The 56,010-nt window shown below is 59.2% G+C and carries 58 protein-coding genes (1 of these 58 only partly in view); 38 read left to right on the top strand and 20 right to left on the bottom strand.

All coding sequences use genetic code 11. The annotated features are described in order from the left end of the window. Nucleotides 1-70: the 5' end (the start) of a M23 family metallopeptidase gene (locus EDC30_RS17645; RefSeq protein WP_132260179.1), read on the bottom strand. 1,298 nt of this gene lie to the left of the window's left edge; only the first 70 of its 1,368 coding nucleotides appear in the window; its start codon is at nt 68-70; the stop codon falls past the left edge of the window. A 163-nt stretch (nt 71-233) separates the two neighbouring features. Between EDC30_RS17645 and tyrS the strand changes: the two genes are divergently transcribed. The 7 genes from tyrS (at nt 234) to ruvC (ending at nt 6,390) form a co-directional block, all read left to right on the top strand. Continuing rightward, on the top strand, nt 234-1,469 hold the full coding sequence (gene tyrS / locus EDC30_RS17640) for a tyrosine--tRNA ligase (RefSeq protein ID WP_132260178.1): 1,236 nt from the start codon (nt 234-236) through the stop codon (nt 1,467-1,469). A gap of 18 nt (nt 1,470-1,487) precedes the next feature. Beyond that, on the top strand, nt 1,488-1,943 hold the full coding sequence (dtd, locus tag EDC30_RS17635) for a D-aminoacyl-tRNA deacylase (RefSeq protein WP_132260177.1): 456 nt from the start codon (nt 1,488-1,490) through the stop codon (nt 1,941-1,943). 18 nt (nt 1,944-1,961) lie between these two features. After that, entirely contained in the window at nt 1,962-2,609 is a 648-nt protein-coding gene (locus EDC30_RS17630; RefSeq protein WP_132260176.1) for a histidine phosphatase family protein, read from the top strand. A gap of 142 nt (nt 2,610-2,751) precedes the next feature. Continuing rightward, complete coding sequence (dusB, locus tag EDC30_RS17625) at nt 2,752-3,792, top strand: tRNA dihydrouridine synthase DusB (RefSeq protein ID WP_132260175.1); 1,041 nt, start codon at nt 2,752-2,754, stop codon at nt 3,790-3,792. A 27-nt stretch (nt 3,793-3,819) separates the two neighbouring features. After that, nucleotides 3,820-4,053 (top strand): Fis family transcriptional regulator, encoded by a 234-nt coding sequence (locus EDC30_RS17620; protein ID WP_132260174.1) that lies wholly within the window; start codon nt 3,820-3,822, stop codon nt 4,051-4,053. Nucleotides 4,054-4,126: 73 nt separating this feature from the next. Then, nucleotides 4,127-5,692, top strand: a complete 1,566-nt coding sequence (gene purH / locus EDC30_RS17615; RefSeq protein WP_132260173.1) for a bifunctional phosphoribosylaminoimidazolecarboxamide formyltransferase/IMP cyclohydrolase — start codon at nt 4,127-4,129, stop codon at nt 5,690-5,692. Between the two features lie 155 nt (nt 5,693-5,847). Then, nucleotides 5,848-6,390 (top strand): crossover junction endodeoxyribonuclease RuvC, encoded by a 543-nt coding sequence (ruvC, locus tag EDC30_RS17610; protein WP_132260172.1) that lies wholly within the window; start codon nt 5,848-5,850, stop codon nt 6,388-6,390. Between the two features lie 34 nt (nt 6,391-6,424). Here the strand turns inward: ruvC and EDC30_RS17605 are convergent, their stop codons facing one another. Then, a complete protein-coding gene (locus tag EDC30_RS17605; RefSeq protein WP_132260171.1) occupies nt 6,425-6,799 on the bottom strand; it encodes a hypothetical protein in 375 nt (124 codons plus the stop codon). Between the two features lie 142 nt (nt 6,800-6,941). Here EDC30_RS17605 and ruvA point away from each other — a divergent pair, with 142 nt between their 5' ends. The 4 genes from ruvA (at nt 6,942) to EDC30_RS17585 (ending at nt 9,904) form a co-directional block, all read left to right on the top strand. Further along, entirely contained in the window at nt 6,942-7,517 is a 576-nt protein-coding gene (ruvA, locus tag EDC30_RS17600) for a Holliday junction branch migration protein RuvA (protein WP_132260170.1), read from the top strand. Nucleotides 7,518-7,567: 50 nt separating this feature from the next. Next, on the top strand, nt 7,568-8,620 hold the full coding sequence (ruvB, locus tag EDC30_RS17595; protein ID WP_132260169.1) for a Holliday junction branch migration DNA helicase RuvB: 1,053 nt from the start codon (nt 7,568-7,570) through the stop codon (nt 8,618-8,620). Nucleotides 8,621-8,716: 96 nt separating this feature from the next. Next, nucleotides 8,717-9,559: a 2-keto-4-pentenoate hydratase gene (locus tag EDC30_RS17590; RefSeq protein ID WP_132260168.1), complete on the top strand. Its 843-nt coding sequence runs from the start codon at nt 8,717-8,719 to the stop codon at nt 9,557-9,559. Nucleotides 9,560-9,592: 33 nt separating this feature from the next. Then, entirely contained in the window at nt 9,593-9,904 is a 312-nt protein-coding gene (locus EDC30_RS17585; RefSeq protein WP_132260167.1) for a DMT family transporter, read from the top strand. Between the two features lie 19 nt (nt 9,905-9,923). Here EDC30_RS17585 and EDC30_RS17580 read toward each other — a convergent pair whose 3' ends face one another. The 3 genes from EDC30_RS17580 to EDC30_RS17570 form a co-directional block, all read right to left on the bottom strand. Then, nucleotides 9,924-10,367 carry a DUF2147 domain-containing protein gene (locus EDC30_RS17580; RefSeq protein WP_132260166.1) on the bottom strand — a complete coding sequence of 148 codons (444 nt, stop codon included), beginning with the start codon at nt 10,365-10,367 and terminating at the stop codon, nt 9,924-9,926. A 98-nt stretch (nt 10,368-10,465) separates the two neighbouring features. Continuing rightward, on the bottom strand, nt 10,466-11,293 hold the full coding sequence (locus tag EDC30_RS17575; RefSeq protein WP_132260165.1) for a class I SAM-dependent methyltransferase: 828 nt from the start codon (nt 11,291-11,293) through the stop codon (nt 10,466-10,468). 123 nt (nt 11,294-11,416) lie between these two features. Continuing rightward, a complete protein-coding gene (locus EDC30_RS17570; RefSeq protein ID WP_132260164.1) occupies nt 11,417-14,233 on the bottom strand; it encodes a valine--tRNA ligase in 2,817 nt (938 codons plus the stop codon). A gap of 325 nt (nt 14,234-14,558) precedes the next feature. Between EDC30_RS17570 and thiC the strand changes: the two genes are divergently transcribed. The 5 genes from thiC (at nt 14,559) to thiE (ending at nt 18,972) form a co-directional block, all read left to right on the top strand. After that, entirely contained in the window at nt 14,559-16,472 is a 1,914-nt protein-coding gene (gene thiC / locus EDC30_RS17565) for a phosphomethylpyrimidine synthase ThiC (RefSeq protein WP_132260163.1), read from the top strand. Between the two features lie 6 nt (nt 16,473-16,478). Further along, entirely contained in the window at nt 16,479-16,685 is a 207-nt protein-coding gene (gene thiS / locus EDC30_RS17560) for a sulfur carrier protein ThiS (protein ID WP_132260162.1), read from the top strand. A gap of 75 nt (nt 16,686-16,760) precedes the next feature. Then, nucleotides 16,761-17,570: a thiazole synthase gene (locus EDC30_RS17555; RefSeq protein ID WP_132260161.1), complete on the top strand. Its 810-nt coding sequence runs from the start codon at nt 16,761-16,763 to the stop codon at nt 17,568-17,570. Then, nucleotides 17,567-18,361 (top strand): bifunctional hydroxymethylpyrimidine kinase/phosphomethylpyrimidine kinase, encoded by a 795-nt coding sequence (gene thiD / locus EDC30_RS17550; RefSeq protein WP_132260160.1) that lies wholly within the window; start codon nt 17,567-17,569, stop codon nt 18,359-18,361. The genes EDC30_RS17555 and thiD overlap by 4 nt, the downstream gene beginning before the upstream one ends. Beyond that, nucleotides 18,361-18,972, top strand: coding sequence for a thiamine phosphate synthase (thiE, locus tag EDC30_RS17545; protein WP_132260203.1), 612 nt, complete (start codon nt 18,361-18,363; stop codon nt 18,970-18,972). The genes thiD and thiE overlap by 1 nt, the downstream gene beginning before the upstream one ends. 71 nt (nt 18,973-19,043) lie before the next feature. On the opposite strand, the gene EDC30_RS17540 is transcribed toward thiE, so the two are convergent. Continuing rightward, nucleotides 19,044-19,601 (bottom strand): cytochrome b/b6 domain-containing protein, encoded by a 558-nt coding sequence (locus EDC30_RS17540; RefSeq protein ID WP_243656843.1) that lies wholly within the window; start codon nt 19,599-19,601, stop codon nt 19,044-19,046. Further along, nucleotides 19,598-19,873 carry a PepSY domain-containing protein gene (locus EDC30_RS17535; RefSeq protein ID WP_165973872.1) on the bottom strand — a complete coding sequence of 92 codons (276 nt, stop codon included), beginning with the start codon at nt 19,871-19,873 and terminating at the stop codon, nt 19,598-19,600. Before EDC30_RS17535 ends, EDC30_RS17540 begins: the two co-directional genes overlap by 4 nt. Before the next feature lie 238 nt (nt 19,874-20,111). On the opposite strand from EDC30_RS17535, the gene EDC30_RS17530 reads away from it, so the two are divergent. Together EDC30_RS17530 and EDC30_RS17525 are read left to right on the top strand one after the other, a co-directional pair. Next, complete coding sequence (locus EDC30_RS17530) at nt 20,112-20,777, top strand: response regulator (protein ID WP_132260157.1); 666 nt, start codon at nt 20,112-20,114, stop codon at nt 20,775-20,777. Beyond that, complete coding sequence (locus tag EDC30_RS17525; protein WP_132260156.1) at nt 20,774-22,141, top strand: ATP-binding protein; 1,368 nt, start codon at nt 20,774-20,776, stop codon at nt 22,139-22,141. Before EDC30_RS17530 ends, EDC30_RS17525 begins: the two co-directional genes overlap by 4 nt. Before the next feature lie 141 nt (nt 22,142-22,282). Here EDC30_RS17525 and dapA read toward each other — a convergent pair whose 3' ends face one another. Next, nucleotides 22,283-23,149 carry a 4-hydroxy-tetrahydrodipicolinate synthase gene (gene dapA, locus EDC30_RS17520; RefSeq protein WP_132260155.1) on the bottom strand — a complete coding sequence of 289 codons (867 nt, stop codon included), beginning with the start codon at nt 23,147-23,149 and terminating at the stop codon, nt 22,283-22,285. Between the two features lie 308 nt (nt 23,150-23,457). Here dapA and EDC30_RS17515 point away from each other — a divergent pair, with 308 nt between their 5' ends. The 5 genes from EDC30_RS17515 to EDC30_RS17495 all read left to right on the top strand — a co-directional run bounded on the left by EDC30_RS17515 (nt 23,458) and on the right by EDC30_RS17495 (nt 28,573). Further along, nucleotides 23,458-24,210, top strand: a complete 753-nt coding sequence (locus tag EDC30_RS17515; protein ID WP_165973871.1) for a TlpA family protein disulfide reductase — start codon at nt 23,458-23,460, stop codon at nt 24,208-24,210. An 87-nt stretch (nt 24,211-24,297) separates the two neighbouring features. Continuing rightward, a complete protein-coding gene (locus EDC30_RS17510; RefSeq protein WP_341539876.1) occupies nt 24,298-25,410 on the top strand; it encodes a transglutaminase-like domain-containing protein in 1,113 nt (370 codons plus the stop codon). A 70-nt stretch (nt 25,411-25,480) separates the two neighbouring features. Beyond that, nucleotides 25,481-25,876 carry a mercuric transporter MerT family protein gene (locus EDC30_RS17505; RefSeq protein ID WP_165973870.1) on the top strand — a complete coding sequence of 132 codons (396 nt, stop codon included), beginning with the start codon at nt 25,481-25,483 and terminating at the stop codon, nt 25,874-25,876. A gap of 7 nt (nt 25,877-25,883) precedes the next feature. Continuing rightward, nucleotides 25,884-26,177, top strand: coding sequence for a mercury resistance system periplasmic binding protein MerP (merP, locus tag EDC30_RS17500; RefSeq protein WP_132260151.1), 294 nt, complete (start codon nt 25,884-25,886; stop codon nt 26,175-26,177). Nucleotides 26,178-26,287: 110 nt separating this feature from the next. Beyond that, complete coding sequence (locus EDC30_RS17495; protein WP_132260150.1) at nt 26,288-28,573, top strand: UvrD-helicase domain-containing protein; 2,286 nt, start codon at nt 26,288-26,290, stop codon at nt 28,571-28,573. A 77-nt stretch (nt 28,574-28,650) separates the two neighbouring features. Here EDC30_RS17495 and EDC30_RS17490 read toward each other — a convergent pair whose 3' ends face one another. From EDC30_RS17490 to EDC30_RS17475, 4 genes are all read right to left on the bottom strand, one after another. Beyond that, nucleotides 28,651-29,439 carry a BPSS1780 family membrane protein gene (locus EDC30_RS17490; RefSeq protein ID WP_132260149.1) on the bottom strand — a complete coding sequence of 263 codons (789 nt, stop codon included), beginning with the start codon at nt 29,437-29,439 and terminating at the stop codon, nt 28,651-28,653. A 1-nt stretch (nt 29,440) separates the two neighbouring features. Beyond that, a complete protein-coding gene (locus EDC30_RS17485) occupies nt 29,441-30,397 on the bottom strand; it encodes a homoserine kinase (protein ID WP_132260148.1) in 957 nt (318 codons plus the stop codon). A 53-nt stretch (nt 30,398-30,450) separates the two neighbouring features. Then, nucleotides 30,451-30,888: a DUF2782 domain-containing protein gene (locus EDC30_RS17480; RefSeq protein ID WP_132260147.1), complete on the bottom strand. Its 438-nt coding sequence runs from the start codon at nt 30,886-30,888 to the stop codon at nt 30,451-30,453. 147 nt (nt 30,889-31,035) lie between these two features. Further along, complete coding sequence (locus tag EDC30_RS17475; RefSeq protein WP_132260146.1) at nt 31,036-31,779, bottom strand: LOG family protein; 744 nt, start codon at nt 31,777-31,779, stop codon at nt 31,036-31,038. Here EDC30_RS17475 and polA point away from each other — a divergent pair, their 5' ends adjacent. The 4 genes from polA to EDC30_RS17455 all read left to right on the top strand — a co-directional run bounded on the left by polA (nt 31,780) and on the right by EDC30_RS17455 (nt 37,240). Continuing rightward, nucleotides 31,780-34,539 (top strand): DNA polymerase I, encoded by a 2,760-nt coding sequence (polA, locus tag EDC30_RS17470; RefSeq protein WP_132260145.1) that lies wholly within the window; start codon nt 31,780-31,782, stop codon nt 34,537-34,539. A gap of 105 nt (nt 34,540-34,644) precedes the next feature. Further along, a complete protein-coding gene (locus EDC30_RS17465) occupies nt 34,645-35,529 on the top strand; it encodes a dienelactone hydrolase family protein (protein WP_132260144.1) in 885 nt (294 codons plus the stop codon). A 167-nt stretch (nt 35,530-35,696) separates the two neighbouring features. After that, nucleotides 35,697-36,437 (top strand): ZIP family metal transporter, encoded by a 741-nt coding sequence (locus EDC30_RS17460; RefSeq protein WP_132260143.1) that lies wholly within the window; start codon nt 35,697-35,699, stop codon nt 36,435-36,437. A gap of 8 nt (nt 36,438-36,445) precedes the next feature. After that, entirely contained in the window at nt 36,446-37,240 is a 795-nt protein-coding gene (locus tag EDC30_RS17455; RefSeq protein ID WP_243656842.1) for a S1 family peptidase, read from the top strand. Between the two features lie 12 nt (nt 37,241-37,252). Here the strand turns inward: EDC30_RS17455 and EDC30_RS17450 are convergent, their stop codons facing one another. The 3 genes from EDC30_RS17450 to EDC30_RS17440 form a co-directional block, all read right to left on the bottom strand. Continuing rightward, nucleotides 37,253-38,101 carry a sulfurtransferase gene (locus tag EDC30_RS17450; RefSeq protein ID WP_132260142.1) on the bottom strand — a complete coding sequence of 283 codons (849 nt, stop codon included), beginning with the start codon at nt 38,099-38,101 and terminating at the stop codon, nt 37,253-37,255. Between the two features lie 38 nt (nt 38,102-38,139). Further along, nucleotides 38,140-39,069, bottom strand: a complete 930-nt coding sequence (locus EDC30_RS17445; protein WP_132260201.1) for a DMT family transporter — start codon at nt 39,067-39,069, stop codon at nt 38,140-38,142. 148 nt (nt 39,070-39,217) lie between these two features. Next, nucleotides 39,218-40,318, bottom strand: coding sequence for an aromatic ring-hydroxylating oxygenase subunit alpha (locus EDC30_RS17440; protein WP_132260141.1), 1,101 nt, complete (start codon nt 40,316-40,318; stop codon nt 39,218-39,220). Nucleotides 40,319-40,532: 214 nt separating this feature from the next. On the opposite strand from EDC30_RS17440, the gene EDC30_RS17435 reads away from it, so the two are divergent. The 7 genes from EDC30_RS17435 (at nt 40,533) to folE2 (ending at nt 47,971) form a co-directional block, all read left to right on the top strand. Then, a complete protein-coding gene (locus EDC30_RS17435; protein ID WP_132260140.1) occupies nt 40,533-42,428 on the top strand; it encodes an adenylate/guanylate cyclase domain-containing protein in 1,896 nt (631 codons plus the stop codon). After that, nucleotides 42,425-42,985 carry an SH3 domain-containing protein gene (locus EDC30_RS17430; RefSeq protein ID WP_132260139.1) on the top strand — a complete coding sequence of 187 codons (561 nt, stop codon included), beginning with the start codon at nt 42,425-42,427 and terminating at the stop codon, nt 42,983-42,985. The genes EDC30_RS17435 and EDC30_RS17430 overlap by 4 nt, the downstream gene beginning before the upstream one ends. A gap of 10 nt (nt 42,986-42,995) precedes the next feature. After that, nucleotides 42,996-43,841, top strand: a complete 846-nt coding sequence (locus EDC30_RS17425) for a M48 family metallopeptidase (RefSeq protein WP_132260200.1) — start codon at nt 42,996-42,998, stop codon at nt 43,839-43,841. Between the two features lie 201 nt (nt 43,842-44,042). Beyond that, nucleotides 44,043-44,303, top strand: a complete 261-nt coding sequence (locus EDC30_RS17420; protein WP_132260138.1) for an exodeoxyribonuclease VII small subunit — start codon at nt 44,043-44,045, stop codon at nt 44,301-44,303. Beyond that, nucleotides 44,300-45,190 (top strand): polyprenyl synthetase family protein, encoded by an 891-nt coding sequence (locus EDC30_RS17415; protein WP_132260137.1) that lies wholly within the window; start codon nt 44,300-44,302, stop codon nt 45,188-45,190. Before EDC30_RS17420 ends, EDC30_RS17415 begins: the two co-directional genes overlap by 4 nt. 31 nt (nt 45,191-45,221) lie before the next feature. Further along, nucleotides 45,222-47,108 carry a 1-deoxy-D-xylulose-5-phosphate synthase gene (gene dxs / locus EDC30_RS17410; protein ID WP_132260136.1) on the top strand — a complete coding sequence of 629 codons (1,887 nt, stop codon included), beginning with the start codon at nt 45,222-45,224 and terminating at the stop codon, nt 47,106-47,108. A 47-nt stretch (nt 47,109-47,155) separates the two neighbouring features. Further along, on the top strand, nt 47,156-47,971 hold the full coding sequence (gene folE2, locus EDC30_RS17405; protein WP_132260135.1) for a GTP cyclohydrolase FolE2: 816 nt from the start codon (nt 47,156-47,158) through the stop codon (nt 47,969-47,971). Nucleotides 47,972-48,140: 169 nt separating this feature from the next. On the opposite strand, the gene EDC30_RS17400 is transcribed toward folE2, so the two are convergent. Next, nucleotides 48,141-48,701, bottom strand: a complete 561-nt coding sequence (locus EDC30_RS17400; RefSeq protein ID WP_132260134.1) for a cob(I)yrinic acid a,c-diamide adenosyltransferase — start codon at nt 48,699-48,701, stop codon at nt 48,141-48,143. A 64-nt stretch (nt 48,702-48,765) separates the two neighbouring features. Between EDC30_RS17400 and EDC30_RS17395 the strand changes: the two genes are divergently transcribed. Together EDC30_RS17395 and EDC30_RS17390 are read left to right on the top strand one after the other, a co-directional pair. Beyond that, complete coding sequence (locus EDC30_RS17395; protein WP_132260133.1) at nt 48,766-49,098, top strand: CidA/LrgA family protein; 333 nt, start codon at nt 48,766-48,768, stop codon at nt 49,096-49,098. Then, nucleotides 49,095-49,820, top strand: a complete 726-nt coding sequence (locus tag EDC30_RS17390; RefSeq protein ID WP_132260132.1) for an LrgB family protein — start codon at nt 49,095-49,097, stop codon at nt 49,818-49,820. Before EDC30_RS17395 ends, EDC30_RS17390 begins: the two co-directional genes overlap by 4 nt. An 80-nt stretch (nt 49,821-49,900) precedes the next feature. Here the strand turns inward: EDC30_RS17390 and EDC30_RS17385 are convergent, their stop codons facing one another. The 3 genes from EDC30_RS17385 to EDC30_RS17375 form a co-directional block, all read right to left on the bottom strand. Further along, nucleotides 49,901-50,392, bottom strand: coding sequence for a glutathione peroxidase (locus EDC30_RS17385; protein WP_132260131.1), 492 nt, complete (start codon nt 50,390-50,392; stop codon nt 49,901-49,903). A gap of 22 nt (nt 50,393-50,414) precedes the next feature. Continuing rightward, nucleotides 50,415-51,551 carry a PilT/PilU family type 4a pilus ATPase gene (locus EDC30_RS17380; protein WP_132260130.1) on the bottom strand — a complete coding sequence of 379 codons (1,137 nt, stop codon included), beginning with the start codon at nt 51,549-51,551 and terminating at the stop codon, nt 50,415-50,417. 302 nt (nt 51,552-51,853) lie between these two features. Beyond that, nucleotides 51,854-52,897, bottom strand: a complete 1,044-nt coding sequence (locus EDC30_RS17375; RefSeq protein WP_132260129.1) for a type IV pilus twitching motility protein PilT — start codon at nt 52,895-52,897, stop codon at nt 51,854-51,856. 104 nt (nt 52,898-53,001) lie between these two features. On the opposite strand from EDC30_RS17375, the gene EDC30_RS17370 reads away from it, so the two are divergent. Beyond that, on the top strand, nt 53,002-53,709 hold the full coding sequence (locus EDC30_RS17370) for a YggS family pyridoxal phosphate-dependent enzyme (protein WP_132260128.1): 708 nt from the start codon (nt 53,002-53,004) through the stop codon (nt 53,707-53,709). A 90-nt stretch (nt 53,710-53,799) separates the two neighbouring features. Continuing rightward, on the top strand, nt 53,800-54,624 hold the full coding sequence (proC, locus tag EDC30_RS17365) for a pyrroline-5-carboxylate reductase (RefSeq protein WP_132260127.1): 825 nt from the start codon (nt 53,800-53,802) through the stop codon (nt 54,622-54,624). Here proC and EDC30_RS17360 read toward each other — a convergent pair. Next, nucleotides 54,510-55,649: an integron integrase gene (locus tag EDC30_RS17360; RefSeq protein ID WP_132260126.1), complete on the bottom strand. Its 1,140-nt coding sequence runs from the start codon at nt 55,647-55,649 to the stop codon at nt 54,510-54,512. The genes proC and EDC30_RS17360 overlap by 115 nt on opposite strands. Between the last annotated feature and the right edge of the window lie 361 nt (nt 55,650-56,010).

The following is a 56,010-nucleotide window of genomic DNA, read 5'->3' as shown; positions in this document are numbered from 1 at the left end:
ACTTGCGCGACGCGCCGAACCATTGTTTGGCGCGCGCTCCTAAGTCGATCAATTTATCTCTAGTGAACATGCAATCAGTTAAAATCTACCGTTTCTCTTTCCCGGGTTGTTATTCTTATTGATTAACGGCATGGTAAATAAAGGATCGATAATTATACTGACGCAGGAAAGATTCTCAAACGAACTTTATACAAATGGCCGATAACTCGAAATTGACAGAAGATAAAGACACGATGAGTTCTGTTGCAGCGCAGCAAGCTCCGGTCTTGTCTGATGCGGTAAAGCATGCGTTCGCCGTCACCAAGCGTGGCGTTGAAGAATTGCTTATCGAATCAGAATTCATTCAAAAACTGGTACGCGCTGAACAAACGGGCAAGCCGTTGCGCATCAAGCTGGGGCTGGATCCGACGGCGCCGGATTTGCATCTGGGGCATACCGTAGTCTTGAATAAATTGCGTCAATTGCAGGAGCTCGGGCATCAGGTGATCTTCCTGATCGGCGACTTCACGTCGATGATCGGTGATCCGTCGGGACGCAATGTCACCCGGCCGCCGCTGACCCGGGAACAGATCGAGCAGAACGCGCGTACCTACTTTTCTCAGGCAAGCCTGGTGCTCGACCCGGAGCGCACGGAAATTCGCTACAACTCTGAATGGTGCAATGCCCTTGGCGCGGCGGGCATGATCCAGCTGGCGGCCAAATATACCGTTGCCCGCATCCTCGAGCGCGACGATTTCACCAAGCGCCTGAAAGCCGGCACGCCGATTTCGGTACATGAACTGCTGTATCCGCTGATGCAGGGATATGACTCGGTCGCCTTGCGCTCGGACCTGGAGTTGGGTGGCACCGACCAGAAATTCAACCTGCTGGTCGGGCGCGAATTGCAAAAGGAAAGCGGTCAGGAGCCGCAGTGCATCCTGACCATGCCGCTGCTGGAAGGCCTGGACGGCGTGGAAAAGATGTCCAAGTCCAAGGGTAACTACATCGGCATCACCGAGCCGGCCAACACCATGTTTGCCAAGGTGATGAGCATCTCCGACGAGATGATGTGGCGTTACCTGGAGTTGCTGTCCTTCCGTCCGCTCGAGGAAATTGCCTCCTTCAAGCGCGAAACCGAGGAAGGACGCAACCCGCGCGATATCAAGGTCTTGCTGGCGCAGGAAATCGTCACGCGCTTCCATTCGAAGCAGGCGGCCGACGATGCGCTGGCGGATTTCAACAACCGGGCGCGCGGCGGCATTCCTGACGACGTTCCTGAGGTCAGCCTGTCCGGCGCGCCGTTGGGCATCGGCCTGCTGCTCAAGCAAGCCAACCTGTGCGCATCGACTTCGGAAGCGTTGCGCATGGTCGAGCAGGGTGGTGTCCGTATCGATGGCGCGGTCGTCAGCGACAAGGGTTTGAAGGTGGACGCGGGTACGTTTGTCGTTCAGGTTGGCAAGCGCAAGTTTGCCCGCGTGACGCTGGCTTAATTCAGCTTAGGCAGTTGTATGATTGGATTGCTGCAGCGCGTGGCGCAAGCCAGCGTTAGCGTCGATGGCGAAACCGTTGGCGCTATCGGCCCGGGCTTGCTGGTCTTGTTGTGCGCCGAGCGGGGCGATACCGAAAAGGAAGCGGATGCCTTGCTGGCCAAGCTGCTGGCTTATCGGGTATTCAATGATGAATCCGGCCGCATGAGCCGCAGCTTGGTGGATGAGGCGGGCGGACTGCTGCTGGTGCCGCAATTTACCCTGGCGGCCGATACCCGTTCCGGTACACGCCCTTCCTTTACTCCGGCGGCTCCGCCGGACGAGGGGCGGCGCCTGTTCGATCACGCGGTGACGCGAGCGCGCGCCACCTATGATGCCGACAAGGTGCAGACCGGGCAGTTCGGCGCGCACATGCAAGTGGCGCTGGTGAATGATGGTCCGGTGACATTCTGGCTGCAAGTGGCACCGGCGCGCTGAGCAATTAATGGATATTGCATGACCGAGATACTGCTGATTCGCCACGGCGAAACCGACTGGAATACCGAGCGCCGCTTGCAGGGGCACCTGGATGTGGCGCTCAATGCCGAAGGCGTGCGGCAAGCGCAGGCACTCGGCCAAGCCTTGCGCGGCGAGGCGCTGGACGCGATTTTTTCCAGTGATTTGTCGCGGGCGCGGCAGACCGCCGAAGCGATTGCCGCAGGACGGGGCGTGCCGGTGCAGATCGAATCAGGTTTGCGCGAACGCTGCTACGGCGCGTTCGAGGGATTGCGCCACGACGATATCCGTCAACGTTACCCGGAAGCGTACGCCGCCTGGCAGGCGCGAGAACTGGATGCGCGCATGCCGCCGGGCGAGCGGTCCGGGGAAACGCTGCGGGAATTTTCCGCGCGCGCGGTCGGTGCTCTGGTTGGCCTGGTGGTGGCGCGTCAATGGCGGCGCATTGCGGTCGTCTCGCATGGCGGGGTTCTGGACTGCATTTGCCGCGAGGCGCGTGGGCTTGGTTGGGAAATGCCGCGCGACTTTGATATCCGTAACGCCAGCATCAACCGCCTGCATTGGAACGGCACTGCGCTGCAGGTAGTCGAGTGGGGCGATATTGCCCATTTGCGCCAGGAGGCGCTGGACGAAGTCGACCGCACCTGATTTCGATTCAAGCTTCTATTCAATCCGGCATCCGGGAAAATCTGGATGAAATGTTAATTCCGGCGCGCGCTGATATCGAAAGCGACAGAAAGTCGATGTTTCAGGGGTAAAATATCAGGTTTTCCTCGTTTGTCGGCTTGTCGTGAACATCGGCCCTTATTCCTTACGCAACAATGTCTTTGTCGCTCCCATGGCGGGAGTGACGGATCGGCCATTCCGGCAATTGTGCAAGCAATTGGGGGCCGGTTACGCGGTGTCGGAAATGGCAGCATCGAATCCGCGCCTGTGGCATTCCGAGAAAAGCGCGCGCCGTACCAATCACGATGGTGAAATGGAACCGAAAGCGGTGCAGATCGCCGGCGCCGATCCGGCCATGCTGGCCGAGTGCGCGCGGTTCAATGTCGAGCGCGGTGCGCAGATCATCGACATCAACATGGGTTGCCCGGTCAAGAAAGTGTGCAATAACTGGTGCGGCTCGGCTTTACTGCAAAACGAAAAACTGGTCGGCGATATCCTGCAAGCCGTGGTGGCAGCAGTCGATGTGCCGGTCACTTTGAAATTCCGCACGGGCTGGGATCGGCAACATAAAAACGCTCTGACGATCGCCAGGATGGCCGAGGATAGCGGCATTGCCATGCTGACCCTGCATGGCCGCACGCGCGCCGATGGCTACAGCGGCGAGGCGGAATACGACACGATTGCCGCAGTCAAGGCGGCGGTGAAGATCCCGGTGGTCGCCAATGGCGATATCGATACGCCGGAAAAAGCCAAGCACGTGTTGCAAGTGACTGGCGCCGATGCGGTCATGATCGGCCGGGCGGCGCAGGGGCGTCCCTGGATTTTTCGCGAAGTCGACCACTACCTGCGCACCGGCACGCATTTGCCGGCGCCTACCGTGGCGGAAGCGCGGCATTTGATGGCGGAACATCTGCAGGCGCATTACGCCTTCTATGGTGAATATCTCGGCGTACGGACGGCGCGCAAGCATATCGGCTGGTATGTGCGCGAATTGCCGGAGGGCGAGGATTTCCGTCGGCGCATGAACCTGATCGAACAATGCGACGAGCAGTTGGCGGCTTTGGAAAAGTTTTTCGACCAGCAATTGCAATATGGCAAGCGGTTACAATACGGTTCAACCGCCAGCGGCCTGTCTGCCGGCCAAGCGCAACTTGAAGCGGCTTGACCGGCAGTGAATTTTTAATGTGTAAAAATGAGCAAAGATAATATCCAAGATGTCGTTCGTAAAAGCCTGGACCGGTATTTCAAGGACCTGGGCGAACAACAGCCGACGAACGTCTATGAAATGGTGGTATTCACCGTGGAAAAGCCTATCCTGGAAGCGGTGATGGCGCGCGCCGAGGGCAACCAGTCGCTCGCAGCCGAGATGCTGGGCATTAACCGCAATACGCTTCGCAAGAAACTGCAGCAGCACGGTTTGCTCTAGAGCTTCGTCCTCGCTCCCAATTCGAGCCGGCTACGCTTCGCCTAACTTTTTCCTTACTATCGCAAGTCCGACCATGATTAAACAAGCTCTCCTTTCCGTTTCCGACAAGACCGGCGTGCTGGAATTTGCACGCGAACTGTCCGCCATGGGTGTCAAGTTGCTCTCCACCGGCGGCACCGCCAAACTGCTGGCCGATAACGGCTTGCCGGTGACGGAAGTCGCGGATTACACGGGTTTCCCGGAAATGCTGGACGGCCGGGTCAAGACTTTGCATCCGAAAGTCCACGGCGGCATCCTGGCGCGCCGCGATTTCCCGGAACACCAGGCTGCGCTGGCTAAGCACGATATCCCGACCATCGACATGGTGGTGGTGAACCTGTACCCGTTCCAGCAAACCGTCGCCAAGGAAGAGTGCTCGCTGGAAGACGCCATCGAAAATATCGATATCGGCGGCCCGGCCATGCTGCGTTCCTCCGCCAAGAACCACAAGGATGTCGTGGTGATTTGCGATCCGGCCGATTACACCCGCGTGCTGGCTGAACTGAAGTCGGGCAAGGGCGAAGTCAGCTATGAAACCAAGTTCGATCTGGCCAAGAAAGTGTTCGCGCATACCGCTGCATACGACGGCGCCATCACCAATTACTTCACTGCGCTGGGTGCCGACAAGGCTCACGTCACCCGCAGCGCCTATCCGGCGACGCTGAACCAGCAATTCGTCAAGGTGCAGGAAATGCGCTACGGCGAAAACCCGCACCAGTCGGCGGCGTTCTATCGCGATGTGCAACCGGTGACCGGTTCGCTGGCAAATTACACCCAGTTGCAGGGCAAGGAACTGTCGTTCAATAACATCGCCGATGCGGATGCAGCCTGGGAATGCGTCAAGAGCTTCGATTCCACCGCTTGTGTCATCATCAAGCATGCCAATCCTTGCGGCGTGGCAGTCGGCGTGAATGCGTTGGAAGCCTACAGCAAGGCCTTGCAGACCGATCCGACTTCGGCATTCGGCGGCATCATCGCTTTCAATTGCGAACTCGATGGCGCGGCTGCCCAGGCCGTGGCCAAGCAATTCGTCGAAGTGCTGATCGCGCCGTCCTTCACCGAGGAAGCCAAGCAAGTGTTCGCAGCCAAGACCAATGTGCGCCTGCTGGAAATCCCGCTGGGTAACGGCGTCAACCAGTACGATTTCAAGCGCGTCGGTGGTGGTTTGCTAGTGCAATCGCCTGATGCCAAGAATGTCTTGCCGGCCGATCTGAAAGTCGTCAGCAAGAAGCAGCCGACGCCGCAGCAATTGCAAGACCTGATGTTTGCCTGGCGCGTGGCCAAGTACGTCAAGTCGAATGCCATCGTCTTTTGCGGCAATGGCATGACGCTGGGCGTCGGCGCCGGCCAGATGAGCCGCATCGATTCCGCCCGCATCGCGTCGATCAAGGCGCAGAATGCCGGCTTGTCGCTGGCCGGTTCGGCGGTGGCTTCGGACGCTTTCTTCCCGTTCCGCGACGGGCTGGACGTGGTGGTGGATGCCGGCGCGACTTGCGTGATCCATCCGGGCGGCTCGATGCGCGACCAGGAAGTCATCGATGCGGCCGACGAGCGCGGCGTGGTGATGGTTTACACCGGCATCCGTCATTTCCGTCATTGATGTAACAAGGCCCCGCGAAATCCAAAAGCGCCTTTCAACATGATTCTGAGGGTGTTGCGCAGTCTTGCCGTACAGCTGTACTGTCTGCGGCAGCGCCTACTCAGCATCGTTTCGCTTCATTTGATAGGCGCTCTAAAGGAAATGGGGCACAGGTCATGAAAATCCTCGGTATCGACCCTGGCTTGCGGATCACCGGTTTCGGCGTGATTCACAAGGAGGGTAACAAGCTGACGTATATCGCCTCCGGCACCATCAAGACACCGGACGCCGATTTGCCGCAGCGTCTGAAAACCATTCTCGCCAGCGTCGGTGAGGTGGTGCAAACCTATCGCCCCGACTGCGCGGCGATCGAGAAGGTCTTCGTCAACGTTAATCCGCAATCGACACTCTTGCTGGGGCAGGCCCGCGGCGCGGCGATCTGTGCGCTGGTGGCGGCTGACTTGCTGGTGGCGGAATACACGGCGCTGCAAGTGAAGAAGGCGGTGGTCGGACATGGCCAGGCGCAAAAGCAGCAAATGCAGGATATGGTGCAACGCCTGCTGCAGTTGCCTGGCGTGCCGGGCAAGGATGCGGCCGATGCGCTGGGCGTGGCGATTTGCCATGCCAACAACCGGGATGTGCTGAGCGTGCTGGGGAGCATGTCGCCCGATTTGGTGAAGAAAGGGTTGCGTGTACGGAACGGCCGTTTGATCGGCTAACTATTTCCTGGATGGAAATCTGAGGAGAAGCAGGTCAGCTTTCCTGTTCCGCGCGCCTTGCGGCGATCTCGAAATGGTTGCTCCAGTAGGCATCCTTGCCATGCAAGAGCGCCCAGACGCTTGCTGCGATATAAACCACAGGAAATACAAATCCCCAATGCGCCGCTTGCCGGACGTGAGCCAGTTCATGGGTGAGGATACGGGCTGTCAAACCTTGCCTCTGGGCGATCACGATATGGCCGATCGCCATGGCACACATTGCACCGAAAGGATGATATTCCAGCAACAGGTCAGCCAGCCGGCCACGCACCAGCAGGGCAGGCGTTGGCTGGGTCACGACATCGATCCTTCCGCGCAGCAGCAGCGTCGGCAGCATGATGAGCACTGCACCCACTAAAGTCAGTGGCAATGCCCACAGGATTCCTAGAAGGGTAGCGATCCGCCCGGCGCGATTCCGGTGGTGCCGCGCTGGTGAGTGATAAGCCGATATGCGCATGACACTTGCTTGTTGTCCTGTATGATGGATGCAATTTACTGCAAAAAGTGCCGCTATGATAGGTCGTATTTCCGGAATCTTGCTTGAGAAAAATCCACCGCAATTACTAATTGATTGTAATGGTGTGGGATATGAAGTCGGCGTGCCGATGAGTACCTTCTATAACTTGCCTGCGCTCGGCGAAAAAGTCGTGTTGCTGACGCATTTGACGGTGCGCGAAGATGCGCATTTGCTGTATGGCTTTGCCTCGGTTGAAGAGCGCAATGTCTTCAAGGAGCTGATCAAGATTTCCGGTGTCGGTGCGCGGACGGCCTTATCGATTCTTTCCGGCATGTCGGTGGCCGACCTCGTGCAAGCCGTGACCCTGCAGGAATCGGCCCGCCTGACCCGGGTGCCGGGAATCGGCAAGAAAACCGCGGAACGCCTGTTGCTGGAATTGAAGGGCAAGCTCGGCGCCGATCTGGGTGCCGCCGGTGCGGCAGTGCCGGGCGATGCGACGGCCGATATCATGAATGCCTTGCTAGCCTTGGGATATTCCGACAAGGAAGCCACGCTGGCGATGAAGCAGGTCCCGGCCGGTACCGGCGTGTCCGAAGGGATCAAGCTGGCCTTGAAGGCATTGTCTAAATAACTGACTTAAGACCTTGAAAGCAGGGCGTTTGACCTGCAAGTGCGCAAACCATGAGCATCCAGACCGATAACTTCACCGAACAACGCATTATTGCGGCGACGCCGGCTTCTCCCAATGAAGAAGCGATCGAGCGCGCCTTGCGGCCGAAGCAGCTGGAAGAGTATGTAGGGCAGGAAAAGATTCGCGACCAGCTGGAAATTTTCATCAGCGCCGCCCGCAAGCGCCATGAAGCGCTCGACCATACTTTGCTGTTTGGTCCGCCGGGCCTGGGCAAGACGACGCTGGCGCATATCATCGCGCGCGAAATGGGTGTCAACCTGCGCCAGACTTCCGGACCAGTGCTGGAACGGGCTGGCGACCTGGCCGCGCTGCTGACGAACCTGGAAGCCAACGATGTCTTGTTCATCGATGAAATCCATCGCCTGTCGCCAGTCGTGGAAGAAATCCTGTATCCGGCGCTGGAGGATTACCAGATTGATATCATGATCGGCGAGGGGCCGGCAGCGCGCTCGGTGCGACTGGATCTGCAGCCTTTTACGCTGGTGGGAGCCACGACCCGCGCCGGCATGCTGACCAATCCCTTGCGTGACCGTTTCGGTATTGTTGCACGCTTGGAATTTTATTCGCCTGAGCAATTGGCACGCATTGTCAGCCGCAGTGCGGCGCTGTTGAATGCGCCGATCCAGGATGCCGGCGCGCTGGAAATCGCCCGCCGTAGTCGCGGCACCCCGCGTATCGCCAATCGCTTGCTGCGCCGCGTGCGCGATTATGCCGAGGTGAAAGGCACTGGCGAAATTACTCAGGAAATGGCGGATGCCGCGTTGAAGATGCTGGATGTCGACCCGGTCGGCTTCGATATCATGGACCGCAAGCTGCTCGAAGCGGTGTTATTCAAGTTTAATGGCGGACCGGTGGGACTGGATAACCTGGCGGCGGCAATCGGCGAAGAGCGCGACACGATTGAAGACGTACTGGAACCTTATCTGATCCAGCAAGGGTTTTTGCAGCGGACCCCGCGCGGCCGAATCGCTACGCCCACGGCCTATTCCCATTTCGGGGTAAGCGCGCCGCGCAGCAATTCCAGCGGAGAACTCTGGGACTAAGCATCCATCGCTTTCGCATTCAAGTCGCAAAGAAAATGCGAATTATTTTGCGCTGGATCGAGTCCAACTTTGGACTATTTCCAGTGAGATCGTCTAATGCTGCTTTCCTCTCAAACCAATCGATATGCCCATCAATTGATCGAGGCACGCAACAAGGGTAAGCCCATGGCGCCGCTGACTTCGCGCGCGCCCTTATCCATAACCGATGCGTATGAAATCGCCAAGACTATTGCCGATATCCGCATTGCCAATGGTGAAGTCATGGTGGGGCGAAAGGTCGGCTTCGCCAATACCAAATACCAGGCACGGCATGGCCTGGTAAGTCACGAGGCGACGCCGACCTGGTCGCCGCTGTTCGATTCGACCGTGCGTTATGTCGAGGATAATCATGGCGTGCAAAGCCTGGCCGGCGCCTTGCAGCCGCGCATTCAACCCGAAATCGTTTTCAAGCTGGGCGCCACGCCCGATCCGCACGCCAGCGTGCATGGCTTGACCGATTGCATCGAGTGGATGGCGCATGGCCTGGAAATCGTGACATGTCCTTATCCGGACTGGCGATTCGAGATTGCCGATGCGATTGCCGCGTTTGGCTTGCACGGCGCCTTGCTGATCGGCGAGCCCAAATCCCTGTCGCAGGCATCGCGCAATCATCTGATGCAGGTGTTGGCGGATTCCAGCGTTTCCCTGTCGCGCAGTGATGGGGATGAATTCACTTTATGTGCGGCAGGCTTCGGCAGCGATGTGATGGGCAGCCCGGTGTATGCATTGAAGCGCCTGCATCGCATGCTGGCATCGAATCCGCAGTTTCCGCCGCTTGCCGCAGGCGAGATCGTTTGCACCGGTGCGTGGGCGGAAGCGTTTCCGCTCGCGCCGGGCCAGACCTGGGTGACGGCGTTTTCGGGCGTCAGCCTGCCGGGCTTGAGTATTTCATTTGTATAATCCCGCTCGAATCATGTCGAGAAGGGGAAGACGTTGGCCTGGGGAGTATTGCTGTTTGCGGGTGTGCTGGAAATCGTCTGGCTGATTTTATTCAAGCAGTCAGAAGGCTTCAGCCGTTGGGGCTATGCCGGCGCGGGCCTGGCGGTTTCCCTGCTGAGCTTTGGTTTACTCGGCTGGACCTTGAAGACGCTGCCGGTCGGCACTGCCTATGCCATCTGGACCGGTATCGGTGCGGCAGGCGGCGCCATTGTCGGCATTCTGCTGTATGGCGAGCCTGCCACCGCGATGCGCCTGGCGTGCATCGCCTTGATCATTGCCGGCATTGTCGGGCTGAAGCTGGCTTGAAACCGGGCCGCTCGCGTGATTACTCTTCCCGCAGCCAGGTCTGCGTGCGGCCAAACATCGGCACGCCGACGTAGCCGCGCACATTCAGTTTCTTGCCGCCGTCGATCAGCGTCATCTTGCTCTTGTAGACTTTGCCGCTGGCGGCGTCGAGGATTTGCCCGCCGCTGTATTCGTTGCCGTCCTGGCGCATGCCGCTGACGATGGTCATGCCGAGCATCGGCTGGTCCTTGTTGGCGCCTTCGCATTTGTCGCATTTCGGATTCTGGTCTTGGTCCGGGCTGCGGAAGAGTTTTTCTATCTTGCCGCGATATTCGCCGTTTTCTTCATGGATGCGCACCAGCGCGCGCGGCTTGCCGGTTTCGTCGTCGATGGTTTTCCAGAGGCCGGCCGCAGTGGATTGCGACCAGGCATTCAGGGAAGCGCACAGGCCGATTGCCAAAATCGAAAGGGAAGCGGTTTTCATGATGTCTCCTGTCGTGTCTTATGTTTGGCTTGCATTTGTCATGTTCAGGCTGCAAGCCAAGTGTAACAAAGACAATCAGGAGAAGGATTCATTAATTGTCATAGAACCAGATCGTCGTAGGGATCGGCGGGTTCAAAGACGTAGACGGCATTGCCCATGACATCGCAATCGAGCATAAAACCCAGCAACAGTTTGGGAATCCGGTTGATGCCGAAGTCGACGGCGCGCTCGATGATCGAGATGCCTTCGCGGATGCAATAGCCATTGAGCGTGAAGACGGTTTCGGGTCGCTCGACAGGCTGAAAGCGCGTGCCCAGCGTCTGGATCTTGGCATGCAGGGTGGTGGCGTACTGCGTGACCATGTCGCTGCTGACCAGGTCGCAAATGATGGCATGGTCGGGAAAGTGTTTTTGAAAAGCCGCCAGCGCCTGCAGGATTTCCTGTTCGGTCAGGTAGATGAAGACACCTTCAATTACCAGGATGACTGGACCGGTCGGCGTAATCGCGGCAAGCTTGTCTTCCAGGGATTCGCTGGCGAAATCGATGGCGATGCGCTGCAGGGGATTGCCGCATTCCTCTGCCGGCAGGCGTTCCTCCTTCCAGGTGATGAGCTGCGGTTCGTCCAGCTCGTACCAGGTGCCGCCATCGAGCCGATAAGGACGGCTGTCGAAGCCGGCGCCGATGGTGATCACGCAGGTGTCCGGGCGCTTCTGCAATTGTTCGCGCAACAGTTCATCGATGATGCGATGGCGGACGAGGATGCTGGCGTTGCTGTTCGTCTCTTCCTTGAACAGCTCATAGATGCGTAAGCCATAGTCGCACATGAACCGGCGGGCATAGGCATCCCCGCATACCGGACGGATGCTTTGCGCATCCTGCGTCCGTACGCCGCAGCAGTAGTAAGCCATGCTGGAGATGGGTTTCACGATTCACCCGTTAATGCACGTATTGCACTGTGTTTCTCCCTGGGGTGGTGCCATGCGCCAAGCCGCGAATTTGCGCAGGCCTGGCGTAGGAGGACAGGGCATGGCGCCCTGTGGTTCCACTTATTATTGGAGCTTGGCCAGCTGCTCGCGCAATTTGTCGAGCGTTGTGCTGAATGTCACCAGACGTTCCTTTTCCTGCGCGACTACCTGCGCGGGTGCGCGGGCGACGAAGCTTTCATTGCCGAGTTTGGCATTGACCTTGGCAATCTCCCCTTCCAGTCGCGTCACTTCCTTAGACAGTCTTTCGCGTTCTGCTGCAACGTCGATTTCCACTTTCAGCATCAATTTTATGTCGCCGACGATGGAGACCGGCGCCGGCGATTGCGGCAGGCTATCGACGATCTGGACTTCCGACAGTTTGCCCAATGCCTGCAGGTAGGGCGCGAAACCTTGGGCTGCAGATTTGTCGCCCGTGGCTTCGATAATCAGCGGCACGCGCTGCGCCGGTGATAATTGCATCTCGCCACGCAGGTTGCGGCAGGCATCGGTCAGCGACTTCAGTTGCGTCATCCAGCTTTCCGCTTGCTCGTCGATCTTCTGGTCTTCGGCTTGCGGATACGGCTGGATCATGATCGAGTCACCGGCCGGATTGAGCGTTTTGCCAGTCAGCGGTGCCACGGTTTGCCAGAGCTGTTCCGTAATGAATGGAATGATCGGATGCGCCAGGCGCAGGATGGTTTCCAGCACGCGCAACAGGGTTCGGCGAGTGGCGCGTTGCTGCGCTTCGTTGCCGTTCTGGATCTGCACCTTGGCGACTTCCAGGTACCAGTCGCAATACTCATCCCAGACGAACTTGTAGATAGCCGAGGCGATGTTGTCGAATCGGTAATCGGCAAAGCCTTTTTCCACTTCGGCTTCGACGCGCTGCAGCAAGGAGACGATCCAGCGGTCGGCTTGCGAGAATTCGCGGCCAGCCTCGCCACAATTGGCCGGGTCGAAACCGCAATCCTTGCCTTCGGTGTTCATCAGCACGAAGCGGGTGGCATTCCACAGCTTGTTGCAGAAATTGCGGTAGCCTTCGCAGCGATGCAAGTCGAAGTTGATGTTGCGGCCCAGCGAGGCATAGCTGGCCATGGTGAAGCGCAAGGCATCGGTGCCGTAGGCGGCAATCCCGCTGGGGAATTCCTTCTTGGTCGCCTTGGTGATGGAATCGGCTTGCTTCGGGTTCATCAGGCCGGTGGTGCGCTTGGCGACCAGCTTGTCGAGTTCGATGCCGTCGATCAGGTCGATCGGGTCCAGCGTATTGCCCTTGGATTTCGACATCTTCTGGCCGGAAGCGTCGCGCACGAGACCATGCACGTAGACCTTTTCGAACGGCACCTTGCCGGTGAAATGCGTGGTCATCATGACCATGCGCGCCACCCAGAAGAAAATGATGTCGAAGCCGGTCACCAGGACCGAGGAGGGCAGGAATAGCTTGTAATCCGGTGTTTCTTCCGGCCAGCCGAGCGACGAGAATGGAACGAGTGCCGACGAGAACCAGGTATCCAGCACATCGTCTTCGCGGCGCAGTACACCGGTGACACCCTTGGCGGCAGCCTGGGCCTTGGCGTCTTCCTCATTGCGGGCGACGTAGATATTGCCTTCCTCGTCGTACCAGGCGGGAATCTGGTGGCCCCACCACAGCTGGCGCGAGATGCACCAATCCTGGATATTGTTGAGCCACTGGTTGTAGGTGGTGGTCCAGTTTTCCGGAATGAACTGGATCGAGCCATCGGCTACCTTTTCCAGCGCGACTTCGGCGATCGACTTGCCGGGGAAGTGCGTGCCTTCCGGCGCCGCCTTGCTCATGGCGACGAACCACTGGTCGGTCAGCATCGGCTCGATGACGACGCCGGTGCGGTCGCCGCGCGGCACCATCAGCTTGTGCGGCTTGACTTCAGCCAGCAAGCCTTGCGCATCGAGGTCGGCGACGATTTGCTTGCGCGCGTCGAAACGGTCCATGCCCTGATATTTGACCGGGCCGTTTTCATTGATCCTGGCGTCGAGCGTGAAAATATTGATTTGCCCGAGCTTGTGGCGCTGGCCGACGGCATAGTCGTTGAAGTCGTGTGCCGGCGTGATCTTCACGCAGCCGGTGCCGAATTCCTTGTCGACGTATTCGTCGGCGATGATCGGGATGTCGCGGTCGGTCAGCGGCAGTTTCAGGAACTTGCCAACCAGATGCTGATAACGCTCGTCGGTTGGATCGACTGCCACGGCGACGTCGCCCAGCAGAGTTTCCGGGCGCGTGGTGGCCACGGTCAGCGAACCGGAGCCGTCCGCCAGCGGATAGCGGATATGCCACATCGAGCCATCTTCTTCTTCCGACACCACTTCGAGGTCGGAGACGGCGGTGTGCAGCTTCGGATCCCAGTTGACCAGGCGCTTGCCGCGGTAAATCAGGCCTTGCTCATACAGGCGCACGAACACTTCGGTGACAGCCTTGGACATCTTGGCGTCCATGGTGAAGTATTCGCGGCTCCAGTCGGTCGAGGCGCCCAGGCGACGCATCTGGCCGGTGATGGTGGAGCCGGAGTGTTCTTTCCATTCCCAGACTTTTTCCAGGAATTTCTCACGGCCCAAATCATGGCGCGAAATCTTTTGCGCATCGAGCTGGCGCTCGACCACGATTTGCGTGGCGATGCCGGCGTGATCGGTGCCGGGGATCCAGGCGGTGTTGTAACCGCGCATGCGGTAATAGCGCGTCAGGCCATCCATGATGGTCTGGTTGAAGGCATGGCCCATGTGCAAGGTGCCGGTCACGTTAGGCGGCGGCAACTGGATGCTGAAGGAGGGTTTGCTGGGATCGGTGCTGGCAGTGTAGTAGCCGCGCTGTTCCCATTCGGCGCGCCAGTGTTTTTCGATGTCGGCGGGCTCGAAAGATTTGGCTAATTCCATGATTTGTCGTGTCTTTTACGAAACCTAACATTATAAGGTACGCGATACTGAATCGACGCAATGAGGGGTATAATTCAGCAAGACCGCACGCCCGGATTGTGCGCGCGGTCGATGCTAGGGGTCCTGGCGATTCGCGGTTCTGATGTTTTGTTGACCAACATCTGTCTGCGGTGCCGGGTGAGAGATACCCTCGAACCTGATCTGGATAATGCCAGCGAAGGGAAGCAGCTGGAAAGTATTGTGTTTTTGCTACATTCCCTCTTTCCTTCGCGATTTGATTAATGAAGGGGCAATACCGCCCCGCCAAGCAAGAGCGAAGGAAGACATGAACGCCAATCCCCAATTCCTGGCCGCCACCGCCACGGTCGACGAAGCCGCTATTCAGCCCTTGCCGAATTCGCGCAAGATTTACGTCGAGGGCTCGCGCCCGGATATCCGCGTGCCGATGCGCGAAATCAGCCAGAGCGATACGCCGGCCTCGTTCGGTGCGGAAAAGAACCCGCCGATTTACGTCTACGACACTTCAGGCCTGTACACCGATCCGGCGGCCAAGATCGATATCCGTTCCGGCTTGCCGGCTCTGCGCGCAGCCTGGATCGAGGAACGTGGCGACACCGAGGAATTGCCGGGACCGACTTCGCAATACGGTATCGAGCGCCTGAACGATCCGAAGCTGGCTGAACTGCGCTTTAACCTGCACCGCAAGCCGCGCCGCGCCAAGGCCGGCAAGAATGTCTCGCAAATGCACTATGCGCGCCAGGGCATCATCACCCCCGAGATGGAATACATCGCCATCCGTGAAAACCTGCGCCGCAAGGAGTACATCGAAAGCCTGAAGGCGTCCGGCCCGATGGGACAGAAGCTGGCCGACCTGATGGGCCGCCAACACCCGGGCCAAAATTTTGGCGCATCGATTCCCGCCGAGATCACGCCGGAATTCGTGCGCGAGGAAGTCGCACGCGGCCGCGCCATTATCCCGGCCAACATCAACCACCCGGAAATCGAGCCGATGATCATCGGCCGCAACTTCCTCGTGAAGATCAACGCCAATATCGGCAACTCCGCCGTGACTTCGTCGATCGGCGAGGAAGTCGAAAAGATGACCTGGGCGATTCGCTGGGGCGGCGATACCGTGATGGACCTCTCTACCGGCAAGCATATCCATGAAACCCGCGAATGGATCATCCGTAATTCGCCCGTACCGATCGGGACCGTGCCGATTTACCAGGCGCTGGAAAAGGTTAATGGCAAGGCCGAAGACCTAACCTGGGAAATCTTCCGCGATACGCTCATCGAGCAAGCCGAGCAGGGTGTCGATTACTTCACCATCCATGCCGGTGTGCGTCTGCAATACGTGCCGCTGACGGCCAAGCGCATGACCGGGATTGTGTCGCGCGGCGGCTCGATCATGGCCAAGTGGTGCCTGGCGCATCACAAGGAATCCTTCCTGTACACGCACTTCGAAGAGATTTGCGAAATCATGAAGGCGTATGACGTGTCGTTCTCGCTGGGCGATGGTTTGCGTCCGGGTTCGATCTATGACGCCAACGACGAAGCGCAACTGGGTGAACTCAAGACCCTGGGCGAACTGACCCAGATCGCCTGGAAGCATGACGTGCAGGTGATGATCGAAGGCCCGGGCCATGTGCCGCTGCACATGATCAAGGAAAACATGGACCTGCAGCTGGAACAGTGCCACGAAGCGCCGTTCTACACGCTGGGACCCCTCACCACCGATATCGCGCCGGGCTACGACCATATCACTTCCGGCATCGGCGCCGCCACCATCGGCTGGTATGGCACGGCGATGCTGTGCTACGTCACGCCGAAGGAGCACCTGGGCTTGCCCAACAAGGCGGACGTCAAGGAAGGCATCATCACCTATAAACTCGCGGCGCATGCGGCCGACCTCGCCAAGGGTCATCCCGGCGCGCAGATCCGCGACAATGCGCTATCCAAGGCGCGTTTCGAATTCCGCTGGGAAGACCAGTTCAACCTCGGCCTCGACCCGGACAAGGCGCGCGAATTCCATGACGAGACCTTGCCGAAGGATTCGGCCAAGGTGGCGCATTTCTGCTCGATGTGCGGCCCGCATTTCTGCTCGATGAAGATTACCCAGGATGTGCGCGACTATGCGGCTTCGCAAGGGATTTCGGACGAGCAGGCGCTGAAGCAGGGCATGGAAGTCAAGGCGGTGGAATTCGTCAAATCCGGCGCCGAGATTTATCGCAAACAGTAACTAGAGATGGGTATCGAAATCGAACTGAACGGCGCGCCGCATACGCTCGCCGAGAATCAAAATGTGCAGGACTTGATCGCCGCGCTCGACTTGGCCAACAAGTCGCTGGCGGTGGCGATCAACCGTGAAATCGTACCGCGTCACCTTTGGCCGCAACGCGTGCTGCAACCGCGCGACCGCGTGGATATCGTGCGCGCTATCGGTGGCGGATGAATCTAGCGCGTACCAGCGTAAAGGTGAACGGAAGGCCACAAGCCTGACTGCTCGCCATGTATAAAAGGAATCAACATGAATGCAATTGAACGTCCCATCATTGAACAAGACGAAGGCTTGACCATCGCCGGCAAGATTTACCGCTCGCGCCTGCTGGTCGGCAGCGGCAAATACAAGGATCTCGAAGAAACCCGTGCCGCCACGGTGGCCAGCGGCGCGGAAATCATCACGGTGGCGATCCGCCGCGTCAACATCGGCCAGGACCCGAATGCGCCGAGCCTGCTGGACGTGGTGCCGCCATCCGAATTCACGATCCTGCCGAATACCGCCGGGTGCTACAACGCCGAGGATGCGGTGTACACCTTGCAATTGGCGCGTGAATTGTTAAATGGCCACAAGCTGGTCAAGCTGGAAGTGCTGGGCGACCCCAAGACGCTATTCCCCAACATGCCGGAAACCCTGAAAGCGGCGGAAAAGCTGGTCAAGGATGGTTTCGACGTCATGGTGTATTGCAGCGATGATCCGATTCAGGCGAAAATGCTGGAAGAAATCGGTTGCGTGGCTGTCATGCCGCTGGCGTCATTGATCGGCTCGGGCATGGGCATCCTGAATCCCTGGAACCTGTCCTTGATCATCGAGCAGTCCAAGGTGCCGGTGCTGGTCGATGCCGGCGTCGGTACGGCGTCGGACGCGGCCATCGCGATGGAACTGGGTTGCGATGGCGTGCTGATGAATACGGCGATTGCCGGCGCGCGCGATCCGATCCGCATGGCGCATGCCATGCGCCTGGCAGTGGAAGCCGGCCGCGCCGCGTATCTGGCTGGCCGTATCCCGAAAAAATTTGCAGCATCCCCCTCATCTCCGATGGAAGGACGTCCTGTATGAAACGAGCAAGCGTGCTGGTGTTTTCCGGTTCCGATCCGAGCGGCGGCGCCGGCATGCAAGCCGATGTACAGGCGATAGCCGCGCTGGGCGCGCATCCCTTGTCGGTGCTGACTTCCCTGACGGTGCAGGACAATGACCGCGTGTATGCGGTGCATCCTGTGCCGGCTGCATTGCTGACGCAACAGGCCCAGGTCTTGATCGACAAGATCGATATTGCCGCCGTCAAGATCGGCATCGTCGGCAATCGTGCCAATGCCGAAGCCATCGCGGAAATCATTCAGCAGCTGCGCCAGTCCAGGCCGGATCTGCCGGTGGTGCTGGACCCGGTGCTGGCCAGCGGCCACGGTGACGCGCTGGCGCTCGACGATGCCGTCAGCACGCTGGCGCCCCTGATGGCGCTGGCTACGCTGGTGACGCCGAATCTGCCGGAAGCGACCGTGCTCTCCGGTGGCGACCGTCGCATCGATTCGCAGGCCGAAGTTTTGCTGGCGCAGGGCTGCAACCATGTGTTGATCAAGGGCGGCCATGCGCATGACGACAAGGTGGTCAATCGCTGGTTTTCTGGCGCCGAATTCCGCTCCTGGACCTGGCCGAGATTGCCTGGCAGCTTCCATGGCAGCGGCTGCACCCTGGCGGCGGCGACTGCCGCCTTGCTGGCGAGCGGCAAGCCAATGGCGGAAGCGATCGAGGATGCGCAAATGTATTGTCATCAGGCGCTGGAGCATGCCTATGCCATCGCTGACGGACAGCTGATTCCCAGCCGTCCGCGCCCCTATATGAAAGCGGCATGATGAAGGGTTTGTATATCGTCACTCCCGATTGGGATGACACGCAAAAGCTGTTGGAAATTACCGAGCTGGCCCTCAAGGGTGGCGCGGCAATCGTGCAATATCGCCACAAGACCGCCAATGCCGGCCTGCGGCGCGAGCAGGCTGAATGCTTGCTGGCCTTGTGCCGTTCGTACGGCAAGCCGTTCATCGTCAATGACTATGTCGATCTCTGCATGGCGATCGATGCCGATGGCGTGCATGTCGGCGGCACCGATGCGGCAGTGGCCGAGGTGCGCGCTGCCGTCGGGCCGGACAAGATCGTGGGATCTTCCTGCTACGGCGATCTGGAATTGGCGCGCAAGGCGCATGCAGCCGGCGCGAGCTATGTCGCTTTCGGCGGTTTTTATGCTTCGCGCGTGAAGAAGTATCCGGTGACCACGCCGCTGTCGATCATTGCGGATTCCCATGCCGCCGTGCCTTTGCCGGTGACGGTCATCGGTGGCATGACTGTCGATAATGCCGCGCCGCTGGTGGCTGCCGGCGCTGACATGGTGGCGGCGATCAGCAGCGTGTATCTGGCTGCCGATCCACAGGCAATGGCACGGCGGTTTGCCGATTTGTTTTCGACTTAGGCGAACTAATGTGGCATTGCTGACGGGCTTGGAATGCCGGGGTGCGTCAGCTCGTTCCCGGCATATCCTGGTTATTCAGCGCGCTTGCGGCCGGTAAACATGGCCTTCACCAGATTTTCGTGATGCCGCAAGCTGCTGAAGATGACGCCGCCGACATGCAGGCCAACCAGGGCCAGCGTGCCGCCAGCCAGCGCTTCGTGGATATCCTCGATCCATTCAGCATCATGGAATGCATTGGTCGTCATCATCCATCCGGTAACGCCGGTGGCGATGATGCTTGCCAGTAGCGCCAGGATCATCATGGCACCGGCCGGATTATGGCCAAGATAACGTTTTTCCCGATGCGCCCGTATGTCGTTTGCATAGGCAAAGAAACTCCCTATTGAAGGCACGAAGCTGGAGAAGCGGGCATGGTAAGGGCCAACCACTCCCCACAGCAGGCGAAACGCCACCAGGCCCAGTGCGGCATAGCCGAAGCTTTGATGCAAGGCGCCGCCATCTTCGCCCAGCATATAGGCCGCGAAAAAACTTCCCGCCAGCGACCAGTGAAAAACCCGCACCAGCGGATCCCAGACGCGCACGCTTTGGCTGCGCAAAGCCGCCACATCATAATCAGACGGTTTCATCATTTTTCCTCAGTCTTGAGCACGGCGCCATCCGCCGGATTGATCTTCAGTTCAGCCTTTTTGCCATCCTTGCCGGTGACATGGGCTTCATAGCAACTGTTTTCCGCCTTCAGGCGCTTGATGCTGTAGCCCTGCTTTTCCAGTTTTGCTTGAATCTCCTTTTGCGGCAGCCACTTGTCGCGCGGCGTATCAGTGCACGCGGATGAGGCAAACGCGCCAAGCGAAAACGCTAACAGTGCGGACGCTGTCATGGATTTGAGGAGGGACGTTTTCATAGGATTTCCTTTCATGGATGTCAGGTGGATTGCCTCCTATTGGAAGGCATGGGCCGAGCATGAATGGCAAACCTGAAGGAAATCTTAAGGCTGAGTTCAAAGACCTATTGCCGGTGCAGGAGAGGCCTGCCATGCTTTGCGCCCGCTTCGATTTGCTCCTGTTAAGATTGTCTTAAGCAAGTGACGGCATAACGCGAATATCAGCAACAGTTCGCCTGTTGCTGCAGGAGGAATGAGCATGCGATTGTTACTGGTGGAAGACGATCCCTTGCTGGGCAATGGCATCGAGGCAGGCTTGCGCCAGGCTGGCTTTACGGTGGATTGGGCCAGGGATGGACGGCAGGCGCAGCTCGCGCTGGAAACCGTGCAATACGAGATCGTGGTGCTCGATCTCGGCTTGCCCAAGGTGAGCGGCATGGAGTTGCTGACCCGGCTGCGCCAGCGCGGCAATGACGTTCCGGTGCTGGTGTTGACGGCGCGCGACACGGTGCAGGACAGGATAACGGGGCTGGAGGCCGGGGCGGACGACTACCTGGTCAAACCTTTCGATCTGGCCGAACTGGTGGCGCGGCTGCGCGCATTGTTGCGGCGCGCCCATGGCCGCAGCATGTCGACCATCCGCTACGGCGATCTGACGCTGGAGCCGGACAGCCTGACAGTCTTGCGCGGCAAGGAAGCAGTGCAGCTGTCGGCGCGCGAATCCGCGATCCTGGTTGACTTGCTCGAGCATCGCGGCATGGCATTGTCACGTGCGCGGCTGGAAGAGAACCTGTATGGCTGGAATGAAGAAGTGGAAAGCAATGCCATTGAAGTCCATGTGCATAACCTGCGCAAAAAATTGGGCAGCGACTTGATCAAGACTGTGCGGGGCGTCGGTTACATGATCCCGAAAGAGCCGCAATGAAAACGTTTTCGATTCGCAGGCGGCTGGCTGGCTTGATTCTTGGCAGTGTGCTGCTAGTGTGGATGGCAATGCTGCTTGCCGGGTATCTCGAAGCGCACGAAGAGTTATATGAATTGGCGGATGCGCGGCTGGAAGAAAATGCGCGCACGTTGGCCTTGCTCGATCTGCGCAGCCTGACCTTGCTGGCCGCCGCGACCCGGGAAAATCGGCACGATGACCATGAGGCCAAGCGGCATATCGGTTTTCAAGTCTGGACTGATGACGGCAAGCTGCTGGTGCAGAGCGTCGGTGCTCCCGCGGCTGAATTCGATGCCAGGCGCGGCTATGCGTTGCTGACGGCAGATGGAAGAGGCTGGCACAGCTATGCCTTGCAGGACAGTGAGCGTGGCTATCTGGTGCGCGTATTCGAAGCGGCCCGGGCGCGGGATAAGGTGATTCGCGAGTCTGCTGCCAGGATGGGGCAGGTATTGCTGTTCGCCTTGCCTGCATTGGGTCTGCTGATATGGTTTAGCGTAGGACAGGGGCTGCGGCCAATGACAACCCTCTCACTGCTCCTGGCGAAGCGGGATGCAGAGAATCTCGAACCGCTTCCGCTTGAGGAAGTGCCGGCAGAAGCCAGGGTGCTGGTGCAAGCGCTCAATCAGTTGTTGCAGCGAGTGTCGCAATCGATGGAGCGAGAACGCGCTTTTACCGCCGATGCCGCACACGAGTTGCGCACGCCGCTGGCAGCGATCAAGGTGCAGGCCGAAGTCGCCTTGGCAGCCACCGATGAAGGGCAGCGCCGCGATGCGATTCAGCAGCTGATTGCCGGCGTCAACCGCACCAGTCGACTAGTGCAACAATTGCTGATGTTGGCGCGTCTGGAACAGCCGGGTAAGGCTGACATGCAGACGGTGGATCTGAGCGACGTGGCGGCCGAGAGCGTGGCTCGCTTTGCCGATGAAGCAATGCGCAGGGACATGGAGCCTGAACTGAAAGCGGAATCCGGCTGCCTTTTGCAAGGCAATCCCGTGGCGCTGGCGATGCTGGTCGATAATTTGCTGGACAACGCAGTCAAGTATGGCCGCGCGGGTGGCAATATTCTAGTCAGCGTGGCAAGCGAAGGCGGAGGGGTGGCATTGCGCGTATGCGATGATGGCCCGGGCGTCACGCCGCAAGACAGACTGCGTCTTGCCGACCGTTTTTTCCGGGTGTCCGGCAGTAATGTGGAAGGGAGCGGCTTGGGATTGTCACTGGTCGAGCGTATCGCGCAGCAATACGGCGGCGACGTGTCGTTCGGACCTGGTCTGGGTGGACATGGTCTCGGTGTCACCGTAAAGTTTTCCGCGTTGAGCGATGCCCAATCCTCGGGAAAGAAAATTTGACTTCGAGCTCACTCCAGCTTTGAACATTTCGTCATGGCAGCGGTGATGCCGCTCAGGCAGGCGGCCGATGCTGCTCTGATAAAAGATGGACAAGCCGCCTTCCATGAAGACGATCCGAGGACGGCTTGAGCCGCAATGCAGTTAAATGCTCAAATCGTCGTGCGCAGCGATAAGCCGTTGCGTCAGGACCGCAGAAGAGATCTGCATCGGTGCACGCAATTCGTTGGCGATCCAGCCAGCTTCCGCCAGCAAGGCTTTCACCGGAGCGGGATTGGGTTCTGCAAAGAGCAATTCGATCAGGGGCAGCAGCCGATAAAATATCCGTCTGGCTTCCTTCACGCGTCCATCCCGCGCGCAATCAGCCATTTTTACGAACAGCTCGGGGTGCACATGCGCAGAAGCGGCAATCGCGCCGGCGCCTCCCAGGCTCAGCGTCGAAAATATGTGCAGATCTTCCCCGGCAAGCACCGCCAGTTCGCCATCGCGGATCAGGTGCATGCTCAGCTGCGCGTCGCCGCCGCAATCCTTGATGGCTTGGATGCGCGGATGCCGCGCCAGCGTCCTGATTGTCTCCAGGCGCAGCGTGACGCCGGTTCGATATGGAATGTTGTACAGGACCAGAGGCACGATGGCGGCGTCGGCCAGCCGGTGAAAGTATTCAATGATGCCCGCCTGCGAAGGACGGATGTAGGAAGGCGGCGGCACCAGCACGCCCGCGACAGGTCTTTGCTGAATGCGCTGCAGCTGCGCCAGGGCGGCGGGGAGGTTGTTGTCGCTCAGGCCCATCATGACCTGGCATGCCGGCACTGCTTCAAGCATGGCATCCAGCACGGTAAGCTGTTCTTCCTTGTCGAGCGCCGCCGCTTCCCCGGTCGAGCCGCATGCCACCAGGCCGCTTACGCCGGCACGCGCCATCTCTCGCGCGAGCGCCTTGAGCGCGGCGAAATCGATCTGCTGGTTGCGAAACGGCGTCACCAGCGGTACCCATATTCCTTCAAAAGCTGTCATTGCAAAACTCCATGAAAAACTGACCGTCATGGTCCTGTCAGGAAGAGTTGCCAGAAGCGAGAAGTGCGGCGGAAGAGTGAAGTGCGATCTGCCTTTGCGCCTGCTGTCCTGTCAGCCCACCTGACGGGACAGCGCGCCCCGGTCAGATGAGCGGCTGTTTCTTGGATTTGCCACCGGCACGGACGCGCGCGAGCAGGCTAGCCGACAGGCTTTCCATGCATGCGTGGTCGATGAAGGTGGTCATGTTTATTGGGCTTTAAGAAACGAAACGAGGAAAATGATACTACGCAGAATTGAATGTTTTGGCAATGACGACAGGTTCAAAAACGTGGTCTCGTCTGAACCATGTTGCTCCTGTTTTTGCCAGGGCTGGACAGCACCTGGTCCGGCAGCTTGTGAGACCGCTGGCCGAGGCAGATAAAGCAGATCTGCTATCATTACCCGGATTTTTAGCCTTGAACCAGCATATAAACATTGCCATGCCACCCAGGAGTTCGCGCAGCCGTTTCACCATGCTTGCCATGATCCTGGCAGTGACTGCTGCGCTGAGCCAGCCTTTGCTAGCCAAGGAAGTTTCACTGCAGCGATGGCCAAGTGACGCCACGGCGCCGCCCTTGCAATTAACGGACATGGATGGCAAAGAGTGGAAGCTGCATGCGCTGCGCGGCAAGGTGGTCGTATTGAATTTTTGGGCAAGCTGGTGTGGGCCTTGCATTGACGAATTGCCCGTATTTAATGAACTGGCTGCCAACGAAAGCTACAAGGGTAAGCTGATTATTCTTGGGGTCAATTTCAAGGAGTCGGCCGGGGTGATTCAGCGATTCTCCGGAGAACACCAGTTCCATTATCCAATCTTGATGGATAAGTCGGGCGAGTATTTCAAGAAATGGACTAATGGCGTACTACCGACGACTGTCGTGATCGATCAGCAGGGACGTCCCCGCTGGCGCATCATGGGCGAACTGGATCGGGCAAACTCCGGACTCAAGCCAGCAATCGACAGGCTGCTGGCAGAACCGCCGACAAGCACGTCGCGTCGAGGTGCTCCTGAGGCGAAATGATTGACGCTTCAGCGAGCAGGAAAACTTTGGCATGGCAGACAGAATTTCCCAATTAATTGCTTTATTTACGATAGAAAAATGAAACCGATGAAAAATCCAGATCAGACAAGACGTTCGTTGCTCAAGGCTACCTCCGGTGCATTGCTGGCCAGTACGCTGCCGTCGATGGCCTTGGCGCAGCAACAGGAAAAGCGCAGCTTCGAGCCACGCCCCGGCAACTGGCGCCTGTTTGAAGTGACCACCAAGGTGAATCTGCAAAAGGCTGGCGGCACGTCCATGGTGTGGGTGCCGCTGCCTTCGGTGAATACGGATTGGCAGCGCTCGCTGTCCAGCGCATGGTCTGGTAATGCCAAGAATGTGCGGGTCGAAGCGGATAGCAAGTATGGCGCGAAGTATGTGATCGCTGAATTCGATGGCTCGGCGCCGCCCGTGCTGGAAGTCGTCAGCCGCGTGCAAACCCAGAGCCGCGCCACCGACTGGTCCAAGACCTCCTCTGTGCGGGAGACGCCGGCCAGCTTGCGCAAGTGGATGCAGCCGACCGACTTGATGCCGCTCGATGGCATCGTGAAAGTCACAGCCAAGCAAATCACCGAAGGCGCTCGCACGGATGTGGAAAAAGTCCAGCGCATCTTCGACTGGATCATCGTGACGACCTATCGCGAGCCGAAAGTGCGCGGTTGCGGCACTGGTGACGTCAAAGCCATGCTGGAAACGCGTAATTTCGGCGGCAAGTGCGGCGACATCAATGCCTTGTTCGTCGCGCTGTGCCGTGCTGCCGGCGTGCCTGCCCGCGATGCCTACGGTATCCGCCTCGTGCCCAGCGCCTTCGGTTACAAGGAATTGAGCGGCAACCCGGCGTCCTTGAAGGGCGCGCAGCATTGCCGCGCCGAAGTGTATCTGCGCAAGCATGGCTGGGTGGCGATGGACCCGGCCGATGTCGGCAAGGTCATGCGCCTGGAAACCGGCACATGGATCAAGGATCCGGATCATCCGGTCGTGGCGCCGGTGCGCAAGGCCTTGTTCGGCGGCTGGGAAGGCAACTGGATGGCATACAACTTTGCCCATGACCTCAAGCTGCCGGGTTCCTCGACCGGCAAGCTGGGATTCCTGATGTATCCGCAAGCGGAAACCAATGGCGAAGCCTATGATCCGCTGGATCCGGATGCCTTCAAGTACACGATCAGCGCCCGGGAAATTTGAGATTGAGAAGCAGATGCGCGAGCTTACCTGATGTATTCCCGCGCATTTGCCATAGCCAGCCATGACGAGAGTGCCGCAAACTGACCCATCGATACCGAACGCTGCGGGCGGGAAGGAAGGAAAGGACCCGAGCCGGGGCTTGATCGCGCTTGCCGTGGTCTCTACCCTGATCGCCTCCACCTGCTGCGTATTGCCGCTGGTCTTGGTATTGGTGGGGATCACGGGCGCCTGGATGGTGAATCTCACAGCCTTGCAACCCTATACGCCGATCTTCACTGTCATGGCGATTGCTGCGCTGATCTGGGCCGGCTATCTTATCTTTCTCAAGCCCGCCAAGGCGTGTTCCACCCTGGATGGCGCAGCATGCGGCACCACCCGCCGCGCCACCAAGTGGATATTCTGGGGCTGTGCGCTGTTTATCGCCGCATTGCTATCGTTTCCTCTTTTTGCTCCTTATTTTTACTGATTTGATCATGTTGAAAATTCAGTATGTTCCCTTGATTGCCGCCTTGCTGTGCGCTTCTCCGCTGGCGTTGGCCAAGTCGCAGAAAGTGTCGCTGAACGTGCCGACCATGGATTGCGCGACCTGTCCCATCACCATCAAGGCCGCGCTGGTCAAGATTCCTGGCGTGACCAGTGCCAAGGTGAGCTATGAGCGGCGCGAAGCCGTGGTCGTGTTTGACGACAGCAAGACCAATGTCGATGAGCTGAAGAAGGCGACTTCCGATGCCGGCTATCCATCGTTTCTGAAAAGTGCAGTCAATTGATTGGCAGAGGCAGACGATTCCGATAAGGAAAAAGCAATATCGTCGCGCAATTGCCTGCCAAATCTGCCTGGCATCCGCCTGCCAGCTTCCCGCAGGACTATAATCTCGGGATGCAAAATCTTCTTCACAATCTCAATCCCGAGCAACTTGCCGCTGTCACTTTACCGGCGCAATCCGCGCTGATTCTGGCTGGCGCCGGCTCGGGCAAGACCCGCGTACTGACCACCCGCATCGCCTGGCTGATCCAGACCGGGCAAGTCTCGCCGGGCGGCATTCTGGCCGTGACCTTTACCAACAAGGCGGCCAAGGAAATGCAGGCGCGCCTGTCGGCCATGTTGCCGATCAATACACGCGGCATGTGGATCGGCACGTTCCATGGCTTGTGCAATCGCTTGCTGCGCGCGCATTACCGCGACGCCGCCTTGCCGCAGACTTTCCAGATCCTCGATTCGCAAGACCAGCTTTCGGCGATCAAGCGGCTGCTGAAACAGAACAATATCGACGATGAGAAGTACCCGCCGCGCAACCTGATGTACTTCATCAATAGCGCCAAGGAGCAGGGCTTACGCCCGCATGAAGTCGATGCCTACGACGACTTCAACCGCAAGTTCGTCCAGTTGTATGAAATGTATGAGCAGCAGTGTCAGCGCGAAGGCGTGGTGGATTTCGCCGAACTGCTCTTGCGCACGTATGAACTGTTGAGCCGCAACCAGCCCTTGCGCGAACATTACCAGCGCCGCTTTTCGCATATCCTGGTCGACGAGTTCCAGGATACCAATGACTTGCAATACAAGTGGCTGAAGCTCATGGCGGGCCAGCATGGCGCGGTGTTCGCAGTGGGTGACGATGACCAGAGCATCTATGCCTTCCGCGGCGCCAATGTCGGCAACATGATGGCGTTCGAGCGTGACTACAATGTGCAGAACCTCATCAAGCTGGAGCAGAACTACCGCTCGCACGGTCATATCCTGGATAGCGCCAATTGCCTGATCGCGCATAACAGCAAGCGCCTCGGCAAGAACCTGCGCACCGATGCCGGCCATGGCGAGCCGCTGCGCGTGTATGAAGCGTCGTCCGATCTGCAGGAAGCGCAGTGGATCATCGAGGAAACCAAGAGCCTGATCGGTGAGGGGATGTCCAGAAGCGAGATCGCCATCCTGTACCGCTCAAATGCGCAATCGCGCGTGATCGAGCATGCGCTCTTCACCGCCGGGATTCCCTATCGCGTGTATGGCGGCCAGCGCTTCTTCGAGCGCGCCGAGATCAAGCATGCGATCGCTTACCTGCAGCTGATGGATAACCCGCACAACGATTCCGCCTTCCTGCGCGTGGTGAATTTTCCAACGCGTGGCATCGGCGCACGTTCGCTGGAACAGTTGCAGGATGCCGCGCGCCAGTACGGCATTTCACTGTATGCGGCAGTGGCCTATGTGGCCGGCAAGGCAGGCACCTCGCTGGGCGGATTCGTGAAATTGATTGAGTCCGCGCGTTTTGAAACCCAAAACCTGCCGTTGCAGGAAATGGTCAAGGTCGTGCTGGAGCGCAGCGGCTTGATGATGCACTACCAAAGCGACAAGGATGGCGCCGACCGCATCGAAAACCTGGAGCAGCTGGTCAGCGCGGCGATGCTGTTCGTCAGCGAAGAAGGTTTTGGCATCGATACGCCGGCCCTGGCCGGGCCGAAGGCGCAGGCTGTTGCCGGCGCGGGCATCACTACCGCTGACGGTGTGGAAATCGTCGATGCCGATGCGCCCTTGCATACCGTGATGTCGCCGCTGTCGGCGTTCCTGTCGCATGCCTCGCTGGAAGCCGGCGACAACCAGGCGCAGGTGGGCCAGGATGCCTTGCAACTGATGACGGTGCATTCAGCCAAGGGACTGGAGTTCGACGCTGTCTTCATCACGGGTCTTGAAGAAGGCTTGTTCCCGCACGAGAATTCGCAGCAGGAGCAGGGTGGCCTGGAAGAAGAGCGCCGCCTGATGTACGTGGCGATCACGCGCGCGAAAAAGCGGCTCTATCTGAGCTTTTCGCAAACCCGCATGTTGCACGGCCAGACGCGCTACAACATGAAGTCGCGCTTCCTTGATGAGTTGCCGGACGAATGCCTGAAGTGGCTGTCGCCGCAAGTGCAGCACCGCTGGTTCGGCCATACCGCCAAGGCGGCATGGGACGATGCGCCGCAAGCCGGGGCGAATGCCATCGCGCAGCAATTCAGCGGCAAGGATATCGGCTGGAAGGCAGGCGAGACGGTGTTCCACCAGAAGTTCGGCGAAGGCGTGATCGTCAATATCGAAGGTGGCGGCGGCAATGCGCGCGCCCACATCAACTTCGGCCGGCATGGCATGAAGCTGCTGGATCTGGGCGTGGCGAAATTGCAGAAGGTGACGAACGCTTGACCGGACCGGATGTGCGCTGGCGCATCCGCTTCATCAAGACCCTGCCGCCGAGCTCGCGGCAGGACTACGTTGCCGGATTATTCGCTTGCCTGGTCGGCGGGTTGCTGCGGCGCATAGGGCCGGCCGAAGAATTCCGTGTACATCGGATAGAACGAGCAATACATCACGATCGTCATGACGATCGATAGCGGCATCAGCACGAAGACAGCCAAGGTGCGGCTTCCCAGCAGGGCCAGGAAGGTACTGACGATGGTCGGCAGCAGAATGCCCAGGCAGAACCAGGCAAGGGCATACACGATGAAGGCCCTGCCGGCATTTTTCACGGTAAAGAAGCTGTAAAACACCGCCTTGGACAGGCTCATGTTTTTCCAGGCCAGCAGCGGTGCGGCATACCAGAATGCCATGGCTGCTGGCGTATAGACCACGGCGGAAAACAGCATCCCCAGGGGCATGGATGAATTGCGCACTTCTTCCGAATCCAGCGCCACCTTCCCATTCATGACATTCCAGAACACGCCGCCGTCGACCAGGCTCGATGCCGCCACTGCCAGCAGCGCCGCCACGATATACAGCACGCCCAGCAGCACGAGCGAGCGGAATGCCGGCGAGCGAAATCCCGTCAGCAGCAGGTTCGGATAGACGCGCTTTCCTTGTTCGACATGCACGCAAGCCTGCATGAATGCCATCGCGAATACCGGCACCAGTATCACCGGCAGCACGGCGCCGACGACGGGAATGATGTTCATCGCCAGCATCAGGAACATGTAACTGATGAATAGCGTCGAGAGTTCGGCGGGCTGCTTGCGGAACAAGGCGAAGCCTTGCTTGACCCAGAGCCAGCCGGTGGAAGCGGGCAGTTTATTCATGTCAGACGAGAGGCGGAATGGCGCCGTCGATACGCAGGCGTAAAATGCGCTCGAAATGGGTCGGGTCGTGCGGCGTCAGCATTTCGGCGTCGCGCGGCAGGTAATAGTCGTACAGGCGCGAGAGCCAGAAACGGAAGGCGCCGGCGCGCAGCATGGCTTGCCAGGAAGCCTGCTCTTCTTCGGTGAAGGGGCGCACCGCCTGATAGGCATCCAGCAGCGCGCGCACGCGGGCTTCATCGAACGCGCCGGTGGCCAGGTCGATGCACCAGTCGTTGACCGTGACCGCCGCATCGAATAGCCAGGTATCGCAGCCGGCAAAATAAAAATCGAAGAAACCGGTCAGGCGCTCGCCATCGAACATCACATTGTCGCGGAACAGGTCGGCATGGACTGGGCCGCGCGGCAAACGATGATAGAGCGCGGAACTGGCAAAGGCTTCCTGGAAATGCATTTCCGCCCGCAGCAGGTGCTTGCCATCTTCCGTCAGGTAAGGCAGGACGGTAGGCGTGGTGGCGCGCCACCAATCCAGGCCGCGCAGGTTGGGCTGGCTCATGCCGAAATCGCGCCCGGCCAGGTGCATCCGGGCCAGCATGGTGCCGACGGCGGCGCAATGCACCGGTTGCGGCGCCAACTGGCAGGCGCCTTGCAGGCGGGTGACGATAGCGGCGGGCTTGCCATGCAGGCTGTGCAGGATCTCGCCTTTGTCATTGGCGATCGGCGCCGGCACCAGCACGTCATGCTGCGCCAGGTGGCGCATCAGATGCAGATAAAACGGCAGCTGCTCGAAGCTCAGCTTTTCGAAAATGGTCAGAACGTATTCGCCGGTTTCGGTCGTCAGGAAGAAATTGCTGTTTTCGATGCCGGTGGAAATGCCCTTCAGCGCCAGCGGTTTGCCGAGCGGGAACTGGGTCATCCATTGGGTCAGGTCATCCAGGCTGACCGAAGTAAATACTGCCATGACTTAATATAAAAATAGCGCGCTGTTTCCAGCGCGGCCAGGTCTCAGGGAATTTATTTTTTGGTTGGCGCCGGATTCTTGTTCGGGTTGGGCGGCAGGCTTGGCGGCGGTTCCTCCGGTTCTTGCTGCACTTTCTTGCCCCGGCTTAGATCGAATTGCATGACTTCCCACTGCGCCGGCTTGGCGGCAATGCTCTGGCCATCGCCTTGCTGGGCATTGCCCGGCTCATCGGAAGGCTGCACGCGATAGGTGCTCTTGCCGCTTTTGACCTTGACTTCCGTGCGCTTGCCGCCAGGAGCACGCTTTTCCGTGATCGTGGCCCGCTCCGAAGGCGGCGTGATGGTGACGGCGGGCGCTTCGCCTTCTTCGAGCTTTTCCAGGCGCGGAGGCGGCGGCGCTTCCGCGGATTGCTGGGCCAGGGCCGGCAAACTTGCTGCCATGGCAGCGGCCATCCACATGCCGGTCAAGAGATGAGTGCGAATCGAGCGCATAGTGTTCTGTGATTGGATCAGCGAAATCGGACGCCGGGCAACATATCGGCTTGAAAACTGGTGAAACCTGTAAGTGCCGCAGACATGTTCATTGTAGCAAACCACGCTGATTTTTCTGCAATTAATCCGCAGTAAGCTGCCTGATTCCTACAGATAGAGGGCTTTTTGCTTTTCGTCGTCGCTGGGTTCGAAATCGCGCTCTTCGTAAAATGCAAAAATGGCATCGACGACATGCGCCGGTTCATCGATCAATTGCACAATGTCCAGGTCTGCTGGATCGATCATGCCATTCTTGACGAGCGTGTTCTGGAACCAGTCGATCAAGCCGCGCCAGAAAGCGATGCCGACCAGGATGACCGGAATGCGCCGCGTCTTGCCGGTCTGGATCAGGGTTAATACTTCGGTCATTTCATCCAGCGTGCCAAAGCCGCCAGGCAAAACTACATAGGCATCGGCATACTTAACGAAGGCAACCTTGCGGGCGTAAAAATGGCGGAAGCTCAGCGAAATGTCTTGCCAGATATTGCTGACCTGTTCGCGCGGTAGCTGGATGTTCAAGCCGACCGACAGCGACTTGCCTTCGAACGCGCCCTTGTTGGCGGCTTCCATAATGCCGGGGCCGCCGCCGGAGATGACTGCCAGGCCGGCGTCGGAGAGCCGGCGGGCAATCTCGACGCCCTTCTGATAATAGGGGTCTTCCGGTTTGATGCGTGCCGAACCGAAGATGGAAACCGCCGGCCGCAGTTCGGAGAGCTGTTCCGTGGCTTCGATAAATTCTGCCATAATCGTGAACATATGCCATGATTCGCGCGCCTTTTTGGCGGTGGCCCGTTCCACGTCATGCAACTGCCGCAGCCGTGGGCGCGGCGGCCTTTTTTCATTCTCTTCCATATGCAAAAAACCTTATTGCTCGTTGACGGTTCCAGTTATCTGTACCGCGCTTTCCATGCCATGCCCGACTTGCGCAATGCAGAAGGTGAACCCACCGGCGCGCTGTACGGCATGATCAACATGCTGCGCCGGCTGCACAGTGACTATCCGGCAGCATACATTGCCTGTGTCTTCGACGCAAAAGGCAAGACCTTCCGCGACGATCTCTATGCCGAATACAAGGCCAATCGCGCCAGCATGCCGGAAGACCTGGTGCGCCAGGTCGAGCCGATCCATGCCGCCGTCAAGGCGATGGGCTGGCCGGTGCTGGCGGTGGAAGGCATCGAGGCTGACGACGTCATCGGCACCCTTGCCGTGGAAGCCGTCAAACACGACATGGAATGCATCATTTCCACCGGCGACAAGGACCTGGCGCAACTGGTGAATGGTCAAGTCACGCTGGTTAATACCATGAGCAATGAAAAGCTCGACCGCGAAGGCGTGATCGGCAAGTTCGGCGTGCCGCCGGAGCTGATCGTCGATTACCTGACGCTGGTGGGCGATACAGTCGACAATGTGCCCGGCGTGCCCAAGGTCGGGCCGAAGACAGCGGTCAAGTGGCTCACGCAATACGGCAGCCTCGATGGCGTCATCGCCAATGCCGACAAGATCACCGGCGTGGTGGGCGAGAACCTGCGCAACTCGCTCGACTGGCTGCCGAAGGCGCGCGTGCTGGTGACCGTGAAAACCGATTGCGATCTGGCCAAGCACATGTTGTCGATCGCCGAATCGCTGCCGGCGCAGCAACCGAACCGTGAAGCGCTGATCGATATCTATCGCCGCTACGGTTTCAAGACCTGGCTGCGCGAAGCCACGGAAGGCGATGGCGCCAAACAGCAGGCAGCCGCTTCCGTTGCATCCAATGCCGGCGCAGGCCAAGCCCAGGGCGCGCTGTTTGCTTCCGAGTCCCTGCCTGCCGCCGATTACGGGACGGTGCTGACGGAAGAGCAGCTGGAGCTCTGGCTGGAGCGGATCAATGCCGCGCAGCTGACTGCGGTCGATACCGAAACCACGTCGCTCAATTCCATGCAGGCGCAACTGGTCGGCATTTCGCTTTGCTGCGAAGCCGGCAAGGCTGCCTACATTCCCGTCGCCCATGCGTATCAGGGAGCGCCAACGCAGTTGAGCCGCGAATTCGTGCTCAGCGAATTGCGCGACTGGCTGGAAGACCCGAGCAAGCCCAAGCTTGGCCAGCACTTGAAATACGATAGCCATATCTTCGCCAACCATGGCGTGCAACTGCGCGGCATCGTGCATGACACCTTGCTGGAATCCTACGTGCTCGAATCCCATCGCACGCATGACATGGATAGCCTGGCGCAGCGCCACCTGAACCGCAAGACTGTCACTTACGAGCAGGTGTGCGGCAAGGGCGCGTCGCAGATCTGTTTCGATGAAGTGGAAATCACGCGGGCGACCGAGTACGCCGCCGAGGATGCCGATATCACGCTGCAGTTGCATGAGGCATTGTGGCCGCGCATCCAGGAAGTCCCTGGACTGAACTACATTTACGAAAAGATCGAATTGCCGACTTCGATCGTGCTGCAGAAAATCGAGCGCAATGGGGTGCTGATCGATCCGCAAAAGCTGGAAGCGCAATCCAATGAGCTGGGCCATCGCATGATGGAGCTGGAGCGGCAGGCGCATGAGCTGGCTGGCCAGCCATTCAACCTGAATTCGCCCAAGCAGATTTGCGACATCTTTTTCGACAAGCTTAAATTGCCGGTCGTGAAAAAGACGCCATCCGGCTCGCCTTCCACTGACGAGGAAGTGTTGCAGAAGCTGGCCGAGGATTATCCGCTGCCGCAGATCCTGCTCGACTACCGCAGCCTGTCCAAGCTGAAGTCGACCTATACCGACAAGCTGCCGAAGATGATCGACCCGAATACGGGCCGCGTGCATACCAATTATGCGCAAGCGGTCGCCGTGACTGGCCGGCTGGCCTCGAACGATCCCAACCTGCAGAATATCCCGATCCGCAATACCGAAGGCCGGCGCATCCGCGAAGCGTTCATCGCGCCGCCGGGCAGCGTGATCGTCTCGGCCGACTATTCGCAGATCGAATTGCGCATCATGGCGCACATCTCGGAAGATGCCAACATGCTGCGTGCCTTCGCCGAGGGCATCGACATTCATCGCGCCACCGCTTCCGAAATCTTTAGCGTGTCCAAGGACGAAGTGACCAGCGAACAGCGCCGCTATGCCAAGGTCATCAACTTCGGTCTGATCTATGGCATGAGCGCCTTTGGCCTCGCGTCCAACCTCGGCATCGAGCGCTCGGCGGCGCAGATGTATATCGAAAAGTATTTTCAGCGCTTTGCCGGCGTGGCGCAGTACATGGCCGATACGCGCGCCCAGGCCAAGGCGCGCGGTTACGTGGAAACCGTGTTCGGCCGCCGCCTGTGGCTGCCGGAAATCAATTCGCCTAACGGCCCGCGCCGCCAGGCTGCCGAGCGCGCCGCCATCAATGCGCCGATGCAGGGTACCGCTGCCGATCTGATCAAGCTATCGATGATCGCGGTGCAGGACTGGCTGGAAAAGGAGGGCTTGCAATCCAAGATGGTGATGCAGGTGCACGATGAACTGGTGCTGGAAGTGCCGGAAAGCGAGCTGGCGACGATACGTGAAAAGCTGCCGCAATTGATGGCCGGCGTGGCGACATTGAAGGTGCCGCTGATTGCCGAAGTCGGTGTCGGCAATAATTGGGATGAGGCGCATTAAGCCAGATCAAAATCGGTAAGCTGCTACAGGCAATCGGGCGGCAGGTTCTTGTTATGCTGTCGGCGTCATTCTGACGTGTCAACTTGATCATTGAGGGAGAAGTGCATGAAGGATATGGAACTGGAGATCGATAGCCTGGCGGCGAAGACACCCTTGTCGGATGCGCTCGACCGCCGTTTGTTCATGAAGGTGGCATTGGGCAGCGGTTTTGCCGCGGCGGCGCTGCCGGTTTGCGCGCAAACCATGATCAAGACCGATACCGAAGGCCTGGATGCCGGCGAGATCACGCTGACGGTCAAGGGACAGAAAGTGCCGGTCTATCGGGCCCAGCCCAAGGGCAAGACCAAGCTGCCGGTCGTGCTGGTGGTGTCGGAAATCTTTGGCGTGCACGAGCATATCGCCGATGTCGCGCGCCGTTTCGCCAAACTGGGCTACCTGGCCCTGGCGCCCGACCTGTTTGTCCGCCAGGGCAATGCGGGAGCCTACAGTTCGATTGCCGAATTGATGAAGGAAGTCGTCTCCAAGGTGCCGGACGCGCAAGTGATGGCCGACCTCGATGCCTGCGTGGCATGGGCGGCGGAACATGGCGGCAATGTCGACAAGCTCGGCATCACCGGATTTTGCTGGGGCGGCCGCATCACCTGGCTGTATGCCGCGCACAATCCCAAGGTCAAGGCCGGCGTGGCCTGGTATGGCCGGCTGGTTGGCGACAAGACCGGGCTGACGCCGCGTCACCCGGTCGATATCGCTGCCGACCTCACCGTGCCGGTGCTGGGACTCTACGGCGGCAAGGATAATGGCATTCCGCTGGACACGGTCGAGCGGATGCGGGCGGCGCTGGAGAAGGGCGGTAGCAAGTCGGAGATCTTCGTGTATCCGGAAGCGGGACATGCCTTCCATGCCGATTACCGGCCCAGCTATGTGGAAGCGGCGGCCAAGGATGGCTGGCGCCGCTGCCTTGCGTGGTTCAAGGCGCACGGCGTAGCTTGAGCTTGAGGCCATGGCAGTGAAGGGCACGGCAGCAAGCCGTGCTTTTTCATGATGGCTTACGCCAGGCGTTTGCCGAAACCTGGCGCATGTGTTTTAATTTGCCTCCTTTTCCGTAACACACAGGTCTCAAAATTAACTCCACGCTGACATCCATCCTGCTGACCACCATGCTGGCGGGCGTGATCAGCATTTCCGCAGCCGCGATTCTTTCCTTCGGCTTGCTGGGGCGTGTGGTGGACCGCATGGTCAGCCTGTCTGTTGGCATCCTGCTGTCGACTTCCCTGCTGCACGCCTTGCCGAAGGCTTTCGAGTCGCATGCCGATACCCATGCCTTGTTCGCCACGCTGCTGGGAGGATTGCTCGGCTTTTTCCTGCTGGAGAAGATGGCCATCCTGCGCCATTCACACCATTACGAGGGCGATGGCCATCACCACGAACATGGGCATGATGCCCATGAGGCCGGCAAGTCTGGCTGGATGATCCTGGTCGGCGACGGTCTGCACAACTTCACCGATGGCATTCTGATCGCGGCGGCTTTTCTTTCCGACCCCAGCCTGGGCATCATCGCCGCGGTGGCCATCATCGCCCACGAAATTCCGCAGGAAATCGGCGACTTCATCGTCTTGCTCAATGCCGGCTTTTCGCGCACCCGCGCGTATGTCTACAACCTCTTGTGCAGCCTGATGGCGGTGGCCGGCGGCGTGCTCGGCTACTTCACCCTGGGGCTTGCCACCGACTGGATCCCCTACGTGCTGGTGTTTGCCTCATCGGGATTCATCTACATTGCCGTCAGCGACCTGATGCCGCAGATGCAGCGCCGCGCCACCGTGCGCGAAACGATCCCGCAGATTATTCTGGTCGCGCTCGGCGTGGCGGTGGTTCTGGTGCTGACCGGTCACGCGCATTGAGGCGGCAATTGTCCCGCGTACTGATCAACGTGCCGCGTTGCCTGCCAGCCTGCGTATTCATCGCGGGCTTATTACTTAATACTGTTGCGGCCGCCGCTGGCGATCTGCCGCGAACCATCGAAGTGGTCAAGCCTTCCGTTGTCGGCATCGGCAGCTATCTGAAGACCCGCAGCCCTGCCGGGGTTTTCTTCGGCACCGGCTTTGCCGTCGGTGACGGCTTGAGCGTCATCACCAATGCCCATGTCGTGAAGAATCTGATAGGAGGCGAAGGCGGTGAAACCAGCGAGCAGCTCGGCGTCATCGTCGGCAAGGGAGACTTGACGGAATTTCGCCGTGCCAGCGTGGTGGCGCTCGACCCAGACCATGACCTCGCCCACCTGCGTCTAAGCGGCGCGCCGTTGCCGGCGCTGGAGCTTGGCGACTCGTCCAGGGTCGTGGAAGGACAGAGCGTGGCATTCACCGGTTTTCCGCTCGGAATGGTCCTTGGCTTGCACCATGCCACGCATCGCGCCAACGTGTCATCGCTGACGCCGATTGCCATGCCGGCGCTGAATGCGGCAAAACTGGATGTGAAAACAGTGGCGCAGCTGCGCAAGGCGCCGTTCGTGATCTTTCAGCTGGATGGCACCGCCTATCCCGGCAATAGCGGCAGCCCGGTCTATGATCCGGAAACGGGCGCGGTCGTTGGCGTCATCAACATGGTGTTCGTGAAGGGCGCCAAGGAAGCGGCGATCAGCACGCCGAGCGGCATCACCTACGCCATTCCTTCCCGCTACGTGCGCGAACTGTTGCAGCGGAAGTAGGCCTGCGCAGTCTTACTTTTCTATCGGCCGCGCCGGGTCGGCGCACCATTCGCTCCACGAGCCGGGATACAGCGCCGCTCCCGGCAAGCCCGCCACTTCCAGCGCCAGCAGGTTGTGGCAAGCGGTAATGCCCGAGCCGCATTGCATGACGGCGGATTGCGGCGAGGCGATCACGGCTTGCCATTCCTCGCGCAATTGCGCGGCCGGCTTGAAGTGTCCGTTTTCCTGCAGGTTGTTCTTGAAGAAGCGGTTTGTCGCCCCCGGGATATGGCCGCCGACCGGGTCGATTGTTTCATTCTCACCGCGAAAGCGGTCGGGGGCGCGCGCATCGACCACTGTCAGGGTCGGGCTATCCAGGTTCTTCACCAGCGCATCGACCTCCACCGTGCCAACCAGCGCAGGCTTGGCGATGAAGTCGCCATAAGGCTTGCCGCGTAATTCCGCCGACAGCCACATGCCGGAATCCGTCCAGGCCGGCAGGCCGCCGTCGAGCACCGCGACCGCTTCATGCCCGACCCAGCGCAGCAGCCACCACAGGCGTGCGGCAAACATGCCGCCGTGCGCATCATAGGCGACGACTTGCGACTTGTTATTGACGCCCCAGCGGCGCAGGGTTTCGATGAAATCGGTCCGTTCAGGAAGCGGGTGACGGCCGCGGAAACGCCCTTGTCCGTCATGCTTGCTGCCGGAAAGGTCGCGGTCCGCGTGGGCAAATTGCGCGCCGGGGATGTGGCCGGCTTCGAATGCCAGGCGGCCGGCGTCCGGCATGGCCAGGTCATGCCGGCAATCGATCACGACCCAGTCGGGGTCGAGCGCATGCTGGGCCAGTTCGGCAGCCGAAATCAGGGTGGTGTAACGCATCGCGGGCTCCTGGAATAGGGCCGAAGCCGGCGCCGCGCTCAGGCTTCGGCGGCGATCGGGTCGGCCTCGCCAGCACTCTTGCCGGTGCGGGCGGATGACGTGTTGCGCGCATTGTAATACGTCGCCGCGATTCCGCTCAAAAGAATGAGGCCGATGCCGGCCCAGCTCATTGCCGGCAACAGGTCACCCCACAGCAGGATGCCCCACAGACTGGCGAAGATGATGCCGGAATACTGCAGATTGGCGGTCAGCAGCACCCGGCCCAGACGGTAGGCGCGCGTCATCGCCATTTGCGCGATGGTGGCACAGACGCCGACGCCGACCAGGAGCAGGATGCCGTGCGCGGTAAAGCGCGTTGGCGCTTGGGCAGCCAAGGCCGATGAGGATGTAGCGGCATCCAGCAGCATGCCCAGCAGGCCGGTCACCATGCCTGTCAGCGAAAAATAGAACACGACCAGCTGGTCGGCTTCGCCCAACTGGCCAAGGCGGCGCACCTGCAGGTAAGCCAGCGCGCTCAGCACGCTGGAAACGAGCGCCAGCATGCCGCCGAACCACTGGTCGGCATGAATGGTCGGGCGCAACAAGAGGATCACGCCGACGAAGCTGATGCCGATGGCAAGCGCCAATCCCCAATCGAAACGTTGCTGCGCGCGCTTCCAGCCGAGCCCGAAGAGGATGGCGGCAATCCAGATCGGCGACATGTAATTGAGCGTCATGGCGGTCGCCAGCGGCAGCTTGTTCATGGAATAAAACCATATCCACAGCGCGGTCGAGCCGACGGCGCCGCGCCACAAATGCTGCCAGGGCAGGCTGGTGCGAAAGCTCTCGCCGCGCGCGCGGATCAGCGTTGCCATGACGACCGCGCCGATCAGGCCGCGCACCATGACGATTTCGGACGTGGAAAACCAGGACGAGGCAAGCTTGACGCATACGCCCATGATGGAAAACATAAAGGATGCAAACAGCATCCACAGCGACTGGACCGGCAAGGAAAGCTCCGGGAAAACAAAAGGCGAAAACAATGCCAGCGAGGGCTGGATCGTATTGGAAAAAACTATGCCCGGGGACGCGATACGCTACCCGGGCATCAGGCTATTACATTAACAATGCAAGCGTTCAGACATCGAGCTTGCTGCGGTACCACTCATGGAAATGCTGCATGCCATCTTCCATCGGCGACTGGTATGGGCCGACTTCATTGACGCCGCGATCCAGCAGGATCTTGCGGCCGGCATCCATGCGCAGGGCGATCTCATCATCCTCGATTGCCGTTTCCATGTAGGCGGCGCGCTCGGCCTCGACGAATTCTCGCTCGAACAGCACGATCTCTTCGGGGTAGTAGAACTCCACCACGTTGACGGTCTTTTGCGGGCCCTTCGGCCACAGGGTAGATACCACCAGCACGTGCGGATACCACTCGACCATGATGTTCGGGTAGAGCGTCAGCCAGATGGCACCGAACTGCGGCGCTTCGCCATTGCGAAACTTGAGCACTTGCTCGTGCCATTTCTGGTACACGGGCGAGCCGGACTTCAGCAAGCCGCGATTGACGCCGACGGTTTGCACGCTGTAGTCAGGGCCGAATTCCCAGCGCAGGTCGTCGCAGCTGACGAAGCTGCCCAAGCCCGGATGGAAAGGCTCGACGTGGTAATCCTCCAGGTAGACCTCGATGAAAGTCTTCCAGTTGTAGTCGCATTCATGCACTTCGACGTGGTCGAACATGTAGCCGGAAAAATCCAGCTCTTTCGTCACGCCGAGCTTGGACAGCATGTCGCGCACCTTGACGCCGTTATCCTCGAACAGCAAGCCGTTCCAGCTTTGCAGCGGCGTCTTGGACAGGTTCAGGCAGGGCGTATCCTCGAAGTGCGGCGCGCCGATCAGCTCGCCCTTCAAGTCATACGTCCAGCGGTGCAGCGGACAAACGATATTGTTCGTATTGCCGCGGCCATTGAACATCTTGGCTTGGCGGTGACGGCACACATTCGAAATCAGTTCGATGCCGTGCTGGTTACGCACCAGCATACGGCCCTCGTTTTCCCATGGGAGCGTGGCAAAGTCGCCTTTTTCAGGCACCAGCAATTCATGGCCAACGTAGCGCGGACCGCGATGAAAGAGTTGTTGAATTTCCTGCTGTAGCAGGTGTTCGTTGAAGTAAACGTTGACCGGAAGTTGCGCATTAGAGCGCGCAAGCTTGGCAATAGTAGCCAGATCGGACATCCCCACCCCCAAATTAATTTGCACCAACCTAAGAGAGAAAGAATCCGCAAAAACCAGGTTCAAGCAATATGAAACGGAAATTTTGGACAGAACTGCGGATTATACCTGACCCGCTATAGGAAGGGGAACCTTAAATTTCAAGGACTTGCATGATGCGGTTGCCAAATTTGCATGCCTGAAGATAATATTTCTCAAAATCAATTCAGATGCCGGCATGCGCTTTCCTCCTTTATCAATTGGCCAATCTTCCTGGCGCTGGCATGCCCTGCTGGCCGGCGTCTTTATTGTCGTCTTGGCCATCGAGTTGTTCGGCACGCGCTTCTTTGCCCTGACTGAATTCCGCCTGGGTGACATGTATCAGCAGCGCCATGCTGCCGACCACCAGCCCGATCCGGATATCGTGGTGATCGATATCGATGACGCCAGTATCAGCGATATGCAGGACATCGCCGGACTATGGGCCTGGCCGCGTGAAATCCATGCCGACCTGCTGGAAGTCCTGTGCCAATTCCAGCCGCGCGCGATTGTCATGGATTTGACATTCTCGGTGCGCGATACCCGGCGTCCCAAGGGCGATGCCCGGCTGGATGAGGCAGTGCAGGGCTGCGGCATGGTATATCTGGCTGCCGTGAAGCTGGCGGATGAAAAAAATGCCGCGGGCGTGAAACTCGCACCCCTGACGCAAGCCTTTGGCATGACGACTCCCGGCCAGGAAGAGGCGCAAGCGGTTCTGGAATTGCCGCATGTGATCGATCAGCGCGCATGGCGACTCGGCTTGATCAATAGCGTCAAGGATGATGATGGCAGATTGCGCCGCTATAGCCTGGCGACGGATGTGCAGGGATGGCGGCTGCCCTCCATGCCGGCGCGGCTGGCGGCGGACCTCGGCGTTGCCGTGCCGGACGGAGATGATTTTTTGATGCGCTGGCCAGCCGCGCTACATCGGCATTTTTCCTTCGGCGTGCTGTACAAGACCCTGACGCAGGAACGGTTCAAGCTGGATGAGGCTGGCCTCAAGGCCTTCGATGCGCAACTGGCGCCGGTGTTTCACAACAAAATCCTTGTCATCGGCGCTTCCGCCGCTAGCGCATTCGATCATCACATCACGCCGCTGGGCAGCAATATTCCCGGTGTCGACATCCTCGCGACGACGATCGACAACCTGAAAAACCGGCATGACGTGCAGATCATGCATGTCGCGCTGCCATTCGCCTTCGGCGTGCTGTTGATCGTGGCAACTGCCTGGGCGTTTGCGCGCCGCTGCAATCCTTTGGGTACGGGATGGGCGCTGGTGCTGATGTCGCTGTTCGGCCTGGCGGTGGCCGATGCGGCGTTGGAGCGCAACCGCTTGCTGCCAGTGGCGACGCCGCTGATCTTTGCCTGGGCCTGGTATCTGCTGGCCGCCATTGGCGGTTACCTGCGCGAGCGCCGCACGCGTGAACAGGCGGTATCCCTGTTCGGGCGTTTTTTGAATCCTAACGTGGTGCGCCGTATCGTCGAACAGGGCGAGACCGTGGAAAGCCTGTCCGGCCGCACCTCGCAGATTTCCGTGCTGTTTTCCGACATCCGCGGTTTCACCACGCTGTCGGAATCGCGCCAGCCGCATGAAGTGGTGCAGCTGCTGAACCGCTATTTCGAGCGCCAGGTCGATGTCGTCTTCCGCCATGGCGGCACGCTCGACAAATTCATCGGCGACTGCATCATGGCGTTCTGGGGCGCGCCGGTGGACGATCCCCGGCATGCGGCAAAGGCAGTCGCCGCGGCGCTGGAAATGCAGGAAGTGCTGCTGGCATTTAAAAAGGAGCTGGCCGAACAGGGGGCCACGGTCGGGGATTTCGACGTCGGCATCGGTGTACACTCCGGACCCGCTGTGGTAGGCTTTATTGGTGCCCAGAGGAAACTTGACTACACGGCCATCGGCGATACCGTCAACCTCGCCAGCCGTGTCGAAGGCTTGACCAAGGGTGTCGCCCGCGTGCTGGTGACGCGGGACACCATGCTGGCTTGTGGCGAAGTGAAAGAAATCGATTTCATTCCGCATGGCGCGTTTGCGGTCAAGGGGCGCGCTGCCGAAGTCGAATTGTATGAACCCGTGAGGAAGCAGTCATGAAAGCCTATGCATTGGCGCTGATGCTCGTTGCCTGTGTCGTGCACGCTGAGCCAGCACTAACTAACCGTGCCACCGACATGCTGGCGCAGCCCTTGTCCGATGCGAACAAGCTGGGCTCGCTGGCGGAAAACGACAGGGTCGAGGTATTGCGGCGCAGCGGCGCCTGGAGCGAGGTGAAGACCGGCGCCGGCAAGACCGGGTGGGTGCGCATGATGCACCTAAAGCCGGTCAACGCCGCAGGGAGCGCTGGCGGCGGATCGTCCAATCCTGTGAGTGCGCTGGCCAATTTGATGAATTCCGGCCGCACCTCCAACACCGCCACCGTGACCACCGGCGTGAAGGGATTCCAGGAAGAGGAATTGCGCCGGGCCCAGGCCAATCCGGAAGAATTCAGGAAGATGCAGAAATACGCCGCATCGAAGGATGCCGGCATGAGCTTCGCCCGCAACAATAAGCTCAATGCGGCGTCGGTCGAGTACCTGCAAGGGCAGGCCGCAACGCCTTCCGGTAATGGCAACAGCAATGACAGTGCTATTCCTGGCATGACGGGAGGATAAGATGCCGAGCATGAAGAAAATCACCTTGGCGCTGACACTGACGCTGGCAACCGGCGCGGCGGCTGCCCAAAGTAACGATTTCGGTCTTGGCAAGCTCTTGGGCGGCGTCAAAAACCTTAATGTCGGCAGTATTCTGGAAAACGGCACCAAGGTATTCTCTGAGCCGACCGAGCAGCAAGAAATCGCGCTCGGCCAGGAATTCGCTTCCACGCTGCTGGGCGCCAGGCCCCTGCTGAACAATCCCGGCGTGCAACGCTATGTCAATACGCTGGGACGCTGGCTGGCATCCCAGACCGAGCGGCCGGATTTGCCTTGGACTTTCGGCGTGCTCAACGATGATGGCTACAATGCGTTCGCTACGCCCGGCGGCTACATCTTCGTCACCAAGGGTTTGCTGGACAGCATGCGCAACGAGGCGGAGCTGGCAGGCGTGCTGGCGCATGAAATCGGCCACGTGCTCAGGAAACACCATCTCAAGGCAGTCAGAGTCAGCGGTTTAGCCGGTTTGATTGAGGAAGGATTGCGGACGAAGGTTGGCGACAATCCGCAGCTTACCGAAGCGACCAAGAATATTATCGCAAAGGGCTTAGACAAGACCGATGAATATGAAGCCGATCGTCTCGGCGTGGTGATTGCCGCGCGCGCCGGTTACGATCCGTTCGGCTTGCCGGCGGTGCTGCAAACCTTGCAGGGCCAAAGCGCGCAGGATCCTGCTTTTACCTTCATGTTCAAGACCCATCCATCGCCGGCAGACCGCCTCAGCGAGCTGGACGCGCTGATGCAGGGCCGTTTCGATAATTCACCCGCCAATTCGGGCAAATCCATCAAGGATCGGCTGAAGGAGTTCAGCCGGTAATAGTCCTTGCTCGGTCACCTAGGCAGCTGGCCGGGCGGATTTCTTCTTCATCGTGCTGGCGCGGCAAGATGTCTGCGTTGCGCCGGCGCTGCTCCCGTTTCTTTGTTATAAAAATATAAACTTTCGCATTTGCCGAGTTCACTGATCCCGGCGTGGATGGATTGTTTTAAAATAACGGGTTACCTTTCAGTTTGGATGTTTATGTCAAAAAAGAATGTTCCTGCCAGTGAACCCGCTTCCTTCGAGGACGCGATGGCAGAACTGGAGCGGCTGGTGACGCAAATGGAAGAGGGCGAACTGCCGCTGGAAGCCTCGGTGGCCGCCTATCAGCGCGGTTCCGAACTGGTGAAATATTGCGCTGCCCAGCTGGACAAGGTGGAAAACCAGGTCAAGGTGCTGGAAGGCGACATGCTCAAACCCTTTGCAGCCGATGGCGCTGCCGACAACGAGGATGATGAATGAGCGTCCCGGCCTTCGCCGACTGGATGAAAGGCGTCCAGTCGAGCATGGAACAAGCCTTGTCCGACTTTTTGCCAGCTGAATCATGCGCTCCCCGCGAGCTGCATGAAGCCATGCGCTATGCGGTGCTGGATGGCGGCAAGCGCGTGCGCCCGCTGCTGGTGTTTGGCGCCGGCGCATTGTTTGCCGCGCCGGCCGCCGAACTGGCACGCGCCGCCGCTGCCGTGGAAATGATTCATGCCTATTCGCTGGTGCATGACGACATGCCTTGCATGGATGACGATGAACTGCGTCGCGGCAAGCCGACTGTGCATGTGAAGTATGGCGAAGCGACGGCATTGCTGGTAGGCGATGCCTTGCAGTCACAAGCGTTTTTGGTGTTGGCTGAAGGCGAGGGTGAACCGGCACGTAAATTGGCGATGCTGCGCCTGCTGGCGATCGCCTCGGGCTCGGCGGGAATGTGCGGCGGCCAGGCCATCGATCTGGCCAGCGTCGGCGTGGCATTGGCACGCGATGAGCTGGAACAAATGCATCGCCTGAAAACAGGCGCACTATTGCGTGCCTCGGTACTGCTGGGCGCATGGTGCGGCAAGGCATTGACCGAAGCGGAAACGGCCGCACTGGACGCCTATTCGGCGGCGGTCGGCCTGGCATTCCAGGTGGTGGACGATATCCTTGACGCCACAGCCGAGTCCGCCGTGCTTGGCAAAACCGCCGGCAAGGATGCCGCGGACAACAAGCCGACTTATGTATCGATCCTCGGCCTGGAACAATCGCGCGCCTTGGCCGAACGTCTTCGCGAGGATGCGCACCGGGCCGTGCAGCCATTCGGCGACCAGGGCTTGCGCTTGCGCCAGCTGGCCGACTTGATTGTGCAAAGAAATTCCTGAGAACCTGCGGGACAGCATAGATAAAAAGATCATGGACTTGCTAAAGAAAATCAACAGCCCTGCCGACCTGCGCGAGATGCCGCGCGCTGAACTCAAGCCACTGGCCGATGAGTTGCGCGCCTTCGTGCTCGATTCCGTTTCCAAGACCGGCGGCCACCTGTCCTCCAATCTCGGCACGGTCGAATTGACCATCGCGCTGCATTACGTCTTCAATACGCCGGAAGACCGTATCGTCTGGGATGTGGGTCACCAGACCTATCCGCACAAGATCCTGACCGGCCGCCGCGACCGCATGTCCGGTCTGCGCCAGTTGAACGGCATTTCCGGCTTCCCCAAGCGCGACGAAAGCGAATACGACACCTTCGGCACGGCGCATTCCTCGACCTCGATTTCCGCAGCGCTCGGCATGGCGCTGGCCGCCAAGACCAAGGGCGAGAACCGCCATGCGATCGCCGTGATCGGCGACGGCGCCATGACGGCCGGCATGGCGTTCGAGGCGTTGAACAATGGCGGCGTGTATGACGACATCAACCTGCTGGTGATCCTGAACGACAATGACATGTCGATCTCGCCGCCGGTGGGCGCGCTGAATCGTTACCTGGCTCGTCTCATGTCCGGCAAGTTCTACGCCGCTGCCAAGAACGTCGGCAAGAACATGCTGCCGCCGCCGATGCGCGAGCTGGCCAAGCGCCTGGAAGAGCATGCCAAGGGCATGATCATGCCGGCCACTATGTTCGAGGAATTCGGCTTCAATTACATCGGCCCGATCGATGGTCATGACCTCGAAGCGCTGATTCCGACGCTGCAAAACCTCAAGAACCTCAAGGGGCCGCAATTCCTGCACGTGGTCACCAGGAAGGGGCAAGGCTACAAGCTGGCCGAAGCCGACCCGGTGCTGTACCACGGCCCAGGCAAGTTCAACCCGGCCGAAGGCATCAAGCCTGCCGCATCCAGCAAGCTGACCTATACCCAGGTGTTCGGCGACTGGCTGTGCGACCAGGCCGAGGCGGATAAACGCTTGGTCGGCATTACGCCTGCCATGCGCGAAGGCTCCGGCATGGTCGAGTTCGAGCGCCGCTTTCCCGACCGCTATTACGATGTCGGCATCGCCGAGCAGCATGCCGTGACGTTTGCCGCCGGGATGGCGTGCGAAGGCCTGAAACCGGTGGTTGCCATTTATTCCACCTTCCTGCAGCGCGCCTACGACCAGCTGATTCATGACGTCGCCCTGCAAAACCTCGATGTCACTTTTGCACTGGACCGTGCCGGACTGGTGGGCGCCGACGGCGCGACGCACGCCGGCAATTATGATTTGGCTTACTTGCGTTGTATTCCCAACATGGTTGTGATGGCGGCGTCCGATGAAAACGAGTGCCGCCAGATGCTTTCCACCGCTTTCCAATATAATGGACCTGCTGCCGTACGGTATCCCCGCGGCGCTGGCATCGGCGCCAAGGTGGAAAAGGATTTGCAGCCCCTCCCGCTGGGCAAGGGTGAAATCCGCCGCAACGGCAAAGGCATTGCCATCCTGGCATTCGGCACCATGCTGGCGCCATCGCTGGCAGCAGCCGAAGAATTGAATGCGACCGTCGCCAACATGCGCTTCGTGAAGCCGCTCGATGTGGAACTGGTCAAGCAACTGGCTGAAAGCCATGACGCGCTGGTCACGGTGGAAGAGGGCGCGCTGATGGGCGGCGCCGGTTCCGCGGTCGCCGAAGCGCTGGCGCAAGCCGGCATCGTCAAGCCGATCCTGCACCTGGGCTTGCCGGACAAGTTCATCGACCAGGGCGATGCCGCGCAATTGTTGGCCATGTGCGGGCTCGACGCCGCCGGCATCGCGACATCGATCCGCGCGCGCTTCCATGCTGATGGCAGGGAAGGCAAGGACGAACCGCGCCTGGTCGTCAACAATAACTGACACCCAAGCCATCGCCACGAGCGGTGGCGCAACATGAAAGTACAGCGATGAATTCTCGCGATCCGAACCTCACCAGCATGCCCGACGTGCAAAGCACGCCCGACACCCGCCGCCTGGCGATCCAGCGCGTCGGCGTCAAGGGCGTGCGTTATCCCGTCACCATCAAGACCAGTTCGGGAGTGCAACCCACGGTGGGCATCTGGAACATGTACGTGCAGCTGCCGGAAGAGCAGAAGGGCACGCACATGTCACGCTTCATCGCGCTCCTGGAAGGCAATCGCGCGCCGTTCGACATCGCTTACTTTTCCAGCCTGATGCGCAAGATGGTCAAACTGCTGGAAGCCGAGTCCGGCCGCATCGAACTGAGCTTCCCGTATTTCATCAACAAGACCGCGCCGGTTTCGGGCGTGGAAAGCCTGATGGATTACGAAGTCGGCCTGACCGGCGAGATTCGCGGCGATGACGTCGAAGTCACCTTGAAGGTGATGGTGCCGGTGACGAGCCTGTGCCCCTGCTCGAAAAAGATTTCGGCCTACGGCGCGCACAACCAGCGCTCGCACATCACCGTCAACGCGGTGTTGGCCGGCGATATCCTGGTGGATCAACTGATCGCCAAGATCGAGGAACAGGCATCCTGCGAACTGTTCGGCTTGTTGAAGCGCCCGGACGAGAAGTACGTCACCGAGCGCGCCTATGAAAATCCGAAGTTCGTCGAAGACCTGGTGCGCGATGTCGCCGGCATGCTCAATGCCGATAGCCGCATCGCTGCCTATACGCTGGAAGCGGAAAACTTCGAATCGATTCACAACCATTCCGCGTACGCCCTGATCGAGCACGACAAGCGCAAGCAAGGCGCCGCGTAAGCGCATAATCGCGATACGCGGCAGGCGAGAAAAGCCTGCTACTGACCACGCTGCTGAATCTTCCCGCGTGGTTGGAGATGAATGAGAGTTGATTGAATGAAAAACGGCGCATCTGGCGCCGTTTTTTTATGCCTTGCGGCGTGCGGCGAGTGAAATGCCTGCTCCTGCTTCAGGCCTGGTCATCACCGCGCTGGCGCTGCCACAAGACGTCCGTACCGCCGGCATGACGGTTCAATACACGAGCCAATACGAACAGCAGATCCGACAGCCGGTTGAGATACTGGCGTGGCCGCGCCTCCAGGGTTTCGGCTCTATCCAGCGCCACGACACTGCGCTCGGCGCGCCGGCACACGGTGCGGCAGACATGCGCCAGCGCGGCGGCGCGCGAACCGCCAGGCAGGATGAATTCCTTCAGCGGCGGCAGTGTCGCATTGTATTTTTCCAGCCAGGCATCCAGTTGCGCCACGTGCTCGTCCGTCACCAGGCGATAGCCGGGAATGCACAGCTCTCCGCCGAGGTCGAACAAATCATGCTGGACTAGCAGCAATTCTTCGCGCAGCGATGGCGGCAGATCCTCGCACAGCAAGAGTCCGAGCTGGGAATTGAGCTCGTCCACATCGCCCATGGCTTGTATGCGTACACTATCCTTGCCGGTGCGCGTGCCGTCGCCCAGGCCGGTGCTGCCATCGTCGCCGGTGCGGGTGGCGATTTTCGAAAGTCGGTTGCCCATGTTCTTGCAGTAAGATGTGATCTTTAAGGATTCATTGCGGACCCATTATTCCAGACATCAGAAAATGATCAACACCTTTGTCATTCTGCTGCTGTTTCAGCTTGTCGGCGAAGTCATCGCCCACGGTTTCAATTTGCCGATCCCCGGGCCGGTGATCGGCATGCTGCTATTGCTGCTTTACCTTTTGCTTAACCGCGATGCCGTGGAAAAACTCGCGCCCACCGCCAATGGCTTGCTGCGTCACTTATCGATTCTATTTGTGCCGGCCGGTGTCGGCGTCCTGCTGCATGGCCAGCGCATCGTCACCGAGTCCTTGCCCATCATCGCCGCGCTGATCGTCAGCACCATACTGGGAATGGTCGTCACCGCGCTTGTCATCAAGTGGTTGCAAAAATGAGTCCCGACTTTTCCAGCATCTGGGTCTATCTCTCGACCTCGCCTCTGCTGTGGCTGACTGCCACGCTGTTGGCTTATCAGGTGGCGCTGGCCCTGCATGTGCGCGCCAAGGGCAATCCGCTCGTGAACCCTGTGATGATCGCGATTGCCATCCTGGTGGCATTGCTCGCAGTGACAAAGACACCGTACAAGAATTATTTTGACGGCGCCCAGTTCGTTCACTTCCTGCTGGGGCCGGCGACGGTCGCGCTGGCGATTCCGCTCTACCAGCAACTCGCCAAATTCAAGCGCCACTGGCTGGCTTTCCTGGTCGGCACGCTGGCCGGGTCAGCCTCGGCGGTTATCTCCGCCATGGGCATAGCCTGGCTGCTGGGCGCTTCACCGGCGGTCGTGCTGTCGCTGGCGCCGAAATCGGTCACCACGCCGATTGCCATGGGTATTGCCGAAAAAATCGGCGGCCTGCCGTCACTGACCGCCGTGATGGTGATCCTTACCGGCATCATCGGCGCCTCGCTGGCGCAATACATCATGCGGGCTATCAAGGTGCGCGATGACAGCGTCGTCGGTTTTGCCATGGGCGTGACGGCGCACGGCCTGGGGACAGCGCGCGCGTTCCAGGTGAGTGCGGAAATGGGCGCGTTCGCCGGACTGGCGATGGGCGTGACGGGAGCGCTGACGGCCGTGTTGCTGCCGCTGGCGCTGAAACTTTTCGGCGTCATCTAAGCGCACCTGTAACCATACCGATTGCGCGTTGCGGCTCTTGCCATCGGAATGTCGATCAACGCTTTGAGGAGGACTGACGCTTATTCCGCCAGCAGCTTGTCGATATCGCCGCGCACGCGCAAGCTGTCCGGCGAGGTGCGCGGCGCATAACGCTTATACACGCTGCCATCCTTCTTCACCAGGAACTTGGTGAAATTCCACTTGACCGCTTGCGTGCCCAGCACGCCGCGTGCCTGCTTTTTCAAGTGCGCGAACAGCGGATGCGTGTGCGCGCCATTGACATCGATCTTGGCAAAGAGCGGGAAGCTGACGCCGAAATTCCGTTCGCAAAAGGCGGCGATATCTTCCGCCTTGCCGGGCTCTTGCTGAAGAAACTGATTGCATGGGAAACCCAGCACCACCAGGCCGCGATCCTGGTATTCGCGATAAAGCTTTTCCAGCTCCTGGTACTGCGGCGTAAAGCCGCACTTGCTGGCGGTATTGACGACCAGGAGCACGCGACCGCGGTACTGGTCGAGCGCGACTTTGTCGCCGCCCAGGGTATCGGCGGCAAAATCATAAACAGTGCTCATGCTGTCTCGCCTACGGTGAAGGTCAGACGATGCCGAGATGCTCTGTGCCCTTGGACAGATCGCGTCCCTGGGCTTCCTTGCCGCGCAGCTTGATCGCCAGGCGCAAGTCGTTGACCGAATCGGCATTACGCAAGGCATCCTCGTAAGTGATCATGTCGGCTTCGTACAGGTCGAACAGCGCCTGGTCGAAAGTCTGCATGCCCAGTTCGCGCGACTTCTTCATGATTTCCTTGATCTCGTGGACGTCGCCCTTGAAGATCAGGTCGGAAATCAGCGGAGAGTTGAGCATGATCTCGACTGCGACGCAGCGGCCCTTGGTGTCGCGCTTGGGGATCAGGCGTTGCGAGATCATCGCCTTCAGGTTCAGTGACAAGTCCATCAGCAATTGCTGGCGACGTTCTTCCGGGAAGAAGTTGATGATACGGTCGAGCGCCTGGTTGGAACTGTTGGCGTGCATGGTAGCCAGGCACAGGTGGCCGGTCTCGGCGAAGGCAATCGCGAAATCCATCGTCTCGCGGTCGCGGATCTCGCCGATCTGGATCACGTCCGGCGCCTGGCGCAGGGTGTTTTTCAGCGCAATGCCCCAGTCTTCGGTATCCACGCCGACGTCGCGCTGGGTGACGATGCAATTCTTGTGCGGATGGATGTATTCGACCGGGTCTTCGATGGTGATGATATGGCCGTAGCTGTTTTCATTGCGGTAGCCCACCATGCCAGCCAGCGTGGTCGATTTACCCGAACCGGTGGCGCCCACCATAATTACCAGGCCGCGCTTGGTCATGATGACGTCTTTCAAAATTTCCGGCACGCCCAGGTCTTCCAGCTTCGGAATCTTGGTAGTGATGGTACGCAGCACCATGCCGACGCGTCCCTGCTGCACGAAAGCGGAAACGCGGAAGCGGCCGAGGCCGCCCGGGCTGATGGCGAAGTTGCATTCCTTGGTCGCTTCGAACTCGGCAGCCTGCTTGTCGCTCATGATGGCGCGCGCCAGTTCGACCGTGTGTTGCTGCGTCAATGGCTGGTTCGATACCGGCGTCATCTTGCCGTCGATCTTGAACGCCGGCGGATAGTCGGCGGTGATGAACAGGTCCGAGCCATTCTTGCTGACCATCAGGCGCAGCAGATCGTTCATGAATTTCGTTGCTTGATCGCGTTCCATGTTGTTGCCCTCTTTTCATTAAGCTCCTCTTGAAAGAGGACGCTTGTCAGTGTGCCAGCCTTACCGACCCACTTCGCGGCTTGTAAACTGTTCAGAGCCGCGCGGTGCTGCTTTGTTCAAGTTAATCACGTTGTCCCGGTGCTGCGGTAGTGCCACGTCGTCGCTTGCAAGCAGCTCCGATAAGCGAGGCGCTGCTTCGGCTAAGTTAATCACGGTGCCTCATTGCTGCGGTAGTACCACGTCGTCGCTTGCAAGCGACTCCGATAAATGCGGCACGACGCATGCGTCGCGAATTCCCGCATTTATCCCGGGAAGTTTTCCGGGGTCTTGGCGGCAGCGCGCGCCGTCGCCGGCGAAATGACATTGCGGCGCACGAGGTCGGTCAGGTTGCCGTCGAGCGTCTGCATGCCCACGTTGGCGCCGGTCTGGATCGCCGAGTACATCTGCGCAATCTTGGCTTCGCGGATCAGGTTGCGGATCGCCGGGGTGCCGAGCATGATCTCGTGCGCCGCAACGCGACCGGAGCCATCCTTGGTTTTCAAGAGCGTCTGCGAAATGACTGCCTGCAGCGATTCCGACAGCATCGCGCGCACCATTTCCTTTTCTTCACCCGGGAAGACGTCGATGATACGGTCGATGGTTTTTGCTGCGGACGAGGTATGCAGGGTGCCGAACACCAAGTGACCTGTTTCTGCGGCGGACAGCGCCAGGCGGATGGTTTCGAGATCGCGCAATTCGCCGACCAGGATCGCATCCGGATCTTCACGCAGCGCCGAGCGCAATGCGTTGTTGAACGAGTGGGTGTGCGGGCCGACTTCACGCTGGTTGATCAGGCACTTCTTGGATTCGTGCACGAATTCGATCGGGTCTTCGATGGTCAGGATGTGCGCGTACTCATTTTCATTCAGGTGGTTGACCATCGCCGCCAGTGTGGTCGATTTACCGGAACCGGTCGGTCCGGTCACCAGCACCAGGCCGCGCGGCTTCAGGGCCAGGTCAGCGAAAATCCTTGGCGCGTTGAGTTGTTCCAGGCTCAGGATCTTGGAAGGAATGGTACGCAACACCGCTGCGGCGCCGCGATCCTGGTTGAAGGCGTTGACACGGAAACGCGCGAGGCCGGGAATGGCGAAAGAAAAGTCGACTTCGAGGTTTTCTTCATACACCTTGCGCTGGCCATCGTTCATGATGTCATAGATCATGCCATGCACATCCTTGTGCTCCAGCGGCGGCAGGTTAATCCGGCGCACGTCGCCATGCACGCGAATCATCGGCGGCAGACCGGACGACAGGTGCAAGTCGGAGGCATTATTCTTAACGGAGAAAGCAAGGAGTTCGGAAATGTCCATTTATAATTCCTGAGCCGGTCGACGAGCTCCGCTGCCGCGAGTCGGCAAGGGAGTGGTGTTTATTAACAAAAAAGAAATGTTACATCCTGTAAAGTAATCCGATTATGTCTGTAATCGCCCAGAACTTGCAAGCCGTGCGGGCGCGGATTGCACAAGCAGCGCGTGCAGTGTCGCGAGATCCCCACGAGGTTACGCTGCTGGCCGTATCCAAAACCTTCAGCGCGGAAGATGTGGGAGAGGCAATGGCCGCCGGCCAAACCGCATTTGGCGAAAACTATCTGCAGGAAGCGCTCGATAAAATGGCGGCGGTGCGCAGCATGTTCCCGCATGCGCCGATCAGTTGGCATTTCATCGGGCCGATCCAAAGTAATAAGACCCGGCCGATTGCGGAGCATTTCGACTGGGTGCACTCCGTGGACCGCGAAAAAATCGCGCAACGCCTGTCGGACCAGCGTCCGGATCATCTGCCGCCGCTGAATGTGTGCGTGCAAGTCAATGTCAGCCAGGAAGCCAGCAAGAGCGGCGCCGGCACGGAAGAAGCCGCGATCATTGCGCGTGCCGTGGCTGAGATGCCCCGCCTGCGCCTGCGTGGATTGATGGCGATTCCCGAGCCGACTGATGACGTCATGCAGCAGCGCGCCGCATTCCGGCAATTGCGCGAACTGTACGAGGCCTTGCACGCGGACGGCTTGCCGCTCGATACGCTATCGATGGGGATGTCCGGCGACCTGGAAGCCGCGATTGCCGAAGGCGCGACCATCGTACGGGTAGGTACGGCGATTTTCGGAGCGCGGGAATATGCGAAGCCCTGAGCACGCCGCAATGTGCTTCATTTCAGCCGACAACGAAATCTGACATCCAATTTATAAGTAAAACACCTTCACCCAAACTGAAAGACCAGTATGCAAAGTAATCTGAAAATCGCATTCATCGGCGGCGGCAACATGGCCACCGCCCTGATCGGCGGCCTGGCCGGCAAGCTGACAGCAGGCGAGAACATCCATGTCATCGACCCGAATGCCGCTGCGCTGCAAAAGCTCACCGAGCAATTCGGCGTCACCACGGCGCAAGCGGCAAATGGCAAGCTTGATCAGACCGACGTTATCGTCCTGGCGGTCAAGCCGCAACAGATGAAGGAAGTCGCCGCGCAGATCAAGCCACACATCGGCAAGCAACTCGTGCTATCGATTGCCGCCGGCATCCGCGGCGCGGATCTGTCGCGCTGGCTGGGCGGGCATGGAGCCATCGTGCGCAGCATGCCGAATACGCCCGCCTTGATCGGCAAGGGGATCACGGGGGGCGTGGCCCTGCCGGGAGTCAGCGCCGAACAGCGCGAGGCTGCCGATGCCATCCTGCGTGCAGTCGGACAAACCGTATGGCTCGACGATGAAGCATTGCTCGATCCGGTGACTGCCGTATCCGGCAGCGGCCCGGCATACGTGTTCTACTTTATCGAAGCGATGCAGCAGGCTGCGCAGGAAATGGGGTTGACGGCAGAGCAGGGCACGCAACTGGCAATCGCCACGTTCGTCGGCGCATCGCAACTTGCGGCCAATTCCAGCGAGCCAGTATCCGTGCTGCGCGAGCGCGTCACCTCCAAGGGCGGCACCACTTATGCCGCCCTGACCAGCATGGAGGCTTCGGGCGTGAAGCAGGCCATAGCCAAGGCATTGCATGCGGCCGCCGCGCGCGGCAAGGAGTTGGGAGAAGAGTTCGGCAAGGAGTAAACACTCATGCCGTATTCGGCGTATTCCTGTTTTGCGATAAGCCGGGCATGCTGAAGCGTATCCATCGGTGAATGGACACCGCGCCCACCGCGATTCAGCACATGAGTGTAGATCATCGTGGTCGACACATCGGAATGGCCAAGCAATTCCTGGACAGTGCGAATGTCGTAGCCCGCTTCCAGTAATTGCGTGGCAAACGAATGGCGGAAGGTATGGGACGTCACGCGCTTGGCGATCCCGGTATCGGCCGCGGCACGCTGAATGGCGCGCTGATAAGTCTGTTCGTACATGTGATGGCGACGAACGACGCCCGAGCGAGGATCAGTCGATTCATGATCCGACGGAAAAACCCAGAACCACGTCCACTGCGTGCCGGCGCGCGGATATTTCAATTCCAGCGCCCCCGGCAACGCTACGCCCATACGCGAGGCCGCACGGTCGGAATCATAGACAACCCTGGCAGCATTCATCTGCTCGCGCAAAGCGCCTGCTAAAGAAAGCGGCAAGACGGTCACGCGGTCCTTGCCGCCCTTGCCGTGGCGGATGGTAATTTCTCGCCGCGCGAAATCCACATCCTTGACCCGTAAAGTCACGCATTCCATGAGGCGCATGCCAGTCCCATACATAAGCTGGGCCATCAGGGCGTGCGGTCCTTGCATGCGCTGAAAGATCGCTTCGGCTTCTTCGGGCGTCAGCACAGTAGGACGCCGGGCCGGCTTGGTAGGGCGATGTAATTCATCCAGCCATGGCAGATTCGTCCCCAGCACTTCCCTATAAAGAAATAGCAATGCACATAAGGCTTGCCGGTGCGTCGACACCGCAACATGCCGCTCGTTTGCAAGATAAGAGAGGAATGCCTTTATTTCTTCAGCACCCATTTCAGCAGGATGGCGCAAGCCATGAAAACGTATAAACCAGCGCACCCAATAAACATAGACTTCTTCGGTTCGAAGGCTATAATGCTTGTCACGAATGCAACGTTTTAACTGATCAAGCAATTTGGGCGATTTTATGTCGGGCGTCATTTTTGTAGTTACCGTGCTGGTTTTTATGATTAATTAGTACTGTATTTGTGTACAGTATATGGCCGAAGCACTGATAAACACTGCGTTTTCGCAAACATGTCTGGAGGGGTTAGGCGGCAGATGGACTGGATTAGGTGGACAGTGGCGATTCGGCCGAATAATTACTGACGTTTTTTGTATTTAATTAGTACTGTGGTTATATGCAGGGCGGTGCTAAGTTTTTGAAACTTCGATGGTTTATTCTGTTTGGTTCGCTGGGTTAGGTGGCAGGCGCCCAGAAAAAACTGACAATGGAGTCCACCTAATTAAAGTTCTTGCGGACGGGAAAGACAGCGCGTGCTAGCACGATAACTGTATATTT

Source organism: Paucimonas lemoignei (genome assembly GCF_004342585.1).
Taxonomy (GTDB): Bacteria; Pseudomonadota; Gammaproteobacteria; order Burkholderiales; family Burkholderiaceae_D; genus Paucimonas; species Paucimonas lemoignei.
The sequence above is the reverse complement of the archived record's forward strand: the minus strand, read 5'-3'. Positions and strand labels throughout refer to the sequence as shown.

Coding starts and splice junctions, on each gene's coding strand:
- EDC30_RS17395 (WP_132260133.1), top strand. CDS start 48,766: ATGATCAACACCTTTGTCATTCTGCTGCTGTTTCAGCTTGTCGGCGAA.
- EDC30_RS17590 (WP_132260168.1), top strand. CDS start 8,717: ATGCTGCTTTCCTCTCAAACCAATCGATATGCCCATCAATTGATCGAG.
- EDC30_RS17580 (WP_132260166.1), bottom strand. CDS start 10,367: ATGAAAACCGCTTCCCTTTCGATTTTGGCAATCGGCCTGTGCGCTTCC.
- EDC30_RS17420 (WP_132260138.1), top strand. CDS start 44,043: ATGTCAAAAAAGAATGTTCCTGCCAGTGAACCCGCTTCCTTCGAGGAC.
- EDC30_RS17510 (WP_341539876.1), top strand. CDS start 24,298: ATGAAAAATCCAGATCAGACAAGACGTTCGTTGCTCAAGGCTACCTCC.
- dxs (WP_132260136.1), top strand. CDS start 45,222: ATGGACTTGCTAAAGAAAATCAACAGCCCTGCCGACCTGCGCGAGATG.
- EDC30_RS17630 (WP_132260176.1), top strand. CDS start 1,962: ATGACCGAGATACTGCTGATTCGCCACGGCGAAACCGACTGGAATACC.
- EDC30_RS17535 (WP_165973872.1), bottom strand. CDS start 19,873: ATGAAAACGTCCCTCCTCAAATCCATGACAGCGTCCGCACTGTTAGCG.
- folE2 (WP_132260135.1), top strand. CDS start 47,156: ATGAATTCTCGCGATCCGAACCTCACCAGCATGCCCGACGTGCAAAGC.
- EDC30_RS17555 (WP_132260161.1), top strand. CDS start 16,761: ATGAATGCAATTGAACGTCCCATCATTGAACAAGACGAAGGCTTGACC.
- EDC30_RS17530 (WP_132260157.1), top strand. CDS start 20,112: ATGCGATTGTTACTGGTGGAAGACGATCCCTTGCTGGGCAATGGCATC.
- thiE (WP_132260203.1), top strand. CDS start 18,361: ATGAAGGGTTTGTATATCGTCACTCCCGATTGGGATGACACGCAAAAG.
- EDC30_RS17480 (WP_132260147.1), bottom strand. CDS start 30,888: ATGCGCTCGATTCGCACTCATCTCTTGACCGGCATGTGGATGGCCGCT.
- dapA (WP_132260155.1), bottom strand. CDS start 23,149: ATGACAGCTTTTGAAGGAATATGGGTACCGCTGGTGACGCCGTTTCGC.
- ruvC (WP_132260172.1), top strand. CDS start 5,848: ATGAAAATCCTCGGTATCGACCCTGGCTTGCGGATCACCGGTTTCGGC.
- EDC30_RS17485 (WP_132260148.1), bottom strand. CDS start 30,397: ATGGCAGTATTTACTTCGGTCAGCCTGGATGACCTGACCCAATGGATG.
- EDC30_RS17450 (WP_132260142.1), bottom strand. CDS start 38,101: ATGCGTTACACCACCCTGATTTCGGCTGCCGAACTGGCCCAGCATGCG.
- thiS (WP_132260162.1), top strand. CDS start 16,479: ATGGGTATCGAAATCGAACTGAACGGCGCGCCGCATACGCTCGCCGAG.
- thiD (WP_132260160.1), top strand. CDS start 17,567: ATGAAACGAGCAAGCGTGCTGGTGTTTTCCGGTTCCGATCCGAGCGGC.
- EDC30_RS17380 (WP_132260130.1), bottom strand. CDS start 51,551: ATGGAACGCGATCAAGCAACGAAATTCATGAACGATCTGCTGCGCCTG.
- EDC30_RS17440 (WP_132260141.1), bottom strand. CDS start 40,318: ATGTCCGATCTGGCTACTATTGCCAAGCTTGCGCGCTCTAATGCGCAA.
- merP (WP_132260151.1), top strand. CDS start 25,884: ATGTTGAAAATTCAGTATGTTCCCTTGATTGCCGCCTTGCTGTGCGCT.
- EDC30_RS17445 (WP_132260201.1), bottom strand. CDS start 39,069: ATGCTGTTTGCATCCTTTATGTTTTCCATCATGGGCGTATGCGTCAAG.
- EDC30_RS17465 (WP_132260144.1), top strand. CDS start 34,645: ATGAAGGATATGGAACTGGAGATCGATAGCCTGGCGGCGAAGACACCC.
- proC (WP_132260127.1), top strand. CDS start 53,800: ATGCAAAGTAATCTGAAAATCGCATTCATCGGCGGCGGCAACATGGCC.
- EDC30_RS17400 (WP_132260134.1), bottom strand. CDS start 48,701: ATGGGCAACCGACTTTCGAAAATCGCCACCCGCACCGGCGACGATGGC.
- EDC30_RS17525 (WP_132260156.1), top strand. CDS start 20,774: ATGAAAACGTTTTCGATTCGCAGGCGGCTGGCTGGCTTGATTCTTGGC.
- EDC30_RS17430 (WP_132260139.1), top strand. CDS start 42,425: ATGAAAGCCTATGCATTGGCGCTGATGCTCGTTGCCTGTGTCGTGCAC.
- ruvA (WP_132260170.1), top strand. CDS start 6,942: ATGATAGGTCGTATTTCCGGAATCTTGCTTGAGAAAAATCCACCGCAA.
- dtd (WP_132260177.1), top strand. CDS start 1,488: ATGATTGGATTGCTGCAGCGCGTGGCGCAAGCCAGCGTTAGCGTCGAT.
- tyrS (WP_132260178.1), top strand. CDS start 234: ATGAGTTCTGTTGCAGCGCAGCAAGCTCCGGTCTTGTCTGATGCGGTA.
- EDC30_RS17375 (WP_132260129.1), bottom strand. CDS start 52,897: ATGGACATTTCCGAACTCCTTGCTTTCTCCGTTAAGAATAATGCCTCC.
- purH (WP_132260173.1), top strand. CDS start 4,127: ATGATTAAACAAGCTCTCCTTTCCGTTTCCGACAAGACCGGCGTGCTG.
- EDC30_RS17360 (WP_132260126.1), bottom strand. CDS start 55,649: ATGACGCCCGACATAAAATCGCCCAAATTGCTTGATCAGTTAAAACGT.
- EDC30_RS17435 (WP_132260140.1), top strand. CDS start 40,533: ATGCGCTTTCCTCCTTTATCAATTGGCCAATCTTCCTGGCGCTGGCAT.
- EDC30_RS17495 (WP_132260150.1), top strand. CDS start 26,288: ATGCAAAATCTTCTTCACAATCTCAATCCCGAGCAACTTGCCGCTGTC.
- ruvB (WP_132260169.1), top strand. CDS start 7,568: ATGAGCATCCAGACCGATAACTTCACCGAACAACGCATTATTGCGGCG.
- EDC30_RS17620 (WP_132260174.1), top strand. CDS start 3,820: ATGAGCAAAGATAATATCCAAGATGTCGTTCGTAAAAGCCTGGACCGG.
- EDC30_RS17460 (WP_132260143.1), top strand. CDS start 35,697: ATGCTGGCGGGCGTGATCAGCATTTCCGCAGCCGCGATTCTTTCCTTC.
- polA (WP_132260145.1), top strand. CDS start 31,780: ATGCAAAAAACCTTATTGCTCGTTGACGGTTCCAGTTATCTGTACCGC.
- EDC30_RS17540 (WP_243656843.1), bottom strand. CDS start 19,601: ATGATGAAACCGTCTGATTATGATGTGGCGGCTTTGCGCAGCCAAAGC.
- thiC (WP_132260163.1), top strand. CDS start 14,559: ATGAACGCCAATCCCCAATTCCTGGCCGCCACCGCCACGGTCGACGAA.
- EDC30_RS17490 (WP_132260149.1), bottom strand. CDS start 29,439: ATGAATAAACTGCCCGCTTCCACCGGCTGGCTCTGGGTCAAGCAAGGC.
- EDC30_RS17390 (WP_132260132.1), top strand. CDS start 49,095: ATGAGTCCCGACTTTTCCAGCATCTGGGTCTATCTCTCGACCTCGCCT.
- EDC30_RS17415 (WP_132260137.1), top strand. CDS start 44,300: ATGAGCGTCCCGGCCTTCGCCGACTGGATGAAAGGCGTCCAGTCGAGC.
- EDC30_RS17425 (WP_132260200.1), top strand. CDS start 42,996: ATGAAGAAAATCACCTTGGCGCTGACACTGACGCTGGCAACCGGCGCG.
- EDC30_RS17515 (WP_165973871.1), top strand. CDS start 23,458: ATGACGACAGGTTCAAAAACGTGGTCTCGTCTGAACCATGTTGCTCCT.
- EDC30_RS17570 (WP_132260164.1), bottom strand. CDS start 14,233: ATGGAATTAGCCAAATCTTTCGAGCCCGCCGACATCGAAAAACACTGG.
- EDC30_RS17385 (WP_132260131.1), bottom strand. CDS start 50,392: ATGAGCACTGTTTATGATTTTGCCGCCGATACCCTGGGCGGCGACAAA.
- EDC30_RS17475 (WP_132260146.1), bottom strand. CDS start 31,779: ATGGAAGAGAATGAAAAAAGGCCGCCGCGCCCACGGCTGCGGCAGTTG.
- EDC30_RS17370 (WP_132260128.1), top strand. CDS start 53,002: ATGTCTGTAATCGCCCAGAACTTGCAAGCCGTGCGGGCGCGGATTGCA.